Genomic DNA, 56,255 nt, shown 5'->3' on the forward strand with positions numbered 1-56,255 from the left:
CACCCAACAGGCCCTCTCGGGGGCAGGGACGTTCGGCCGTGCGCGGGCGCCCGGTCGGCGGCCCGTTCTGGGCGCGCCTCAATCGTAGCCCGAGACGGTCCCGGGCTGACAATTTCGACTGTAATGGACGTTCTTGAATGACTAGTCGTTTAAGAACGCCCCCAACGACTAGTCGATTAGGAGTATCATCGTCTGCGCAAATAAGCACGATATAGCATGTTAGAGATTGAGAGCGTATGGCTGATACCGTATCTAAGCACATTGACATGACCACCGGCTCGCTGTGGCGCAATATTCCCCTGTTCGCCTTCCCCGTGGCCGCCACGAGCATCTTGGAGCAGCTGTCGAACCTCATCGCCACGGTCATCATCGGTAATTTCTCGGGCGACCAGGGAACCCTCGCCATGGCGGCGGTCGGCTCCAATGTTCCGCTTACCAGTCTTATGCTCAACCTGTTTATTGGCATGTCGCTTGGCTCCAACGTGGTCATCGCCAACGCTATCGGCCGCAACGATCAGAACATGGTCAAACGCGCCGTCCATACTTCGATTTTAATGGCGCTCGTGGGCTTTGTCGTCATTGCGCTGGGCGAGATCTTTGCCGAGCCCATGCTCGCCGCGCTCAATGTTCCCGCCGAAACCATGCCGCTCGCTTCGCTCTACCTGCGCGTCTTTTTGCTCAGCATGCCCTCGATCTTGCTCTACAACTTTGAGGCCGCGATCTTCCGCTCCGTCGGCATCACCCGCATGCCGCTGCAGGCACTTGCCGTGTCCACCGTCCTCAACATTGGCCTGGATCTCATCTTTGTCCCCATACTCCACTGGGGCGTCGCGGGCGTCGCCATCGCCACCGCTATCGCCTACACTGTCAGCGCCGCCACGCTCTTTATCCGCCTGCTCAAGACCGACTCCGTCGTCCGCGTCACCCCGCGCGACCTGGCTATCGACCCCGTCGCCCTCAAGCGCATCGTCAAGATCGGCCTGCCCGCCGGCATCCAGAGCGCCGTCTTTGCCGTCGCCAACATCATCATCCAGTCTGCTATCAACAGCCTGGGCACCGAGGTCATGGCGGCATCGAGCGCCGCTATGAGCTTGGAGTACGTATGCTACAACCTGCTCAACAGCTTTAGCCAGGCTTGCACCACCTTTGTAGGACAAAACCACGGTGCCCGCCAGATCGACCGCTGCACCAAAACGCTCAAGGTCTGCCTGGTCGAAGGCGGTATCGTTGCACTCACCACGATCATCGTTATTGTCGGCCTGGGACGCGAGATCTTGTCGCTGTTCAACAGCGATCCCAACATCGTCTCGATCGGCTATATCCGCGTGTGTTCGATCTTCCCGGCGTACGCCTTTAGCATGTTCTACGAAAACATGTCCGGCTACCTGCGCGGCTTTGGTATCTCGCTCACGCCCGCCCTCATCACCATGATCTGCGTCTGCGGCATCCGCTTCTATTGGGTGTTCTGCGTGTTCCCGCACTTCCGCACCTTTGCTAACATCATGATGGTCTACCCCATCAGCCTGGGCACCACGGCGTTCTTTATGGTCGTGGCGGTACTACTTTGCCACCCGGCACGCACCTATCGCGCCACCCAAGCCAAAGCGACAGCCCGCTAAACACCGCACTCAAAGCCACGCCAGTCATTAATTGACAATATGCGAGCTCATATAGTCGATAAAGCGCCTCGTGGCGATGGGCATGGTATCCCAGCTGCGCCAGGCTGCCACTACGTCACGCGAGGGAGCGTGCACGATGGGCCGCACGCGAATATCGGCTCGCATGCCCTCCACAGTACGACGGTAGAGCATGCTCACGCCTAGACCCTCCTCCACCATCGCCATGATGGTGTAGTCGTCGGTGACCTCGCTCGTCACGTGCGGCGACAAGCCATGCGCCGCAAATGCATCGAGCACCAGGCTCTGTTCGCCCTCATCCAGCAGCACAAAGGGCTCGGACGCCAGGTCGGCGAGCGTCACCTTTTCCTTTGCCGCCAGCGGATGCGCAGCCGGCAGCAGCGCCACCAACTCGTCGTGATAGACCACACGCTTCTCGAGGCCTGCGGTAAACCCGCGCGCCGTAAAGCAAAAATCCACCACGCCGTCGTGCACCCACTGAGCGTTGCGCGTGTAATCGCCCTGCTTGAGGGTAAAGCGTACGCCCGGGTGCAGCGTACCAAAGTCGCGGATCACACGCGGCAGCACGGTACGGCTCACGTTGGTAAACGTCGCGATGCGAATATCGGTCGACGAAAGCCCCAGCAGCTCCTGGCGCTTGCCCTCGAGCTCGGCCTCGGCGGTCACAATCTGGCGCAGGTACGGCAGATACTGCTTGCCATCGCGCGTAAGCGAAACACCCTGCTTGCCGCGCTCGATAAGCGTGGTACCCAGCTCGCGCTCGAGCGCCTTGACGGCCTGGCTCACCGCGCTTTGTGTGTAGCCCAGCTCGTCCGCCGCGCCCTTAAGACTGCCGCGATCGACCACCATACAAACAATCTGATACCGCGATGCCATCGTGCCTCCACATCAATGCAGCCGTAAAACGTTTTGCCAGCGCTTTTCCTAATGACATTAGCATTTCTTAATCATACTGAAGATACATTCGCTTTACTACATCCACATCTGGGAGCAGAATCCTTTTTGCGAAACCGTTCTGTAACAAAAGGAGTCCCATGGATCGCAAAAAAGCAATCGCGCTCTCATTTTCTGTTCCCGTCGCATGGGGCTTTTCGTACCCCCTCATGAAGATCGGCATGGACAGCATGAACGCCACGAGCATCGTTGCGCTGCGCTGCATCATCGCCTTTGCGGCCTGTCTGCTGCTCTTCCACAAGCACGCGTTTCGCATCAACCGCGACCTTATGGTTCGCGCCGCCATCATCGGTGCCATCATGGCAACCGAGCTCACGTGCATGTGCCTGGGCTCCAGCCTCACCTCCGCCTCCACCGCCGGCTTTTTGCAGAGCCTGACAGTCGTAATCGTGCCGTTTGCCAACGCAGCCCTGCTGCGTCGCGCCCCCGAGCGCAAGGTGCTCGTCGGCACCGCCATCGTCACCTGCGGCATGCTGCTGCTCTCGGGCGCCGACTTTACCAGCCTGAATCCCGGCGCAATCATCATGCTGCTCTCCGCTTTTGTCTATGCCGGCCACATCATTGTGGCGAAGCGCTTTGTCGAAGATGTCGACCCGCTGGCTCTGGGCGTTTGGCAGCTGGGCTTCGGCGGCCTGTTCTCGGGCATTGCCGCATGCGTCTTTGGCGGCTTCACGCTTCCCAGCACGCCGAGCGAGATCGTCGTTGTCGTCGCGCTCGCACTCATCTGCTCTGCCTACGGCTTTATCACCCAGACGCTCGTGCAGCCCCACGTGCCCGCCGAGACCACCGGCTTCGCCTTCTCGCTCGAGCCGGTATGCTCCGCCGTCTTCTCGTTCTTCCTGGTCGGCGAGGTCCTGAGCCCCATCGCCTTCTTTGGCGCAGCCCTCATCCTCACCGGCGTCATGGTGGCAACCGTCGAGCTTCCGCGCCTCCGCGCACATGGACAGGCTCGCATGGCAGGAGCGCCCGAGCACGTCTCGTAGGCCCCACTCCTCATACAGCCGTGGCATAAAGGCAACCGGTGCGCCTTTACAATAGATGTCAACAGAGCATCTGCCATAAAGGAGCCCCATGGACGCCGCGACCCGCGACCGCAACATAGCAACTTGGTTGGGCGATGCGCCGCAGCCGGTACGTGACACTACGAACCAGCTGCTCGAGCGCATCGCCCTTTTGCGTGCCGAGCAAACCATCTACCCGGCACAAGACGACATCCTCAATGCCCTCGCCTACACGCCGGCCGACCAGGTCAAGGTTGTCATCTTGGGTCAAGACCCCTATCACGGACCCAACCAGGCCATGGGACTGTCGTTCTCGGTCCCAGCGACGCAAACCAAGTTGCCGCCGAGCCTGCGCAACATCTATAAGGAGCTCAAAGCCGATCTGGGCTGCCCCATCCCCGCCACGGGAGACCTAACCCCATGGGCACTGCAGGGCGTCCTGCTCCTCAACACTACGCTCACCGTGCGCGAGCATGCCGCGAACTCGCACGCCAAGCTGGGCTGGAGCGCGCTCACCGACTACGTTATCGAACGCTGCTGCCAGCTGCCCCAGCCGGTCGTCTTTTTGGCATGGGGCCGCTTTGCCCAGCAGATGGTCGAAGGCAAGCTCGCCGCGACCGGCGCGGGCAAGGCAACCGGCAAGTTCTGCCTGGCCTCCACGCACCCCTCGCCGCTTTCGGCCAACCGTGCCACGGCAGAACTCCCCGCTTTTATGGGATCGCGCCCCTTCTCGGCAGCCAATCGGCTACTCGAGCAGCACGGCTCGACCCCCGTCAACTGGACTTGCCTCGGCTAAAAATCGATACATCAAAAACGCGCCCGACGGCTTTCCATCGGGCGCGTTTCCTATTCGGGCCAAATAAATTGTGTGCGGCCGGCCTCGCCCCCATCGATCAGCAGGCTCTGCCCGGTCATAAACCGGTTGGTCACGCCCACAAAGTAGATCCACTCGGCGATCTCTTGGGCAGTGGCCCAGCGCTTAAGCGGCGTGAGCTCCATAATCTGGTTCCACAGGTGCTCGTCTTCCATCACACAACGGTTGAGCGGCGTGATAACGCCACCCGGGTCCACACTGTTGGCGATGGCCTGCGGCGCCAGACGGTTTGCAAGGTTCTTGGTGTAGGCGATAACGCCACCCTTGCTGGCGGCATAGGCGGGAAACTCCGATCCCGTATGCCCGCTCGCCGACCCCACATTGACCACGGATTTGATAGCCGGCGCAGGCTTGGCGGCAAGCCCCTCCCCCACAAAGGCGTAGTGCTCGGTCACGTTGATGGTGCCACGCAGGTTGGCAGCAATATCGTCGGCCGAATCCTGCGTACCGGCAACGTTCACGATTACCTGGGGTTCAAGATCGCCTGGAAACGAGTCCGGCTCGCGTACATCAACGATCAGATGGCGGTAGCGCTCGTGTTCGATCGCCGTCGGCAGCAGATCAAAGCCCACGACCTCGTGGCCCTCGTCCAAAAAGCGCTGCACGCACGCGGCTCCGATACCGCCCGAAGCGCCCGTGATCAAAACCCGCATACTTGCTCCTTAGGCGGTTGCGTGGCGCTCGAGGTACTCGGAACCCACATTCTCGCGCTCCCAGCCGCGCACGACCTTGTAGCCCACGGGGCTCAGGAAGACCTCGCACAGCAGCTCGGCGACAGCGCCGGTCAGCGAGCACATAAGGACTTGCACCCAGGTCCAACCAAAGAACGTGTGGCTCACCACAATGGCAAAGACCAGGTTGTCGATAAACTGGCCAACACCTGTGGACACATAGGAGCGGAAGGCGAAGCTCGCAAAGTTATTCTTTTTGAGCATACGGCCGAGCGACTGGTTGAGCGTGGAGTTGACCACGGCAGAAACGAGCATTGCCAGCGAAGAGCCCAGCACCACGTACCAGGTGCCGCCGATGGTGGCGTTAAGGGCAGTGTTGACCTCGATCATACCCGTGTCGTAGTAAGCACCCCACATGCCGGGCGTGAGCGAGCATGCCCAAAAGCACAGGCTCACGGCCAGGTTGACCAGCAGCGCGAGGATAGAGATTTTGATGGATGCCTTGGCGCCAAAGCGCTTGCAGATCATGTCCTGGCACAAAAACGAAACCCAGCTCACCACAAAGCCGCAATCGAGTGCCAGATACGGCAGGCTGATAAGCTCTTTGTTGGCCAGCAGGTTCATCATGATGACGCTCACGAAAAACAGCGAAACCGTTGCCGCGGGAATGCTCCGCAACAGGACCTTGTAGTCCTCCATGACCTTCTTGATCATTATGTACTCCTTTGGTTTTAGGTTTAACGAGCAGGATATCGGACCCGAACTGCTCGGACGCCCCGGTCTTGAGACGACGGTGGGTATGATAGCCGCTCACGCGGCATCAGGCAAGCAATCGGCGCGGCGGCCCCGCAGGGCCACCGCACTGGTGCGTTAAAAGGCTACGTTGCCAAACTCCGACAGGATAAGGTCGGGATTGTGGTCGGTTGCCCAATCCACGTTCCACGGACTCGTGAACAGCAGCAGCTTACCGCCGCGCATGTCCTCGACACGCAGCGTGTCGCGCGTGAGCGAAAGGCCCGGGATATCGATGGTATCGGGGTCGTTCTGGATCCAGCGAATGTCCGTATAGGGCAGCGGTTGGCGACGAACCTCAACACGGTACTCGGCCTTGAGGCGGCGCTCGAGCACCTCAAACTGCAGCACGCCGACCACGCCCACGATGACGCTCTCCATGCCGGCACCAAGCTCGCGGAAGATCTGGATGGCACCCTCCTGGGCAAGCTCCTCCATACCCTTGACGAACTGTTTGCGCTTGAGCGTATCGACCTGCGTAATGCGAGCGAACATCTCGGGGGCAAACGTCGGGATCTGCGGGTACTGCACGTGGCACTTGCCGGAGCACACAGTGTCGCCGATGCTAAAGATACCCGGGTCGAACAGGCCCACGATATCGCCCGCGTACGCCTCGTCCACGATGGCGCGGTCATCGGCCATCATCGAGGTACCCGTGGCAAGCTTAAGCTTGCGGTTGCCCTGCACGTGGAAGGCATCCATGCCGCGCTCGAACTTGCCCGAGCAAATGCGCACAAAGGCGATGCGGTCGCGGTGGTTCTTGTCCATGTTGGCCTGGATCTTAAACACAAAGCCGCTAAAGTCGTCGCGGCAAGGATCGACCGGCTCGCTGGTGAGCGTATCGGTATAGGCGCGCGGCGTCGGGGCCAGACGCAGGAACTCCTTGAGGAAGGGCTCCACACCAAAGTTGGTGAGCGCCGAGCCAAAGAACGCCGGGCTCAGCTTGCCGCAGGCCACGGCATCCAAGTCGAGCTCGTCGCCGGCGCCATCGAGCAGCTCGATATCGTCCATTAGGTTCTTATGGTTCTCCTCGCCGATGAGCTCATCCATGGCGGGGTCGCCCAGCTCGGCCTCGACCTCGGCGACCTTCTTGGTGGCGTTGGCGTGACCATCGCCCTCAAAGGCGATAACGCGACGGGTCTGACGATCGAACACGCCGCGGAAGTTACGACCGCTGCCGATCGGCCAGTTCATGGGATACGTATTGATACCCAGGACATTCTCGATCTCTTCCATGAGCTCAAACGGGTCGCGAGCCTCGTGGTCGAGCTTGTTCACAAAGGTGAAGATGGGAATATGACGCAGCGTGCAGACCTTAAAGAGCTTTTTGGTCTGGGCCTCGACGCCCTTGGCGCCGTCGATGACCATGACAGCGGCGTCGGCGGCCATAAGGGTACGGTAGGTATCCTCCGAGAAGTCCTGGTGGCCGGGGGTATCGAGGATGTTGACGCAGGCGCCGTTGTAGGTAAACTGCAGCACCGAGGAGGTAACGGAAATACCGCGCTCCTTCTCGATGTCCATCCAGTCCGAGACGGCATGCTTGGCCGAGCTCTTGCCCTTGACCGAGCCGGCGGTCTGGATGCTGCCGGTATAGAGCAGCAGCTTCTCGGTAAGCGTGGTCTTACCGGCGTCCGGGTGGCTGATGATCGCGAATGTGCGGCGCGACGAGATTTCATCCGACAGGCTTGCCATGCGGATCCTTTCTTGCATTAAGTGCATTACGTCGATGTAACCGTACTATTGTAGCCGCGAAATATCGGCATAGGGCACCTATCAGGACAAATTCATCAGTTGGGGCCTAGGGTAGCAGTCGATGGCGACACTCCGCAGCAGTTTGTCTTGATCTGTAACATCTAGACGGTTTTTGAACCTCTACCTGTTACAGATTTAGACAACCAGGTGGGCGTCCCAGAAAGATCTCAATCTGTAACATCTAGCCACTCAAAACGGGTCCATCTGTTACAGATTGAGATATAAGGATAGACGGTTGGACAATGTCTCGATCTGTAACATCTAGCAGCCAAAATCTTCTCCAGTTGTTACAGATTGAGACAACCAGGTGGGGCCCGCCGGCAAAATCTCAATCTGTAACAGGTAGCCGTCCAAATCGGTTCCAGATGTTACAGATTGAGATGAATGAACGAGCGGACAATCCATATTTGCCTCTTGCATAACTGTATATAGTGTATATATACTGTGCTTACCGGTTATATACACGTGTAGCCCATCAGCTAAGGAGCCGCTGTGGACATCATCCTATCCAATTCGAGCGACAAGCCCATCTACGAGCAGATAACCTCGCAAGTCAAAGCTCAAATCCTTTCGGGCACGCTCGCTGCGGGAGCCAAACTCCCCAGCATCCGTGCACTCGCGAGCGATCTTGGCGTGAGCGTCATCACCACCAAGCGCGCCTACGCCGACCTGGAGCAGCTCGGGTTTATCTGCACCGTGCAGGGCAAGGGCTGCTTTGTCGCCGAGGGCAACCAAGAACTCTTGCGCGAAAACCAGCTCTGCCATATCGAAGAGCTACTTGCGAAAGCGGCGAGCCAAGCCGAAACCCTGGGCGTCACGCGCGACAAGCTGCACGAGATGCTCGACCTGGTAGCCCCCGAAACCATGCAGTAGCCATCTGCAAGAAAGGCTATACCATGCAAAACCTTTTAGAACTCAAAGGCATCTCACGCCGTGTAAGCGACCGTTTTTCGCTGCGTGATGTCACACTCGCTGTGGAGCCAGGTCAGATCGTCGGCTTTGTTGGTGCCAACGGTGCTGGCAAAACAACGACGATTCGAGCTGCCCTCGGGCTTATAAAGCTCGATGCCGGCGAGGTGCACCTATTTGGGCAGCGCTGTGGCGCCGACGCGCCCGATGAGACGCAGCGCCATCTACGCTCCCGCGTCGGTCTTGTCCTGGACACGTGCCCCTTCCCCTCCACGCTCAAGGTGGGCCAGATCGAGTCGCTCGTAGGCCCGGCGTACCCCACGTGGGACCGCGAAACGTTCGCCGGATTCATCAACCGATTTGGCCTCGATCCTAAGACAAAAGTCAAGGACCTCTCCCGCGGCATGGGCATGAAGCTGCAGCTTGCCTGTGCACTCAGTCACAATGCCAAACTGCTCGTTTTGGACGAAGCCACCGCAGGCCTCGATCCCATGGCACGCGAGGAACTGCTCGATGAGCTGCTTGCCTTTGTCGCCGACGGTCAGCACAGCGTGCTGCTCTCGAGCCACATTACGTCCGACCTCGATCGCGCCGCCGACCGCGTCATCTGCATCGATAACGGCTCGATTATTTTTGACCTGCCGCGCGAGGACATTACCGACCGAGCCGGCATCGCCCACTGCACCCAAGCACAGGCCGCCGAGCTTATGGCTTGCGCCGAAGGCGCCCGTGCCGTCCACCACGCCTATAGCGTGGACGTGCTCGTGCCCAACCGTCGCGAAACGCTCGAGGCCTTCCCCGAGATTCCCAGCGATCGGGCAACCATTGATGACTATCTTCGCCTCATGCTGAAAGGAGCTTCGAAATGAAACGCGCCTTTATGTCCGAGCTCGCCATCGCTCGCTCGCTTATCCCGAGCATTGCAGGCGTCGGCCTGTTCATGTTTGTCGTGCTGACCCTTGCCAACGCGTCGGATGTCGATTCCGGCATGAGCGCCGGCGCCTGTGCGGTCAGCGCAATGTCGCCCATCATAATCATGAACTCGCTAGCTGGCTACGATAACCAAAACGGCTGGGAGCGTTATCGAGCAACGTTGCCCTTCTCGCGCAAAGACATCATCTGCGCACGCTACCTGTGCATCGTTGTCTTCTCGGCCATCATGGCCTGCGCCGCCGCGCTTCTGAGCATCGTCTCCATCCCGCTTTTCAACAGCGCGGGCATCCCCTCGACGGGACAGGCCGTCTTTGAGACCGCAATGGCCTCGGCGGCATCGATGCTCATCTCCCTCATGATGGTGTTTTTGGCGCAGCCGCTGTTCTTTCGATTTGGACACATGGAGGCGCTGCGCCTATCCGTTGGCCTGTTTGCCCTGCTTGGTTGCGGCACAATGGCCACGCTGAGCTCCTCCAACCCCATCAGCAACTGGCTCATGTCGATTGCCGGAGCAAATCCCGATCCCGCCGTTCTGGGCTGTCTGTGCGCAGGAATTGCCGTGCTGGCCCTCGCGCTATGTGCAATCAGCTGCACCGTCAGCACCAAGGTTTATCGAGTACGCGATCTGTAGCCACGCGAGCCTCAATCCACGAAGGACGCGATCGTCCCCTCCCCGCAAATCCGTGGCAAACGGCATGTCCCCGTCGTGCGCCACCGCGCTACTTGCGCAGCGGCTTGGGCAGCGGAATGCCGGCGGCGATAACGGCGGCGATGATCATGCAGACGATGCCCTTGAGCGGAAAGCACATGAGCAGCAGGCCCACGACCATGACGGGCTGACGCATAACGGCGCCCATCGTCGAGGCCGTGCAAACGGCGACGCAAAAGACCGGATCGGCGCCGGTGAGGATAGCAAGGCCATAGCCCAGGCTTACGCCCGAGAAGATAACCGGGAAGAAGTGGCCGCCGCGCCAGCCCAGGTTGATGAGGGCGGGGGTCAGCATGGCTTTGACAAGACCAGTCGCGATGAGCACGCCGGCGGGAATGGTCAGATAGGTTTCCATGAGCACGTCGGCCTGGGTCTCGCCGGCAAACATGGTGTAGGGCAGGACCGTGCCGCAGATGGCGAGCGCCAGACCGGCCAGCATGGCCTTGACGACAGGGCGCTCCCCTATTGCATGGGACAGTGCCTCGCTTGTGTGCTCGGAGACAAAGTACAGCCAGCCGCAAACGGTGCCAACCAACGCCAGCGGAATGAGCCAGGTAAGTTCCAGGTTGCCCACCTCGGCGGACTCGAACCTGGGCATGCCCATGCCGCCGCCCATAAGCTGGCCGAGCAGCAGATAGGTGCCCAGGCCGCCGGCAATCGCAATGCCGTAGACCACCGTCTTTTGTGCCTTGGGAAGCTTGATCGTGATCTCGTCGGACGCGGACTCATCGTCGGCGTCTTCGCCCTGGCCATCGGCGCTACCGGCAAGCGGTGCCACAAAGCCAAAGACGGGCGCGGTAAAGAGCGCCGTCAGGGCAGCCTGGGTACCCAGCAGCGTTAGCTCCCTAAACTCGGCGCCAAAGCGACGCATGCGGTCGCCGACCCAGCTGCACAGTCCCGCGATAACGCCGGTCAGGCCGGCCTCCGGTCCAATGCTTCCGCCAAACAGCAGCGGCAGCAATGCCGCGAGCGAAAGCTTGCCCAGGTTGTCGTACGGGTAGCGCCCGTCTTGCTTAACCTTAGCCATCACCTGGTTGAGGTCATCGGTCTTGGTGCCTGTCATCTTTTCGTACAGACCGATTAACAGGCCGCCCAGCAGGCAGACAAAAAACGGGTACGGCAAAAAGCCAAACGGGCCGCTGGCAAGCTCGGGCGAAGAGACGCCCAGCGCGTGCGGAATCTCGGTCCATAGATAGTCGATACCGTGCTCCATCGCAAAAAAGAACAGCCAGACCGCGGCACCTGCGAACGCACCGGTCACGGCAACGCTAAGTAAAAACAGCGCGCGGTTTTTGGGTTTGGCAAGGTTATCCATCGGGTCCTCCCGCGGTCAAAGTCGACATAGTTACGTTTTATTGTAGAGTGAGCGTTGCCCGAACGAGCCAACCGTCTGCGCCGCGAACGGCACCATTGGGAGCCATAGTGGGGCAAGCTCAAGACTTATCCGTTGATAATCGAGGCAATCTCGCGCAAATCGTCGGCAAAGTAGATACCTTGCTGGCGCTGCGGGCTCGATAGGCCCTTATCAATCATGTGCCCGAGCAGCGCCTTGAGGTCGTTGTAGTAACCGTCCAGGTTATACAGGATGCACGGAGCACTCAGGTGCCCCAACGACACAGCGGACATGACCTCGGCAATCTCCTCGAGCGTGCCCGTCCCGCCGGGAAAGGCGATGAACACATCGCCGAGCTCAATCATCTTGGCTTTGCGCTCGGCCATATCGCTCGTCACGATAAGGTCGTCGATGCCGTCATGTTGAAACTCGGCCTCGATAAAAAAGCTCGGCTCAACACCCGTCACGTGTCCGCCGGCATCGAGCACGCTATCGGCGAGCGCGCCCATCAGGCCCGATTTGGACCCGCCGTATACCAGCGCGTGTCCGTTGGCGCCAATCCAGTTGCCCAGCTCCTGTACCGCGGGCAGAAATGCCGGGTCATTGCCAGTGTTGGCACCCAGGTACACGGTGATGTTCATATTTGTCCCCCTGTTGTGGCGCACGACGTTCGTCTTAGCGCTGGCGTCGACGATACTCGCGCACGCGGCGTGACAAATCGGCGAGCTCGTCACGATCGAGCTCTTCCAAATGCTCAAGATCGTCCATAAAACGAGCCATGGTGTCCTTTTGACGCATCTTGATAAGCGTATTGCAGTAGTTCACCGCCACGCCCGTGAGCATGGCGATGTAGAAGATGCTGATGACGCTCAAGACGACGGTAATAGCGCGGGCAACCGGTGTCTCGGCCGGGATGTCGCCAAAGCCGATCGTCGAGACCGTCTCAAAGCTAAACCAGAGCCCATCGCCAAACGTGAGGGTCGTAGGCTCGGACAACCAGACGGCCGTCGAGCACAGCAGGTAAAAGACGAGGAACAGCTCCGTAATGCGCACGAAGCCCGCCTGGCGTAACACGTCAGCAAGCGTCTTGAGCTTTTTCATCGCGACCCCTTTTCCCAGACGCCCAATCACGTTCGCTCGGTATTGTCCCACGCCTCCCCCGCAAACGGAACTAGTCATTGGGGACGTTCTTAAATGACTAGTCAAACAAGAACGTCCCCGATGACTAGTCGTTTAAGAACGTCCCCAATGACTGCCGGGCGGGAGCGTTTAGCGGTGCAGCTGCCGACTGGGCGGGCTGAGCTGGTATCCTTATGCGGTAATGTCTCGATTCGTTAGGATTGCATGTGAGAGCTGCCACTGTCCTTCGTTCAGTTATATGTCGCGCCCTGGCCATTGTGCTCGCCGCGCTTGCCGTGCTGAGTTCTATCGCGCCTGTCCAGGCTTTTGCCGCTGACTCTAGCCAGCCAGTCAAGACGGTCCGCGTTGGTTGGCTCGTCAACAACGAGGGCTTCCAGGACGGCACCCCCGGCGAGCGTCTCTCGGGATGGGGTTACGAGTACCTCCAGACCCTGTCGTACTACACGCCCGGCTGGCGGTACGAATACGTCTCCGGCACCTTCACCGAGCTTATGGACATGCTCGAGGCAGGCGAAATCGACCTCATGCCCAACATCTCCTACTCCGAGGAACGCGCCCAAAAGCTGCTCTTTTCCTCGAACCCCGAGGGCACCGAGCGCTACTACATCTACGCCAAGCCCGATCGCGACGATCTGGCCAAGGGTGACCCCCAAGCGCTCCAGGGTCTCACTATCGGTTGCAACTCCGGCGTCATGCAAACCTTCGTTGGCCAGCAGTGGCTCGCCAACGAAGGCATTACCTGCACCTATAAAGAAATCGACACTGGCAGTGCCCTCTTTGACGCGCTCGCAAACAACGAGGTCGATGCCATCATCATGAACGACACGACCTCGTCGCCCAGCGCCTCCCCCATGTTCTACATTGGTTCGAGCGACTACTATTTTACCGTCCCCAAAAGCCGCCCCGACCTGATGGACGACATCAATGCCGCCATGTCGGCAATCGCCCGCGTCAACCCACGCTATATCGACGAAGTCAAATCTAACTACTCGGCCCAAAACAGCGGTTCATCATCGCTCAACGGCCCCGAACGTTCCTGGCTCAAAGCAAATGGCAACACCATCACGCTCGGCTACATTACGGGCAAACTCCCCTACTGCAACGAAGACGAAAACGGCGAAATGGAAGGCTCGCTCGCATCGCTTGCGACGACGCTGCACGATAAATTTGGCATTACGGTCAAAACCGTCCCCTTTGATAGCTACAAGATGATGTCAAAGGCCCTGTCAAAGGGAAGCATAGACGTTGCGCTGCCGGTATACCGAGATTACTGGTTTGCCGAGCAATCAGGCGTTGTGCAGTCGGTATCGTTGGGGACCGTGTCCCTCACCGCCATCCACACCGACGGCAATCTGAACAAAGACCTTCAGAACATCGCCTGCACCAAATCATCGTTTGTCAACCAAAATGTACTTGAAAGTCTGTTCCCCACAGCGACCGTGACCGAATACCAATCCGACGATGAAGCGTTCGACGCCCTCAGGAAGGGAACGGCGCACTGCATCGTCGCTCCCAGCTCACGCATAAAAACCATCGGCGATCGTCATGATCTCGAAGGCTACGAGACGGTCGAGCCCCCTGACACCTGTGAGCTCTCGTGCTGGATTTCGCGCGGAAAGCCCGAGCTGCTGGGAATCATCAACAAGGGCATCATCAATGCCGGAGAATCGCTCTCCGCAAGCAATTACTCCTCCATGTCGTACACGGCCCAGGAATCAAACACGCTTCAATTCCTTTATCGCAACCGTGCCGCCGTTGCAGCTACCCTCATCGGTATGTTGTCGGTCGGCATCGTCCTGCTCATCTGGGCGCTCGCACGCGCTCGAACCGAGCGCAAAAAAGCCGATGCTGCCAACGCCGCTAAGACGGCATTCCTCACGCGCATGAGCCACGACATCCGAACGCCGCTCAACGGTATCCTGGGCCTTATCGAGATCGAGGAATTGTAGGAAGGCGATATCCAGGTCGCCCGCGAGAGCCGTGCCAAGGCGCGCGTTGCCGCCAATCACCTGCTCTCGCTGATCAACGACATCCTCGAGATGGGCAAAATCGAAGACCGCAAGCTAACACTGGAGCATACGCCTTTTAACCTCAAAGAGCTCTGTGACAATACGCTGGTGCTGTGCAAGCTCCGCGCGTCCAGTAACGGCATCACCATGCAGGACAATAGTCTGCCGTACGCCACGGGGCCATACATGATCGGCAGTCCCACCCATATCCGACAGATCATGATCAACCTGTTAGACAACAGCATTAAGTACAACAAGCACGGCGGCTCCGTCACCTTTAGTTCAAAGACCAAGCCACTCGATAACGGGCGCGCGCTCTTTTGCTTTAGCGTTTCGGATACCGGCATTGGCATGACTCCCAAGTTTTTAAAGCATATCTATGAGCCGTTTGCCCAAGAAGGCGACGATGCGCGCAGCAGGTTCCAAGGAACCGGCATGGGCATGCCAATCGTCAAGTCGCTTATTGAACTGATGGGCGGTACGATTGAGATTTCGAGTGAGGTTGACGTGGGAAGTACGTTCAACGTCCAGATTCCGCTCGATATCGACAAGAACCCTCAGACGCGGGCAGATACGGTCGAGAGGGCGCTCGACTGCTCGCTCGCCGACATGAACGTGCTACTCGCCGAAGACAGCGAATTGAATGCCGAGATTGCCCAGGCGCTGCTCGAAAGCGAAGGCATTGTCGTAACTCGCGCCGCCGATGGCAACGAAGCGGTCGACCTATACGTTGGCCGTCCCGCCGGCAGCTTCGATGCGATTCTGATGGACATCATGATGCCGGGAATGGATGGTTACGAGGCGACCCGCGCGATTCGTCTGAGCGAGAAGATCGATGCAGCCGATATCCCCATCATCGCGCTCACCGCCAATGCCTTTGCCGAGGACGCCAAGGCGGCACACGACGCCGGTATGAACGCCCATCTGTCCAAACCGCTCGACTTTAACAAGCTCAAAAACATGCTCGCCCGCATCAAGAAAAACGGATCCGTTTCGCTATAGTTTGTGCTCAACCACCACGCACGACCAGAAAGGAAGCCAACGATGTTTAGGCCCTTACGTCGAAAGAAGCGCGCCATCACCGACGAAGAAGCGCGCGAACTGCTCGCTACCTGCAAGCGCGGCGTCTTTGCCGTCAACGGCGACGATGGCTACCCGTACGCCATTCCCGTCAACTACTTCTTTGACGCCGAGCACGACAAGATTTATTTCCATGGCGCCAAGGCCGGCCACAAGGTCGACGCACTCAAGCGCGATGACAAGGTCTGCTTTACCGTTTACGGCAACGAGTGGTACCAGGACGGTGACTGGGCTCCCTACGTTATGAGCACCGTGGTCTTTGGCCGCTGTCGCCTGGCGAATGACACCCCCGCGCTTATCGAGGACAAAGTCCGCCAGCTCGCGCTTAAGTACTACCCTTCTGCCGAAGAAGTCGAGGAGGAAATCGCCAAAGACATCAAGGGCGTCCAACTCTACGAGATTTCGATTGAGCATCTTTGCGGCAAGCAGATTCAGGAAAAATAAACCTCCGCAGCAGGTCTGCGCCCAATGGTTACAGATGCCTTACCACACGGGGCCTTCCAGCCGACTTGGCAGAAGACCCCGCATGCAGTGCTCACTTACCGTGCATTAAAAACGTAGCGGTCCAGGCGGTCGCACGCTTCCCTTACGCGCGAAAGCGGCAGCGCCAGATTCACGCGAATGTGGCAGGGCCCGTGGAACGGGCGGCCGTCCTGATATCCCACGCCTACGCGCGCCCCCTCGTCGAGCAGCCACTGAATATCGCGGCCATGCTCGCGGCACCACTCGGTGCAGTCCAGAAACACCATGTACGTGCCCTGCGGACGCGAATAGGACACGCCCTCAAAATGCTCGTCCACGTAATTGCAGAAGTACTCGATATTGCCGGCAAGCACCTGGTTGAGCTCGTCCACCCACTCGTAGCCCTGCGGCTGGTAGGCACCGATAAGCGCATGCATAGAGAGGACGTTCATCTCGTTGTAGTGGGTCTTGTCGGACACGGCGCACACGCGGTCGCGCAGCGTCTCGTTATAGATGATGTGGTAGCTGCCGACCAGGCCCGCCAGGTTGAACGTCTTGCTGGGCGCATAGAGGGCAACCGTGCGCATGCGGGCGTCCTCGCTTACCGACTGCGTCGGAATATGCTTGTGTCCCGGCAGGATGATATCGGACCAAATCTCGTCCGAGATCACCACGCAATCGTGCTGGCGGTAGATGTCCATGGCGCGCTCGATCTCGTCACGCTCCCATACGCGGCCGCAGGGATTGTGCGGTGAGCAGAACACCGCGGCATGGATGTGGTTTTGGGCGAGTTTGCACTCCATGTCCTCAAAGTCCATGCGCCACACGCCCTGGTCGTCGAGTTTAAGCGGGCTGTGGACAATGCGATAGCCCGCAGCTTCGATGGACTTGGTAAAACCAATGTAGGTGGGGCTATGGACCAGCACTGCATCGCCCGGCTGGACATACGCGCGCAGCGTCGACACGACACCGCCCAGCACGCCGTTTTCGTAGCCGATATGTTCAGGGCGCAGGCCCTCGACGCCATTGCGGCGGCTCTGCCATTCGATGATGCGGTCGAAGTACTCGGCGCGCGGGTTAAAGTAGCCAAACATGGGATGCTGAGCGCGCTGAATGATGTGCTCCTGGACCGTGGGCACCGTGGCGAAATTCATGTCGGCCACCCACATGGGAATGCGGTCGAAGCCCTCGTCGGGTGCGTTCGGAGCCATGCCGGGGATCTCGCCCCAAGAGTCAACGGCGATGGAGTCCATGCCGTGGCGGTCGATAAGCGAGCTAAAGTCGTATTTCATGCTGAACTCCCGTGCAAAGTGATTGTTTTGGTAGGCGTTATTGTCCACCAGCACGGGCGATTTTGGCATGGGGTTTGGCGCTTAATTTGACGGGTGCGGACGAATGGCTGGTTAGTCTTGCGCGTCGTTGACGGCGACCACGGTTAGCTGGGTTTTATCGACCGTAAAAGATATGTCAAGCCCGGCGAAGGCCAGATGATAGACGCGGTTTGGCTCGTGCTTGCTGCCCGCGCGGCGCGGATCTTGGCGAAGAACCTCGACCAGACCGGGGAGCTTTGCGGGCGGGACCATGTCTTGAAGAGCCTGCGGGAACTCAACATCGAGCTCTTGCCACGGAGCATCCTCAATCCAGCCGCCCGTTGCATCCGGGTGACAGTCCGCAAACGGAATGTAGGGCTTAATGTCGTAGATGGGCGTGCCGTCGCGCAGGTCGGCCCCCAGCACATGAATGATGGGGCCATCATCGGTGAACTCGACACGATCGAGCTTGACGCAGGTGAGACCGATGGGATTAGGGCGAAACGGACTGCGCGTGGCAAACACGCCCACGCGCTCGGCTCCACCCAAACGCGGCGGGCGCACGGTTTTCGACCACTTGACGTTGGTGCCGGACCTGTCCTGCGACTTGGCATCGGCAGCTATGTCCTTAGCCGTGCCGCCGGGCGTTCCGTTTTCGAAGCGCCACAGCAGCCATAAGTGAGAGAAGGAATCCAGGCCCTCAACTGCTGCGTTGGAGGCAAATTCCGGCTCAAAAACGATGCGTCCCTGCAGATGAGGCGCCAAAAAGCTGTTGCGCGGAATGCCGAACTTCTGCGGCAGGTCGGTATGTATGTGTGCAATAGGTTCCATGCCGGTCATTGTACGGCATGGAGGCGTGGGGCATTGCGCGCAATTCTTCGCCGCGGTCTCCCGTCGTGCAACCAACGGTTGCTTGGAAGGGCGCCTGCCGCCGCGTATGCTTAAGCCATCAACCAGCAGAAAGGAGCCGCTATGGCCTTTGCAGAAAAGCTCATTGCCATCCGTCGCGCCCATCACCTTACTCAGGAGCAGCTCGCCGCTAAGCTCTTCGTCACACGCCAGGCCATCAGCCGTTGGGAACGCGGCGAGGTCACACCGGGCATCGACATGATGAAACTCATTGCCGCCGTGACCGGCGAGCCCCTGCCCCACCTGCTCGAAATGCCCGAGCACTATTGCCAGAGCTGCGGCATGATACTCACGCCCGACGACTGCGGCACCGACGCCACGGGCGCCACGACCGACCATTACTGCAAGTGGTGCTACGACCACGGCAAGTACACCTACGACACCACCATGGAGGCGATGATTGAGGATTGTGCCCCGCGGCTGGCGCAAAACACCGGCATGTCGCTCGACGAAGCCGTCTCGCTCATGGGCGCCGTCCTGCCGCAACTGGAGCGCTGGCACAACGTGCAGGAAAACGAAGAGCGCTACGGCGCCGAGGCGCGGGCGCGCTATGGCAATGAGGCTATCGATGCAGCAAACGAAACGTTACTGGACATGGATCCTCAGACATGGACCGACATGAAGGAACTTGAACGCGCTATTCTGGGTCAGCTCTCGATTGCCATGGGCGACGGCGTTGCGGATGGAAGCGAGGCTCGCAAGCTCGTCGCGATGCATCACCGCTGGATAGCTCTCAACTGGGGCAGCGAGCCCCAAGACGAGGCCTATCTGGGGCTCGCCCACGGCTACCTCGCCGATCAGCGCTTTATCGACTACTACGACAAGCCATGCGGCACCGGAGCCACGGCGTTTCTAGTTCAGGCCATCGAGTCGTCGTTGACGCGCGCATAGACCGCGGCGGCTTTGGGTATTTCAATCAAAACCTCAACCGATTGGAGACCCATGGCTACTGATCACGAGCTCGTGCTCTACGTTATGACCGGCTGCCCGTATTGCATAAAGGTCAAGCGCTTTCTGGCAGATAACGGCGTGACCATTCCCGAGCGCAATATCTCGACCGATTCCGATGCCGAACAGACACTCATCTCCATCGGCGGAAAACGCCAGGTTCCCTGCCTGTTCATCGACGGCAAACCACTCTACGAGTCGAGCGACATCATCGCATGGGTACAGAAGAACCTGCCCTAGCACGCGCATCCCGTCCGTCCAAGACCCCACCTCATACGGCCTAAACATGTACACCAGCATCCAAAGTCGACTTTTTTCGACATCTTTGGATGCTGGCGTACAACTTTTGGGTAGCCATGGACGCTCTTAACCGGCTAATTGTTTGAGGCAACCTTTGGATTATGGCTGTTTGATGCCTCGGGAAAGAGTTTCCGAGGGAGCTATGGTCAAAAAAGGGCAAATATGAGTACTACTACCTGTTTAGTAGCAGCAATTTTGATCATTTCAGGAACTATTCAACGTTCCACTCGTCCGCAGACGACGTTATTTCTCCTCATATGTTCAATAAACGTAGCTCTTAATGGGAACAAATCTCATCAGGAGCTACTATTTATAGCAAAATAAATGCAACCATAATTGCAACAGTACTCATATTTGCCCTTTTTTGACCACGACCCTCCAGAATAGTCGCTGAGAACGACACTAAATGACAAAATCCGGCACTTGGACGTTCTTGTATGACTAGCCATTGAAGGACACCCAACGACTACTCCAATTCGCGACACACTGTGTCGCGAATTAAGCTGGTCCCACTATCGAAGACCGGTGAGAGCTCCTGCCCAGAATCTCGATAGCTTAATAAAACGCTCCCCTACGGAAGTTCAACGAGCATCCAAATTCCAAGCTGAAAAGCAAAGGAGTATCGAAGCCGTCAATGCTCATTTCCTATCGAGCAGGCGGATCAAAACAAGCTAATTAGCCCGATAAACTGCTTGTATTTTTGTCTACAAAACTGTATACAAAAAAGGGAATCCGAGAACCAGCGCTCGACATTATGTCGATCGATAGGAGGCGCCATGGATGCTGAGCAGCTTGAAAAAATGATGGGATTTGCCCCTGGAGAGTTAGAGAAAGCCGCGGAAGCTTACGAAAAAGATGAATGGCCGAAAGGCCGCACCGTTAAGCTGGGAAGGCCGCCGATCTCTGATGAGCCGAGCGCTGTCTTGTCGGCACGTGTGGGCGAATCGGTTCTTGAGGCGTTTGACGAAAAAGCCAAACGCCATGGGCAAACGCGCACGGAACGGCTCAGGGAACTCATAACACTTGATGCAATGATTGCCTAGGCACCGCTCCCCCGCCGAACCCAAACATGTACGCCAGCATCCAAAGTCGACATTTTCGACATCTTTGGATGCTGGTGTACAGCTTTTTGCTACATAGTCGTTGGGGACGTTCTTAAATGACTAGTCGTTAAAGAACGTCCCCAATGGCTAACTAGCCGTGGAAGCGGGCTATGGGCGCAAGCGGCTGCTCGCGAAAGACGCGCTCGACGGCGGCGCGGTATTCGTCGACCTTTTTGGTCTTACGTACGAGCTTGTGAACGGTAGTGGGGTCGGCGAAAGCGCACTTGGCGTAGAACCACCACTCCTTCATGCGAAAGACCGCGTTACCGCCAATCTCTTCTGCATAGGCAGCAAACAGCGTGTCATGGAAACGCTGCAGCTCGGCTGCCGTGGCAGCAGGACCGCCGTTGACCATACGAGCCAGCGCGGGGTTCGCAAGCAAGCCACGCCCCAGCATCACATGGCGTGTACCGGGATAGGCCTCAACCAGCGCGTCCATATCCTCAAGATCAAAAATGTCACCGTTATAGGCGACCGGAAACGGCGCGCGCTCCAGCGTTTCGCCATAGAACTCCTTGCGCGGCGTGCCCGTATAGCGGTCCTTTTGCACGCGCGGGTGCACGATCAGCTCTGCCAACGGTATGCGGCAATACAGATCGAGCACGCGCTCATACTCGTCATCGCTCTCCAGCCCCAGCCTGGTCTTGACCGATACCGGCAACGGCGAGCGTTCGCACACGTCGCTCAAGAACACCTCAAGTTCGTCGAGATTACGCAAGAAACCCGAGCCCTTGCCCTTGGCGACAACCGTCCCCGAGGGGCAACCCAAGTTGAGATTGACCTCGCGATAGCCCATGTCGGCGAGCACCTGTGCCGCCCACACAAACTCGTCCGCGTTCTTGGACATCAGCTGAGGCACTACGTTAAGCCCCTGGTTATTGGCAGGATCGATCTCCTTAAACGCCTTGCCGCCAAAGCGGTTGCCCGCCCGCGGCGGCGGCAAAAACGGCGTGTAATAGCAATCGAGTGCGCCGAAGCACTCCGCATGCACGCGACGGAACACATGCCCGGTAATCCCCTCCATAGGGGCAAGCGAAAGAATCATCTACTCTTCTCTCATATCAACGGATGTGACAAAGGAACCGCCCCCTTGTTACATGCATTATGCCTTGTGCTCCAGATGATTCACAAGGCAGAGGCAGCAGCTTGACGATAATCACCCTTCCATCCGGCGCCTCATGCAACGAAGGTGAATGGTTTTCCGCGAAGTGAACGAGTGAAATCGGACCCTCGATGCATCGACACTTTTGGAAGGCCAATTCCTGCGGTTTTATCACTCAAATCCTGCGGTTTTAGCGTCGAAAAACGTGGGTGCTTCAGGGGCCCAAATTAGGTCGTTCACTTCTCGGGAAACCATTCACCTTCGATTTGCTGTTTGTGGGCATCGCCAGCGGCTTCATGCTCCAAAAGACGACGTTCGCGATCAAACGATCGCCAACAGCACGCTGTTGACCGCTATGTATGAACAACAGACATCCTCCACTCATCTATACTCAAGAGCGTGTGCGCATCGCCCAAAAACGATGAGAGTCGAGGCCCCCATGCAGCAGCTCACCGAACGAGAAAAGAAACGCATCCAGCGGTACTGCATGTACCCCAAGATCGCAGCGACCGCACTCGTCATGTCGTTCGTAGCATGCCTGTTGATGTTGCCGCTCCAAATGATCAACGATATCGCGTTCCACCAAAAGGAATTCCAACCCGCGGGCATATATACCGCCATCGCACTCACCGTAATCGAGCTCGCCATCTTTTGCTATTGCGCCCTTGCACCACGCTTTGGGATGCAGGGCAAACAGTGGAAGGAGCTGCAGGGCAGGCTTGCGGTAGCCCAGACCAACAAGGACCGTTCCGCGGAGGTCGCCGGCGTGCTTGCCACGCAAGCTGCCGGCCGCCTGCTCAAGAACAGCGATAACGATCTCGCGCGCAACCTGGGCGGTGCCGCCGAGGTCGCCAGCGCCGTGGGGGCAGTCGCCACGGCGGCAGATGTGCTGGCCGAGACCTCGAGCAATGCCGAGGCCATGGCAAACGCATACGGTGTGACGATTCCAAGCGTCAAGAAGCAGATCATAGCTCTCGCGGTGTTGCCCGCCATTGTGCTGCTTGGCGTCTACATCCCTCAGTTTGTCCAGGGAAATAACGAGCTTCAGGTAAGAAAGGCTGCAGCCGCCGAGCAGCTCGCCATCGCGCAAGATGCCTTGGAGCCCGTGTGCGAACGCGTCGCGGCAGACGACCCATACGAGTCGTATCACGACTACGGCTACCGCATTATCGGCTATCTGCGCGATAATGACCTCGGCGCTCAAGCAGTCTATGTCTACCTTTCTTTTGATGCAGACGGCATGCTCACGGACGTCGATTACACCAGTCAGATCGACCCCGAGGCAAGCCCCGCAGACAACCTCGCCCGCGCCGAGCAGGATATCGCGACGCTCTGCGCCCCGCTCAACGGGTTGGACATTTCCGTTGCCACACCGGACCTCCTCACGCCATGCAGCCTGTCGGATGAATTTAAACAGGCATTTTTAGCCGGATCCCTATATGAAGAAATCAGCATCAAGACGGAGGACGAATCTATCAAGTCGTACTACACCTTTGACACCGAGCCCAAGGAAGAGTTCGACGAATACACCCACCCGGAAATTAGGCTCATGCTCTCTGCAAAGAAGAACTAAAGGCTTACGCCCTAATTGCCGCTCGCAAACATCGTCTATATCTCGAGGTCTAATACTTTTCCAAGAAGTGAACGACCGTTTTTGGACCCCCGAAGCATCGACATTTTCTGACGCCAAAACCGCAGGATTCAACAATCAAAACCGCAGGAAATTGCATCTCAAAAGTGTCGACGCTTCGGGGGTCCATTTTGACTCGTTCACTTCTCGAAAAAGTATTAGACCCCGATTCCGCAAGGCCCTCAATGTGACAAAGGGACCGTCCCTTGTCACATTATTCAGAGCGCAGGGCCTCCACGGGATCCTTCCTGGACGCGCTGCGGGCGGGCAGCAGACCGGCAACGACCGTCAGTAACACCGAAATCGCGATGAGCACCAGCGCATCCTGCACGGGCAGGCTCATCAGATTGGGTACCTGTTTGGCAGCAAGCGCCCAGGCATTAACCGGAAAGCTCACGGCCATCACAACGACAATGGCAAAGACGCCGGCGATAAGGCCCTCGATAAAGGTCTCGGCATTGAATACGTTGGCCACGTTGCGCTTCGACGCGCCAATCGCGCGCAGGATGCCAATCTCCTTTTTGCGCTCCAGCACGCTGATGTATGTGATGATGCCGATCATGATGGAGCTCACGACCAGACTGATGCTCACAAACGCGATGAGCACCAAGCTGATGGTGTTCACGATGTCGGTCACCGAACCCATGATGATGCCCATGTAGTCGGTGTACGAGATTGCCTGTTCATCGTGACCAGCGGCTTTGACCTGCTTGTTGTACGCATCGATGTGATCGAGTACGCGCTCCTTGGCCTCAAAGTCGCGCGGGAAAATCTTGACCGAGATGGGGTCGGCCTCGTCCGCATAGCCCAACGTGGTCAGATTGTTATCGTAGGTGAGCTTCGACGCCTTGGCATAGCTCATCATGAGCGAGCTCAGGTCCTCGGCGTCCATGTTGAAGTGAATGGCATGAGCAAAGGCACTCGCATCCACGCGCATGGCGCTCGCCAGGTTGGCAAAACTCGACGACATCCGCGTCGCCATCTGGCCCATGAGCCCTGCTGCGCCTGCCTTGAGCTGAGCTGACACCGTCGCCGCAATCTGATCGCTGATCGACTTCATCACCTGGTCCATAGCCTGCTGCAGATACGGAGCCAGCTGCTTTTGCACATAGTCGGTCATCGCCCGCTGCAGGCGCTCGGCCAGGGCATCGCCACCGAGTGCCTTGAGCTGGGCCAGGATTTGCTGGGCTGCCGTATCACTCTCAAGATACGTCGAGAACGCGGCGGCAAGCTTTGACGCGTCCTTAAGATCATCGGGTGTCAGCGCCTTAAACTGATCAGACTGCAAAAAGCCCTCAAACAGCTGGTTGGCAAGCGTTCCCACCTGCTGCATTTGCTCGGGCGTGAGTTCCAGACCGTCAAAGACGCCCGAGAAATCTGGGGTTGGCGCTTTGGCCATGATGTCGCCAAAGTCGATGTCCCTACCAACGCCCGAAAGGTCAATATCCAGCCCGGACAAATCAAGACCCGACAGGTCCATACCGCCGGCAACACCCGAGAGCGCAGACGCATCGAACGAGAACGCGCTCTTGAGCGCCGCCTCGTCCACACTGAACATGCTGCCCAGATCCACGCCTTGCTTGGCCTCGCCCTGCAGTTCATCGAAAGACTTGCCCGTAAAGACATCCGTCTCGGGATGCGCAAGCTGCTCTTGCACAATCTGCGAATCGGCGGCGCGCTCCATAAGCCGGCGAGTCAGCGCATGTGTATAGGCAATGCCCGGAGACAATGCACTCGCATTGGCCGTCTCGTTAGGTCGCACCACGCCCACAATGCGCACGTCGATACCGTCGGCAACCTTGGCGGCCATAAAGTCGGCGTCGCCAGACATGTCAGCCCACATGCCGGTCTCTTCGTTTTTGCGATAGGCATCGGCCGGCGACAGCACCTTAAACGTCGTGGACAGCGCATCGTCGTAGGTAAAGTCGGTACCGGTCTCGGGTGCTTTGACCCCACCGTCGGCCGTCATAGCACTGTTAACCAGGTCGTTGAGCTCATCGATATCCAGCGCGCCGATGCTATAGAGCGTGTAGTCGCCCACCGTACCGCGGCTCGAAAGCACCATCACGGCTTCGTTGGCAGACGTGGGCCAATGACCGACGACGACATCGTACTGGCTGTCGAGCAGGCTCTGGTCGTCAATCATCTCGTTAAAGACCGAGGTTCCCATGGATTCCATGCTCACCGTTGCCGCCGAACTTGCGCCTCCGCTCATGGCCTCGGTCATAGCGTTGGGAACAAGCCGGACGGGCTTCTCGTCGCCCTTGCCGGCACGATAGACAACCGGCGATACACCGTAGCCGTACTGAATGGCGTTGACCTCTTTATCGATGCCGTCGCCACCGGCATCGAGCCATGCCTTAAAACTCGTCATGTCATTGGACTTAACGCTCGCAAACATATCCTTTACGGCCGTGACCACGGGAATCTTATCGGTTCCCTTAGCTTTGCCGCCGGCGCTGTCGTCGGACGAATCCACGTTTCCAGGCGAGCCATCATCCGCAGCCCCCTGCCCGCCCATCATGGATGACAGGTCGTAGTCCTGCTTGGAGATCGTAAGCGGGTAACTCGAGAGCGTATCCTCCTCGACCTTTTTGATGTAGTTGTTCACGCCATTGGAGAGCGCCAAGATCGCCGCGATACCGATAATGCCAATCGACCCCGCAAAGGCCGTCATGGCCGTACGGCCTTTTTTGGTCATAAGGTTTCGGGCAGAAAGCCCCAGCGCCGTCACAAAGCTCATCGAGGTTTTGCGCGTAGGCTTGGCCTCGCGGCGCGTGGCGTCAGCGACATCGAAAGGATCGGAATCGTCGGTGATCTTGCCATCCGCCAGATTGACGATGCGCGTGGCGTATTGGTATGCCAACTCGGGATTGTGCGTGACCATGATGACCAGGCGGTCGCGTGCAACATCCTTGAGCAAGTCCATGACCTGCACGGACGTTGTAGAATCCAAGGCGCCGGTCGGCTCGTCTGCCAGCACGATCTCGGGGTCGTTGATCAGGGCACGGGCAATCGCCACGCGCTGCATCTGTCCACCCGAAAGCTGGCTCGGGCGCTTGTTAACATGCTCGCCCAGGCCGACTTTCTCCAACGCCTCGCGCGCACGCTGGCGGCGTTCGGCATGTCCCACGCCCGTAAGCGTGAGCGCCAGCTCCACGTTTTCCAAAATGGTCTGATGCGGAATGAGGTTATAGCTCTGGAACACAAAGCCGATGCGGTTGTTGCGGTAGGCATCCCAATCGCGATCGTGAAAGTCCTTGGTCGATATGCCGTCGATCAGCAAGTCACCGGAATCGAAATGATCGAGCCCACCGATAACGTTGAGCATCGTGGTTTTACCCGACCCCGAAGGTCCCAGAATGGCCACGAACTCGTTATCGCGAAAAGACAGGCTTACGTTGTCGAGCGCCACCTGCGTAAACGACTGCGTAACGTACCTTTTGCAAATACCTTTGAGCTCCAACATGGACGGCAACCTCTCCCACGCGGGCGCACTTGCCCGCTCTCCCCCGCCGTTCGTATTCGACGCGTTTGTCCTACTCTATCCCCATTTTTGCCAGAGCCAGAGAGGAATGTAACGAAGCGCGCCAAAAAAACGAACGGGACGGCGCCCAAAAGAAGAGGTCCCGAGCGGGACCTCTATGTGGTGGAGCTTATCTTGAAAGGTAGCGGACTACTTCGCACAGCTACACACGATTCTCGCTACGCTTTACGCGTTTTCTACTACTCGCTATTTGCAATCGCCTGGTCGATAAGTTTGTTGAGTGCTGCGCGCTGCTCGGCGGAGCTGATGGCTCCCACGATTGGATCCCCTACGATGTTGCCATTCTGATCGATGACATACGTCGTCGGGAACGAGAACAGATTTGACGTAAACTTGCCAGCTTCGCTATCCGACTTGAACCAGATGTTCTTATATGTCACGCCCTTCTTGCTCAGCACGTCCTTGGCATCTGCAATCTCGCCCTTGTTGCCATCGAGCGTAAAGGAATTGACGCCCACGACCTGGCCGCCCTTCTTGGCAAGCTCCTTATTCAGGTCCTCAAGGTCGCCCAGCTCGCCCACGCACGGCTTGCAAGTGGTGAACCAGAAGTTCATGACGGTGACCTTGTTCTTGGAGAACAGCTCGTCGCTGCTCACGTCGTTGCCATCCAGGTCCTTGCCCGTAAAGCTGGGGAACTTCGTCGCCTCGCTCGAAGCATTGGCACCAGCCGTCATGCCAGCGGTCGAAGCGTCGACGCTCTCGCCTGCGCTCGGCGTGCTTCCACAGCCGGGGAACTCCTTCTCCAAGCTCTCGAGCTTGTCCTCGATCTCCTTGATCTGCTGTGCACCGGCCTTGAGCGTCTTAAGCTCATCCGCCGTGAACTCATCCTTGGCGCCGTCGATGGTCTTGAGCAGGAAATCGCCGTAATTGCTGCCGTCCTCAATCATTGCCGAGTCTTTATTTGCCGCATTGAATACCTTTTCCCACAGCGCGTTACCACTCGAAAAGATATCGTTCTCCTTTTGCATGAGTTTTGCATACAACTCGGCGGCCTCGTCGGCATTGGTCGGCTTCTGCGCAGTGAGTTCTGCGATCTTAGGATCGGGGCCCGCAGATTCGCTCGCATTGCCACCAGGCGCCGAACACGCCACAAGACACAAGGCCAGCATCGGCACCATAAACAGGGCCGCAATCTTAGAAAGCTTCATAGTCATTCCTCCGTTTTGTCGAAGCTTGTTTACTTTTTATCGGCGGTCAAGGGAAGCTTTTCCGCCGACACATCCAGGCCATAGCGATAGCTGATGGCATCGACGGGGCAGGCCCCGATGCACTTTCCGCACCGGATACATTCGGCATGATTGGGCGCGCGGACCACATCAACGTCCATCTGACAAACCCTTGAACACTTGCCGCACGAGACGCATTTGCATGCATCGACCCGAATCCCCAGCAGGGACACCTTATTCATGAGCGCATAGAATGCGCCGAGCGGGCAAATCCATTTGCAGAAGGGGCGATAGAGCAAAACGCTCAGCACTACCACGGCAATGAGAACGACAAGTTTCCAAGTAAAGAGCTGTCCCAACGCAGATCGAATGCCGGCATTGGCAATGGCCAGCGGAATGGCGCCCTCGAGCACACCCTGCGGACAGATGTACTTACAAAAGAACGGGTCGCCCATGCCCACGTCGTTAACCACCAAGACGGGTAGCAGCACCACGGCAAACAGCAACACGACGTACTTGATGTACGTGAGCGGCTTGAGCTTTTTTGTCGAAAGCTTTTTGCCGGGAATCTTATGAAGCAGCTCCTGCAGCCAGCCAAACGGACACAGAAAGCCACATACGAAGCGTCCCAGCAGCACGCCGAGCAAAATGAGCGTACCGGTAACATAGTAAGAAAAGTTGAACTTGGATGAACCTACCACCGACTGGAACGACCCGATGGGGCACGCACCCGATGCCGCGGGGCACGAATAGCAATTAAGTCCAGGTACGCAGACTGTTTTTCCCGCGCCCTGATAGATGCCGCCTTTGGCAAAGTTTGGCAGGTGAATGTTGGTGACCAGCGTCGCCGCCGCCTGAATGAGTCCGCGAAATCGGGCCAAAACATGCGACGCGGTGTTTGCTCTTTTATCCAATTCCGATACACTCCAAGCACAGCCTAATCGCTTTGGCCAGCACGGCATCCGCCTCGCCACGCATAACGCCAAAGCACACCATGGCAATTCCGACGATCAACAAAGCGACCTGTACCACGGGTTTTACCGCTTTGAACAACCTGACCACTCCTTTCGTTACGCGACCATTGGACCATACCGACTATAAAATCCGTGTTAAGCGCGATTTGGAATGTGCAAGGAGACTGTTATGCGAATTTTGATCGTCGAAGACGAACGAGCACTGTGCGATGCAATCGCGCGCAGCTTGCGAAACTTGGCGTACAGCGTCGACTGCTGTCACGACGGACAGGAGGCGCTCGACCTACTGGACGTTGAGGCCTTCGACCTCGTGGTACTCGACCTCAACCTTCCCCGTATCGATGGCATGACCGTACTCAGGGAACTTAGGAAAACTGACTGCGAGACCAAGGTGCTGATTCTGTCCGCGCGCGGCGAAGTATCCGATAAGGTCGCCGGACTCGATGCCGGCGCCAACGATTACCTCACCAAGCCGTTTCATCTGGACGAGCTTGCGGCAAGGATTCGCAGCCTTACCCTCAGACGCTTTACACAAAGCGACATAGTTTTAACCTGCGGAAAGCTCCGCTTTGACACCAAGGCGCGCATCGCTTCCGTGAACAGCGAGGCTTTATCTCTTACGCGCAAGGAAACGGGAATCTTGGAATACCTGATGCTTAATCAGGGGCGTCCGGTAAGTCAAGAGGAGCTTATCGAGCACGTTTGGGATAGCAGCGTGAACAGCTTTAGCAACGCAATCCGCGTTCACATCTCGTCACTCCGCAAAAAGCTACGCATCGCTTTGGGATACGATCCGATTCGCAATCGGATTGGAGAGGGCTACGTTATGGAGGATAGCGAATGAAAAGGCTTTCCTTGCAATGGCGCATAACGATTATGACGGCACTGCTCACGTGTGCGGCATGCGTGCTGACGAACTGCCTGGTCGGCTATACGGGCATGCGCTACATGGATGCCATCGGCAGTAACATCTCGGCCTTTAACGCAACCGGCGAAAATTCGCCCCAGGCGTTCGACCCAACGAAAGCGACCCCCGATGACAAGGTCACGATCGTCGTAAACGACGCACAGGAGTCTTTTGGCACGACAGCCTGGTACATCACGGCTGGAGTCACACTCCTTGGCGGCGCGCTGGCATACTTTGCGAGCGGCCGTGCACTCAAACCGCTACGGGCTTTTGCAGCCCAGGTTGAGCGTGTGCGGCCTGACAACCTAAGCGAAATCGGACTCAGTGAAGATGTGCCCACCGAGCTACAACGATGCAGTGCCTCTTTCAACGACATGATCGCCCGTCTTGGCGAAGGGTTCTCTGCGCAGCGTCAGTTTACCGGCAACGCCGCACACGAGCTGCGCACCCCGCTCTCCCTTATGCAAGCACAGATTGAACTATTCATCTCCGAGCACTCCGGTTTGCAACCCGAAACAGCCGAGCTGCTCGGCCTGCTACAAGAACAAACCGAGCGCATGTCTCGAATGACCAAGGTATTGCTCGAGATGAGTGAGCTCCGCAGCGTTCCTTGCGAGGACGATGTTGAACTTGGCCCCTTGTCCGAAGAGGTCCTCACCGACCTTGCGCCACTTGCCGAGAATAAGGACGTAACCCTCGATTGCGCCGGAGACGCTTTAGTAATCGGGAACGATGCGCTCCTCTATCGGCTGGTGTTTAACTTGGCCGAAAACGCCATCCGTTACAGCCGCCCCGGCTCGACTGTCAACGTCTCCATCTGCGACAACGACAGCCACGTGTTCCTGCGAGTCGAGGACCAGGGACCGGGAATACCCAAGCAGTACCGAGAAAGCATCTTCCAGCCGTTCTTTCGTCTAGACAAATCCCGCAGCAGGGCATATGGCGGCGCAGGACTCGGGCTAGCGCTTGTTTGGGAGATTGCAGCGCTTCACGGTGGCACGGTAGGGGTCGAAGCAAGTTCCGAGAACGGGACCACCATGCTCGTAAGCCTTCCAAAACGATCCGCAGCGTTAACCGAACAGTAAAACGAAAGGGGTCCCGAGCAACAGAGGTACAATTGCTGCATTGTTGCCACCCGATGGGAGATGGAAGATGGACTGCGATGGCTACCCGCGCATTCCCATGCCGTTGATGTGCACCGCCTTTGTGCCGGGGCAGATTGACGCTGCGGTTACAAGCATTTCCGACCCCGATTCACGCACCATCGCCACGGCAGAAGCGCTGTACTTTCGCGGACAAGCCATGCTCGCCGCCGAGGCAGCACGCCCCTATCTTGACGCCACCGACCCCGCACTGCGCTATTCCGCATGCCTTATCTGCGGATACGCCAGTCTGTCACTCAACCGTATCGCCGATGCTCGCCGTTGCCTTGTGGGCGGCCTCGATACGCCAGCCGACAAGGAATCGCCCGCCATCCACGCCACGCACATCCTGTTCGCCTCGGCCGCGAGCGTCCTGCTGCACTTGCCTTCCCCGCATTCCGCCGAAGAGTTTTATCCGCTTGCGGCGCATCTGCCCGAAGGCCTGCGCCTGTTCGCCAGCTACGTGATGGCGCATGCCCTGTACCTGCGCGGCGAATATGGCCGCAGTCTGGGCATGGCGGAAAACGCCCTGATCATGAAACAGGGAAGTTATCCCATCTCGGAGCTGTTCCTGCACTTGTCGGCTTCCATGGCCTGCATGAGCCTCAAGGACATCGACACCGCAAAGGCACACTTCGGAGCCGCTTGGGACGTTGCGCGTCCCGACGGCCTTATCGAACTCATCGGCGAACACCACGGCCTTTTGCAGGGGCTTATCGAGGCGTGTCTAAAAACGCGATACCCTGACGACTTCGCGCGCATCATCGAGATTACGTATCGATTCAGCTACGGTTGGCGGCGCATCCACAACCCCGATTCGGGCGAGGACGTGGCCGACGATCTAACGACCACGGAATTCACCATGGCCATGCTCGCCTGTCGTGGGTGGACCAACGCCGAAATCGCACGCCATATGGGAGTATCGCCGGGCACCGTCAAAAACCGCCTATCAGGAGTGTATGCCAAGCTTGGTATCGGAACTCGCGCCGAGCTGGTTGCCCACATGTTGCGCTAGCGGTCAGACTGCCCGACATATCGAAAGCGTCCCGGGGGCCCGACGCCTTCGCGCGCTCAAATTGGACATTTTGGCCATCGAACAGCACTACCGCCACGGGACACCTTCTCGCAAAGACAGCAACGTCCCCCTTACGGCAGTCGCTGCAGCACTCGCCTTGGCAGGCGCCGGCCTCGTAGCCTACAGCGCCCGCCGCACGGCACTCGAAACCGACACCGCCAATGAGGTCAATTCGGATAGGCCTCGCTAGCCCCTAGTTACATGTCATTATGAAAATCATGTCTGTCACTGCGCGCACGGTGTTCCGCTGTACCCGAAACCGCGCGAGGCACTGCTCCGCTTTTCGCACGCCAGAAAGGGCTGGCCCCGATAACTCGGAGCCAGCCCTGAGTCGTCTGACGTGGGGATCGCAGTCCGCTACTTGAGCTTCAGTGCCTCCATCATGGGCACGGCGGCGTCCCAATCGATCTTCCAGCCAATCGACACGCGGACGGTCTCGCCCGTCGCGGGAGACGTCGCAAACAGCGTATGGCCGTTGTCGGGACCGGTAAAGCGCAGCCACGTTATGCCGTTGTACTCGACCTGGTCGGTTGTTGTCTCCTTGCCTTCGTAGACCTGCTCTAGGCTTGCAACCTCTTCCTCCGGCGAACGCGGGAAGATACTGATGTGCAGGCGTCCTCCAGTCTCGTCGTGGAAGAAGTCTGCCTTTTCGTGCTCTTCGTTGGACGAATCCAGCGCGTACCCATCGGCAGCCTCGATACTGTACGATGCGCAATCGATGCCGGTCATATTGGCCGCATCACCAGAATCGGCCACACCGCCGGCAGCCTTGAACTCCTTGGTCTCGCATCCCGTGGTGTCAAAGTGCATGGCCTCATGATTCTTGGCGGGGGCGTAAGCGTCTACGAACTCGACAGTGATGGACCCGTAGTACGCTGTCTTGGGCGCCCAGAAATACACGTACTCAACGGTCTCGCCCGGGCCGATATCTGGCCTCTTGGAAAGATCGATGCCCTCGTGAAGCTCATCGGGAGCCTCGCTTGCAACGTAGTCGAGCACGGCCGCCTTGCCAGAAGTAAACAACGGGTCGCCTGCCTCAAGATCGCCCTGGGCAGCATGCACGTTAAAGGAGTTAAACGTCCTGTTCTTTGCATTGTTGTTGGTGATCTTGACGTGCAGGTAAAAGCCGTCCTGCAGCTTAGCGTCACCGCGATAGAACGTACCGTGAGCCACCGACTCATAGGTAATGCCAGCCACCTCGACCGTCTGCGAATCATAGGTCTTGGCCTTCTTGGACTTCTCCTGCACAGAGCCGTTCCCGCCCGAGCCACTCGGCGCATTGCCGCCGCAGCCAGCAAGCGTACACGCCAGCACGGCCGAAAGCATCACAGCGGGAATTCCTAACAGCAGCTTCCTTGTCACGGGCTTCATCATCCTCACCGCTCCTTTCGGCTTGCAGCTCATCCGTTGCCCGAGTCGCAAGTCGACTCCGTGACATCGGCTTCCACTATGAGCGTATGACGAAATGCGGCACAGGCGAAGTGACCCGTGGCCCAACTAGCAACCGCCCAGCATCCCCTATGGACCAAAAAGGCTCATATACGCACGCCCTCGGCCCATAAAATGAGACGCCTGTCCCAATGTTCGATTTGAGCCATCCACGCGGCACTTTTCGACAAACGTATCAAGCCGCAAACAAAATGAAGCGGGCTCATCCGTCTTCAAACTTACTCGGGCAGAAACGAGTAAGTGGAATTCATCGGTAAGGAGCGTGGGCTCACCCGCATTATTAAGAAGACCCTCAAGGCGCCCGAGCAGCGCAATGATTTAGATAGGCGTCCACCGCCCGCTATTCGACATCCGACCCCTCCCCCATCAGCCATCGGGCGAGGTCGACCACCTTAATCCCCTCATAATCAACAGCCTCGTGCTTTGTTCGCGCAATGACCATCTTGGGATACGCATCACGTATCGCAAGCAGAGGTGCCACTTCGCGCTCAAAGGTTTCCTGACGCGAAATGTCATCGCTAACTTGGATATACACTCGCTCATCGCGACGAATTGCCACGAAGTCGATTTCCTTCTTATAAAGCACCCCGATATAGATTTCCCAACCGCGTCTTAGGAGCTCTAAAGCGACCATATTTTCATATACATGCCCGAAGTCGAGTTTTTTAGTTCCAAGTTTTGCGTATCTGATTGCATGATCCGATAAATAGTATTTATCACCCGAAGCGAGGTACTTTTTACCGCCTACGTCATAGCGGCGCACTCGATAGAACGCAAAGGCCTGGCATAAAAATCCGAGGTACTGGGCGAGCGTTGCCACGGAAACGCGCGTTCCGGCAGCATCCAGCGCAGCCGCAATCCCACTAACAGAAGATATGTTACCGATATTGTCCATTAGGAAATCGCATGCACGTTCTAGTTGCACTTTGTTACGAACCCCATGCTTTTCTTCCACATCACGCAAAACCAAGACATCTAGCACGTTCGCAATATATCGATAGCGAGCTCGCTCGCTAGGATACAAATACGAGCCAGGCATTCCGCCCTCTCTCAAATATCGGTCAAGCGCTTCGTCCGGGTTATGAATTCCGTGATATGTCGAAAACTCAAGCAACGAGAACGGAAATACTTCGACCTCATATGTCCGCCCGCGAAAAAGCGTCGCCAAGTCACTCGAAAGCAAGAAAGCGTTGGAGCCAGTAACGTAGATATCGTATTTACCCGATGCATGAAGGCTGTTGACCGCTTTTTCGAACCCAACGCAAGTTTGCACCTCATCAATCATCACAATGTTATCGAGGCCCTCGCAATAGCTTTCCTCAACGTAGCGATGCAATGCTCGATAATCCGTTAGTTCCTCGAATTCGAGGAGATTGAAATTGATGCGGATAATATTGGCATCGGGGCCGGCCTCACGAATGCGATCGGCAAGAGCTTCCAGTAGAACAGATTTGCCGCACCTACGAATGCCGGTAATAACCTTGATGTCCGGCGTTCCCTTAGCGCCAAGAAGCGCTTCCATATATTGAGGACGTTCGATAATCTTCATATCATCACCGTTCTATTAAATAAAAGCTCTTCTGATTCGTTTTTGTTTAGTATATATGAGGTTCTACTAAATGGAATCAAATATCTATTGATTTCATTCAGCTATTTTTTCCAATATCGTATTATCAGTCTATATACTCCGAACGATTGTTCGATGGATTTCGTGTTGGTTGGAATCGCCTGTGGGCTGGGCTATGCTACCTTGACTATCTATATGACTTAAACGCAGCAAGGGAGCACCGAGAGAGCGAGTATGGCAAAAAACACCGCAAACTATGGTAACGACAGTATCCGCCAGCTCAAGGACGAGGAGCGCGTACGCCTGCGCCCCGCCGTCATCTTTGGCTCGGACGGACTCGATGGCTGCGCGCATGCTGCCTTCGAGATCCTGTCCAACGCCGTTGACGAGGCGCGCCAGGGCTACGGCAAGCTCATCACCCTTACCGCCTTTCGCGATGGCTCTATCCAGGTAGAGGACAATGGCCGCGGCTGCCCGCTCGACTGGAACCCTTCCGAGAAGCGCTTTAACTGGGAGCTCGTCTTCTGCGAACTCTACGCCGGCGGCAAGTATAACAACAACCAGGGCGGCGACTACGACTTCTCGCTCGGCACCAACGGCCTGGGCTCCTGCGCGACCCAGTATGCGTCCGAGTACATGGACGTCACGGTTTGGCGCGACGGCAACAGGTACTCCCTGCACTTTAAAAAAGGCAAGGTCGTCGGTGCCAAAAAGAAGGCACTCGAGATTGAGCCCAGCAACGAGAACCGTACCGGTACCACCATCAAGTGGCGTCCCGATCTTGAGGTCTTTACCTCCATCAGCATCCCCCACGATTGGTATCGCGAGACCATGCGCCGCCAGGCCGTGGTCAACGCCAACGTGACCTTCCGCCTGCGTATCGAGGGCGACGACGGCGAGTTCTCCGAAGAGGACTTCTGCTATCCCAAGGGCATCGAGGACTATGTTCTCGAGAAGGTCGGTACCGACTACCTCACCGAGCCCTTCTTTATCGAGGCCGACCGTCGCGGTCGCGACCGTGAGGACCTGCCCGACTACAACGTAAAGATCACCGCGTGCATGTGCTTCTCGCGCACCTTCATGATGCAGGAGTACTATCACAACTCATCGTGGCTCGAGAACGGCGGCTCGCCCGAGAAAGCCGCCCGCAGCGCTCTGACCAGCGCCATCGATGCCTACATTAAGCAACAGGGCAAGTACAACAAAAACGAGAGCGGCATTAAGTGGCAAGACGTCCAGGACTGCCTGGTACTGGTGACCAACTGCTTCTCCACCCAGACGTCCTACGAAAACCAGACCAAGAAGGCCATCAATAACCGCTTTATCCAGCAGGCCATGACGGCATTCTTTAAGGAACGCCTCTCGACCTACTTGATCGAGAACAAAGATGCCGCCAACAAGATCATGGAGCAGGTGCTCATCAACAAGCGCTCGCGCGAGAACGCCGAGAAGACGCGCCAGAGCATCAAGACCAACCTGCAGCAGAAGACCGACATGGCCAACCGTGTGCAAAAGTTCATCGATTGCCGCTCCAAGGACAAGAGCCGCCGCGAGATCTACATCGTAGAGGGTGACTCGGCAGCAGGCGCCATTCGCACGTCGCGCGATGCCGAGTTCCAGGGTGTTATGCCCGTCCGCGGCAAGATCCTCAACTGCCTGAAGGAGGACTACCCGCGTATCTTTAAGTCCGACATCATCATGGACCTCATGCGCGTGCTGGGCTGCGGCGTGGAGATCAAAGACAAGCGCATCAAGAACCTTGGCGCCTTTGACCTGGACAACCTCAACTGGAACAAGGTCATCATCTGTACGGACGCCGACGTCGACGGTTATCACATCCGCACGCTCGTGCTCACCATGCTCTACCGCCTGGTGCCCACGCTTATCGACGAGGGCTACGTGTATATCGCCGAGTCGCCGCTCTACGAGATCAACTGCAAAGAGAAGACCTACTTTGCCTACACCGAGCTCGAAAAGAACGGCATTCTTAAGGAAATCGGCGACCAGAAGTGCTCCATCAACCGCTCCAAGGGTCTTGGTGAGAACGATCCGGACATGATGTGGCTCACCACCATGAACCCCGAGACGCGTCGTCTGATCAAGGTGGAACCCGAGGACGTCACCAAGATGGAGACCATGTTCAACCTATTGCTGGGCAACGACGAGGCAGGCCGCAAGCGCCATATCTCCGAGCACGGCAAGGAATATCTGGACCAGCTAGACCTGCAATAGCAGCAAATCGATAACGACGGCCATAAGAAGTTCAAGAGGAAATCGTGGCAAAGAAGAAGACGAAAACCCAGCCAAAGAAAAAGCAGGTCAACGCCGAGAACGTCATCGGCCTGCACTCCGAGGTCACTGACCAGCCGATCACGCAGACGCTCGAGGTCAACTACATGCCCTACGCCATGAGCGTCAACGTCTCGCGTGCATTCCCCGAGATCGACGGCTTTAAGCCCTCGCACCGTAAGCTGCTTTACACCATGTACAAAATGGGTCTGCTCAAGGGCGAGCGCCAAAAGAGCGCCAACATCGTGGGTCAGACCATGAAGCTCAACCCGCACGGCGACGCCGCGATCTACGAGACGATGGTGCGTCTAGCCACCGGCAACGAAGCGCTGCTCGCCCCCTTTGTGGAGTCGAAGGGCAACTTTGGCAAGTACTATTCGGGCGACCTGAGCTACGCCGCCTCGCGTTACACCGAGGCCAAGCTCTCCCCCATCAGCGCCGAGATCTTCAAGGACATCGACAAGGACCCGGTCGACTTCGTTGACAGCTACGACGGCGCCATGAAGGAGCCGCGCCTGCTGCCCACCACGTTCCCCAATATTCTGGTTTCGGCCAACAAAGGCATCGGCGTCGCCATGGCATCCGATATCTGCGGCTTCAACCTCAACGAGGTCTGTACTGCCACGATGCATTACCTCAAGGATCCCGACTGCGACCTGCTCGAGTATATGCCCATGCCCGACTTCTCGACCGGCGGCGAGATTATCTACCGCCGCGAGGAGATGGAGAAGATCATCGAGACCGGCCTTGGTAGTTTCCAGATTCGCTCCCGCTGGCGTTGGATCCCCGAAGAGCGCATCATCGAGGTCTACGAGATTCCCTACACCACCAAGACCGATGTCATCATCGAGCGCATCGTCAAGCTCTCCAAGGAAGGCAAGGTCAAGGAGATCGCCGATATCCGCGACGAGACCGACCTTTCGGGCCTGCGCATCGCCATCGACCTTAAGCGCGGTGTCGACCCCGACAAGCTCATGGCCAAGCTCTATCGCTCGACCACGCTGCAGGATTCGTTCTCGTGCAACTTCAACGTGTTGGTCGATGGTTACCCTCGCGTTATGGGCGTGCGTCAGATCCTGCACGAGTGGGTCAAGTGGCGTATTGAGTCCACGCGTCGCCGCATTAACTTTGACCTGGGAAAAAAGTCCGAGCGCCTGCACCTGCTGCACGGCCTCGAGGCGATTCTGCTCGACATCGACAAGGCCATCGCCATCATCCGCGGCACCAAGCTCGAGGCCGAGGTCGTACCCAACCTTATGACGGGTTTCGACATTGACGAGACGCAGGCCGAGTTTGTTGCCGAGCTCAAGCTCCGCAACATCAACGAGGAGTACATTCTCAACCGCACCAAGGACATCGCCAAGCTTGAGGGCGAGATTGCCGAGCTTGAGGAGATTCTCTCCAGCGAGGAGAACATCAAGAAGGTCATCAGCGACGAGCTGGCCGCGGTCAACAAGAAGTACGTGATGCCGCGCCGCACGGGCAGAATCGAGCCCCATGAGGTTATCGAGGTAAGCTTGGAGCCCGAGGTCGAGGAATACCCGGTCACCATCATGCTCTCGCGCGATGGCTACCTTAAGAAGATGACGGATCGCGTGCTCAAGAAGGCGACCACGCTCAAGTACAAGGACGGCGACAAGCCCTTTATCGAGTTCCCGTCCTCCAACACCCACGAGCTGCTCGTGTTTACCAACAAGAGCCAGGTGTACAAGTGCAAGGTTGCGGCATTTGAGGACACCAAGTCGGCACAGCTGGGATCGTACCTGCCGACCGATCTTGAGATGGAACCCGACGAGAGCGTCATCTGGGTCATCGACCCCGAGGACTACAAGGCCGATGTGCTGTTTGTCTTTGAGAACGGTCGTGTGGTTCGCGTCGCACTTTCTGGATACGTTACCAAGACCAACCGCAAGCGCCTCAAAAACGCCATCTACGGCGGCAGCAAGCTGCTGTATGCCCAGGTGCTCAAGGAGGACCGCGACATCGCGCTGGTCTCGAGCGACTACCGCCTGATGAACTTCAACACGTCGCTGCTCAAGACCAAGACGACCACCAACACGCAGGGCGTCCAGGCCTTTACGGCCAAGAAGGGCCGCTCGGTCACCACCGTCGGCACAACCGAAGAGATTCTTGGCGCCGGCGTCTCTGCCGAGAAGTTCACCGCGCAGAGTCTCCCCTCCGCCGGCGCCCTCATGAAGGAAAACGACATGCCGAGTTTGTTTGACTAGGACGACGGCAACGAGATCGTTAGATACTTCGCAAAGCGACGAGGCCCGGAACGCAACGGCATTGCGCCCGGGACTCGTCGTTTTTCTTCTCAACTATTTTTTAACGCAGATAAATTGATTTCTGCTTATTTTTCTGCGTAAAAAATGTCAGCGCCACTGCTTCGATGCCCTTTGGTCAGTCGTTAGCAAAACTTGCAAAAATTAGCAAAACTTGCAAAGGAGCTACCGTGGAGTACAGCAAGAACCCCTTTACCCCGACGTTCGGAAGCGTCCCTCCCTTTCTAGCGGGTCGCGAGCATATCCTGCGTGACATCAACCGTGGCTTTATCAACGGCCCGGGAGATCCCAACCTGTCGACCATTTTTACTGGCGCAAGGGGAACGGGCAAGACGGCGCTTCTCTCGCTCCTTTCAGAAACGGCGCTTGAACACGACTGGATCGCAGCAAATGTCTCCGCCATGCCAGGCATGCTCGAAGATATTATCGAGCGAACCAAAGAAGCCGCAGATAGCTACCTCTCACAGCCTCACGCGCGCATAAACGGTGTTCAAATTGGCCCAGTGGGCATCGATTGGACATATGCTCAAGAGGCTCAGGGCAACTGGCGCACGCGCATGAATGGCATCTTCAGGCAACTCGAGAAGCATGGCATCGGGCTTCTCTCGAAACGACCTATCGGGAGCTTTCCGATAAAGACATTGAGTTTTTGCTCGCGATGCTGCCCGATTCTGGCCCCAGCAGGGTCTCGGAGATAGCCAAACGCATGGGCGTCGCCAGCAACTACGCAAGCCAATACAAACGCCGCCTCCTGGAGGACGGCGTCATTGGAGAGCGCGGGCGTGGTCTCGTTGGCTTTGACATTCCCGCGTTCAGGGAATTCTTGAACGAGAAGGCGTTTTAGCACGCCGGAATTGTCCGCGGAAGCATCAACGCATGGCAATCAGCATTCCTCTTGATAAGGATAGCAAGCATTTTCCACCAACACCGATTGCCATGCGTTCTTCTTGTCCTTAGGCGAGCTTGCGAGCGAGCTCTCGCACCTCTTCCAACTTGGGCGACGATGCCATGCTATCGCGCTCGGTCATACCGCTGATGGTGATAATGCCTTGGTCCTCCCACTTGCAGTACGCGCAGGTTGACTTGTACATAGCGATCGCCGCATCATAGACGCCTTCGCTGTGGCTATCGAGCAAAAGGGCCGTCTTGGTGAACGGGAAGCCCGTGGCACCGAAGGCGTACAGGCGGTCGATGGCGGCCTTCTCCTGCGCAGTGATATCAAACCAGTAGATAGGCGAAGCGAAGACGACCATATCTGCGTCTTTCATTGACTCGATCACGTCGGCCATGTCATCCTTCTGCACGCAAGTGCCCTCATGGGCGAAGCAATACTGACACCCCAGGCAACCAGCGATTTTCTTACTGGCAACGCGGATGACCTCGACCGTATGGCCGGCCTCGCGCGCGGTCTCGGCAAACGCCTCGACCATGGTGTCGGTATTGGCGCCCTTGCGCGGGCTACCACTCAATACAACGATATTCATAGGATTCCCCTCTTTCATGCCGCAGGCGCACGTTGATTCGGGACAGGTCTTCGTTAGCACCCTCGTAGCGGTTTTCCGCCCCCTAAGCAGAGCGTCCGCTACGAAACGACCGTCTTGTAATAAGCGCCGAAGTCTGCGAGCGAGTCCATGATGGGCATCATCTGGCGGCCGAGCTCGGTAAGGCCATACTCAACGCGGGGAGGATTCTCGCCATAGTCATGGCGAAAGACCAGCCCATCATCCTCCATCTGCCGCAGGCTGTCGGTAAGCACCTTCTGAGAGATCCCCTCAAGGCTGCGGCGCAACTCGTTGAAACGCCAGGGGCGTACGCGCAAGTTACGGATAATGAGCAGCTTCCACTTGCCGCCAATGAGCGTTACCGCCGTTGCGACCGGACACTCCGGAAGCTCCTCTTTCGCCATCACGGGAGACCCAACCTCCTTGACCATACCGGTTTCACAAAAAAGTACGCAGTTACAAATATGTGCGTACTCGTATTTGCATTCGCCTTCGCGTTGAATATAACTCACGCAGGAGATGCCTGCAAGGTACATCAACCCCAAGAGAGGAACCATTATGGCTAATTATGCAAGGACCCACATCGGTAATGAGAGCCGTGTCGAGCTGCACGAAGTGCTCGGGCTTACCGGGGCAGAGGTGAGTGTCAACAATCTTCCCGCCGGCGCTGGCGTTCCGTTCGTCCATGCACACAAGGAAAACGAGGAAATCTATGGCGTGCTCGAAGGCGCCGGCTCGGTCACGATCGACGGTGAGGAAATCGAGCTTGCAGCCGGCGACTGGCTGCGCATTTCCCCCGCCGCACACCGTCAGTTCCGCGCCGCATCCGACTCGGGCATCACATACGTCTGCATTCAGGTCAAGCAGGGATCCCTTGATGCCTTCACGGCCGACGACGCTATCATGTTCTAATTCGCGATCGGTGTGCAAGGGGCCGATACCGCCCGCATGCCCCCTTCGGAATAGGCGCTGAGCAGCTCCTGGGCGTGGGCGAACTCGGGCCCTCGCCTCCAACCGAGCAGGCGGTTGACCGCGAGATTTCCCTGGACGTTGTGAACGAAGAGCAGATAGGCGTCCTCGCGCGAGAGCCCGGTCTCCTCCATGATCGAGGGAACCATCTGCTCAGCGCCGCGCTCGACGACGCGCTGTGCCACCCGGGCGTATGCATCGTCATCCGAGTAGAGCAGATAATAGTCATCGTTTGCCGGCGGGCGCTGGCAGAGAGCCTCCGCCTCCGTTCCCTCAAGCGGGGGCGCCGCCGCCAGGGCCTCGTCGATAAGTGCATCAAGCAGCGCGAACTTGTCCTCGTAGTGCAAATAGAACGTGCCGCGGTTGATATCGGCACAGCGGCAAATATCCGCCACCGTCATCTTCGCGAAGCCGACCTCGGCCAGCAGCGCAAAGAACGCCTCCCGTATGACCGAAAGCGTATAGCGTCGGCGACGATCGATCTTCCCCGATTCCATGGCCCCTCCAATTGCAGCGCTCAACAATATCCAGAAGCCGCTCGTTTATCGACAGCAGCTCGAAACTGTTCATTGCTCTGACGCAAATCAACACTGATACTTTTTATAGACACCTGTTCATTGTAGTTGAAAGAGAGTATCAAGTGACTCTATACGAGCGGCTCGTTATCGAACTCACCAACCAATCGTTTTCCCATCAGGCCGCCTACCGCACCGGCGGCACGCCCTATGAACTGAGTGCCCGCGAGCCCGAGCGCTACGACCAGCAAATCGAAACGTTTGCCCGCATGATCGATGAAGCCGATTGCGTGCTTGTAGGCGGGGCCTCTGGGCTCTCCGCGGCGGGCGGCGGCGACTTCTACTACGAAGACAACGCGACCTATCGCAGGCATTTCGGCAAATTCGCCGAGCGCTACGGTTTCAGGGGCGCTTTTGAAGGGTCGTCCTACCGCTGGCCCACCGCCGAGTCGCGCTGGGGCTACCTTGCCACCTTCCTCGACACCACGCTCAACGCCCCGCTGCGCGAGCCCTACAAAGATCTCGACGCCATTCTTACCGAGAAAGACTTCTTCGTTCTCACCACCAACCAGGACACGCAGTTCATGAAAATCTACCCTTGGGAGAAGGTAGCAGAGATCCAAGGCGATCACCGCTTCTTCCAGTGCTCCCACTGTTGCACCGGCGAGGTGTGGGACGCGGTCGAGCCGGTCTCCCGCATGGTAGAGGCCATGGGAGACGGCCTTGAGGTTCCGACAGAATTCGTGCCACGCTGCCCGCACTGCGGGGCAGAGGCGTTCCCTTGGGTTCGCGGCTACGGCAACTTCCTGCAGGGCGAGCTCTACGAGGAGCAGTACCGCAAGGTGTCCGACTGGCTCGACGCGCACGCGCGGCAGAGGATCCTTTTCCTCGAGCTGGGCGTGGGCCGCATGACGCCTGCGTTTATCCAGGAGCCGTTCTGGGCCCTCACGGCGCAGTTGCCGCAGGCTGGCTACATCGCCGTGAACAACAGGACGCAGTTTCTCCCCCGTGCAATCGAGGATCGGGGGCTCGCCGTTCGTGCCGATATCGCCGACGTGCTCGCCGACGTGCGCAAGACGCTGGGTAGGTAGCGCATGGAAACGGTAAAAGCGGTTCGTATCGGCCAGGCACTTGCCGAGGCGGATCTTATCATCATCGGCGCCAGCAACGGGCTCGACATGGCAGAGGGGCTCAACCTCTTCTACGCCGATGCTCATTTCCAAGAAGCGTACGGAGACCTCGCCCAGGCTGATGGCATCGGCTGCATACTGCAGGGGCTCACCTCTCCGGATGCAAACGTGCGACGCCGATGGGCCGATCGATTCCATCAAAAGGAGTATGTCGAGTATGAGCCCGGCCCAATCATGAACGGGCTGCGGCATCTTACGGAGCACGCTGATACCTTCGTGATCACATGCAATATTGACGGGCACTTCGCACGCGCAGGGTTCAACGAGAACCACGTGCTCGAGACGGAGGGGAGTACGTGCACGTCGATTGACGAGCAGCGTCTCGCCCACCCAGATGCCCTCGCCATGGCGCAGCTCGAAGATCTCGCGCACCTTGTGCAAGCGCATCGCAACCACAAGGTTGCCATCCTCGAACTTGGCGTGGGGCTGCGCAACGGCGTCATAAAGCGCATGCTCGCTCGGGTCGCGAACGCCTGCGAACACGCCACCTACATCGTGTTCAACTACAGTCAGGCTCTGACGCCCGACGCTTCGTGCGAGACAATTCTCGTTGACGGCGATATGACCCCGGCTTTCGAGGAGATCGTTCGATGCCACCTCTAGAAAGAGAAGCGATGAGGCTTCGAAGCCTCATCGACGATGCCGACGCCATCATCGTCGGCATCGGCTCGGGTATGTCGAGCGCCGCCGGGTTCAACCATTACAACCATGCGGGCATGACGTGTGCCGGAATGGCGGACTGGCAGAAAGCCTTTGGCTTCAAGAGCCTTTTCGACGGCTTCTATCACCTCTACCCCAGCCTCGAGCAGCAATGGGCCTACTACGCGCGATACATCGATTTCATGCTGCGCGAGCCGGCCTCACAACCCTATCTCGACCTGCGGTCCCTCATCGGCCATAAGGATTACTTCATCCTGAGCACCAATGTGGACACCCAGGTCGAAAAGGCCTTCCCCGCCGAGAGGACCTGCAACTACCAGGGAAGCTTCGCATACCTTCAGTGCAAGCAGCCATGCTGCGACGAGCTCTTCGACGCGAGCCCCTACGTTGAGCGCATGATTGCCGGGATGGAGAGGTTTGAGGTACGCAGCGAGGACGTTCCCCGCTGCCCGCATTGCGGCTGGCAGCTTGTGCCGTGGGTGCGCGACGACACATTTCTGCAGGGCGCGGCATGGCGCGAGAGTATCGAACGATATGAGCGCTTCGTGCGCGAGCGCAGCGATTGCCGCGTGCTGTTGCTGGAACTTGGCGTGGGCGAAATGACCCCCGGTATCATCACGCTCCCATTCTGGAGCATGACCGCAAAGCTGCCGGATGCGCACCTGCTGAGCGTAAACATCTCGGGCGACTCGGCTCCGCTGCAGCTCGGAAGCAAAGCAGAGGCGATCCAGGCCGACTTGCGCACCCTGCTCTCGGTGGCGCGGGTGGGAGACGAGTAACGTGGCGAGGCTTTTGCGCTTTCATCAGCCCGGACATCACGCCCATAGAAGCGATGGCTCTGATTCGGGTGTCAAAGTTTAAGCCTCCTTGTCAGCCGCTGTAAGGTATTCCTCGTCGTCCACGGGCTCCAACCACTCGTTGGAGGTCTCCTCGCCCGGAACCTCCAGCGCGAGATGGGAGAACCAGCTGTCGGGCGCGGCTCCGTGCCAATGCTTTACGCCCGCGGGAATATTTACTACATCGCCAGGGCGCAGCTCCTGTGCCGGTTTACCCCATTCCTGGTAAAACCCTCGACCAGCCACGCAGACAAGGATCTGTCCGCCGCCGCTTTTGGCGTGATGGATGTGCCAGTTGTTGCGGCAGCCGGGCTCGAACGTCACGTTGTAGACGCCGACCTGATTGGTGGAAAGGGGCGCGAGGTAGCTTTGCCCGATAAAGTACTTCGCAAATGCGTCGTTGGGGGCGCCGATAGGAAAGGCCATCTCGTTTTGGTGCTTAGCTCTTGCATCAGCAGCATCGCTATCCGCCCAGACCTCCTTCGCCATGCGAAAGGCCGCCCACGCCTTGGGCCATCCTGCGTAAAACGCCGCATGTGTAAGGATTTCCGCTATCTCCGTCCTGGTCACGCCATTGTTCTTTGCGGACATCAGATGATATTGGAACGAAGAGTCCGTCAGGCCCTGCGCCATCAGGGCCACCACCGTCACGATGCTACGGTCCCGCAGGGAGAGCTCGCCCTCTCGGCTCCACACCTCGCCGAACAGCACATCGTCGTTGAGCTGTGCGAATTTGGGGGCGAACTCCCCCAGGGCATCTCTACCCGCCGTCTGCTTAATTGCCATGATCGATTTCCTCCTATCGATGGTTCTGGACACGAATCTGTCTCCGCGCGACCAAGTAGCCCGCCTAGATTTCCATGCCCATTCGTTGCGCCCACTCTAGAACGGGATGCCCGACGATATCGCCCACACCGTTCACGCCGCCGGCGAATACCGTTTTGTCCATTACGGACCACCCCTTGCGCTACCGATTTATATTGACGAAAATGAAGGTAATACCTAAACCTGACTTTAGGTCAAGGAGTGAATTCGAGATTTATCCGGAGGAACCATGTACACAATCGGACAGGTGGCGGAGATGTTCGGTTTGCCCGTTTCCACGCTGCGGTATTACGACAAGCAGGGATTGTTCCCGGGGCTGGAGCGGACGTCCGGCATTCGCCGATTCGGCGATACGGAACTCGAGGCGCTTCGGGTCATCGAATGCCTGAAGAAGGCGGGAATGGAGATCAAGGACATCCGGCTGTTCATGGAATGGTGTGCAGAGGGTCCATCAACATACCCCCAGCGCAAGGCCATGTTCGAGGAGCGGAAGGCCCATATGGAGTCGGAGATCGAGAACATGAACCGCGCGCTGGACATGCTGAAGTTCAAATGCTGGTACTACGAGCAGGCGATTCAAGATGGCAACGAGGATAGAGTGAAGGCACTGATTCCCAACAATTTGCCGGAAGAAATCAAAGATACCTACGATAACGCCCACGCTCAATAATGCCGCCCGATCTCAAGGGAATTCGGTGAGGAGTCCTCTTCGGTTAGTGATGTACTTCTTTCCCTTGATGTCGTAGCGCTTCGCCTCATAGAAGACGAAAGCGTCGCGGAGGTACGAGATATAGCGCCCGACGGTGACGTGGTTGATGGGAACCCTGTTGGCGTCGAGGACGTTGGCGATGTTGTTGGGCGAGTTGAGGTTGCCGGAGTTGTCCATCATGTACTCGGCCAGCCTCTCCAACACGGTGGAGTCGGTACGTATTGCGGTCTACCCAAGCCATAATCCACTCCTTCTCGGTTTCGAAACTCGATTATTTCTAAAGTTTCGAAACCGAGAAGGCAATGTGCACAAGGATGCATCGAGGAGCGAATCCCAGTAGCGCCATGCCAGCAGCGATGCCGGGCGCATTCGCACGTGCTACAATCCAACCACCAGAGATGAAAACACAGTCCCCGTCGGGTAGTCGTGGGCGTGCGGGAGTCCGCATCAGTAACCTGCCTCCTTGGTTGTCCCTTCTCTGCATGGTCATCTACATAAAGGAGGAACCAGCCATGCAGATCAGCGTGTCGTCCACCCTGACCGTATATCACGACGGCCAATTCTGGGTCGGGCTGGCGGAGCATGTCGAGGACGGCAGATACGGCGTCGCCCGCATCGTCTTCGGCGCAGAACCGTCCACTGAGGAGATCCTGCGATTCGTCGTCAACAAATGGGCGAAGCTCTCGTTCTTCGATCACGATTCGACCGAGGCGAGCAAGCCCGCGAAGAACCCCAAGCGGCGCGCTCGCGAGGCAGCGAAAGCCCTTAAACGGCCCGCGGTGAGTACCAAGGCACAACAGGCGCTCGCGGCACAGCGGGAAGCGATGAAGCGGGAGTCGGCTCAAGCAAGAAGTCAGCGTCGCGCGGATGAGGCGGAGACGCGCTTCGAGCAGCGAAAGTTGAAGCGCAAGCAGAAGTATCGCGGGCATTGATCACCATTTTCAGCAAGGCAAACCATATACAGCAGCGGCGCCAGTTCCACTTGAAGCCGACGCCGCGTAGACGCTGATGGCGACGGCTATGCACGGGCACGGGCGCGCCACCGCACTTCACAGCTTGTTTCTCAAGTATTTGGGACGCACACGCGGCGTTCAAAAATGCGGAGCGACTCCGCATGGCTCGAGACTGAGCCGAGGTGCCCTACTTCTCGCCCTCCAGCAGCCCCACGATGCGGTCGATGTCGACGGCAAAGCGGGGCCTTCCCTCGCGCTCGTAGCGGTCGAGGTACGCCTGGCACTCGGAGACAATGCGCTTGGTGTTGCTATCGATGATGCGCTGGAGCGTCTCGTAGTAGGCCGAGCCCTCGGTCCTGAAGCGGCGCTGGTAGGCCTTGGTTATGGGGAACATCTTGATGTAGTGGATGCCGTGGCGGCAGCCGGGGCGCGTCGTGGGGCGGGGTGGCAACGCAAAGTACTGGTCTTTGGGCACGTTAGGGGCGATGTTGGAACGCAGCGGCACGGCGAAGTCCCTGCGCTTCCCGCGGAAACGCAGCCTCACCACCACGATGCAGGGACGATTGTGCTTAAGCATGAGCTCGCGGTCGCCCTCGACGAGATCGAAGAAGTCCTGGGAGATGGATACGATCTTCATCGGTTGCGCCCCCTTCATACGAAGCGGGGCCCGCATCGCTGCAGGCCCCTACAGGTGGGCGATATTCTACGCCTTGCGGCACCCCGTCGCCCACGGAGGTTAAACGTACACGTAAGCCGTACTCTGAAAGCCGCGGCTTCCGGCAAGTAGTTTATACCACGAAAGGTCGCTTTCGATGCGCCTAGCTCGCAAAATAACACTCGCTGGGCCGTCACCCCTGATCTTCTCGACCGTCTCCTCCGGGTACCTATTGCGTGCCACGGGCACCTCCGTCCTTATTATCACGATAAACATACCATGAGTGGCGCGCAGGTCGAGAAGGGCTGGCGCCAAAAGAGCCCAACGGCCGTTACGGCTTCGTTAGAAACGCGCCCCACCATGGATGGTGAACCCGAAAGGTAAGGCGCGCGGGTACGGCGACTCGGCCCGCGCGCCCGGAAGAGAAAGGACGAATCCATGGGTTACATGCTCGAGACGCGCGGGCTCACCAAGCGCTTCGGCCGCGGCGACCAGGCGCAGGACGCCGTGGCCGACATGAGCCTTCATATCCGCGAGGGCGAGGTGTACGGGCTGCTCGGCCCCAACGGCGCCGGCAAGTCGACAACGCTCAAGATGATCTGCGGGATGCTGCGGCCGACGGCCGGAGAGATCCTCTTTGCCGGGCACGCCTGGCGCCGCGAGGACCTCTACGCAATCGGCAGCCTCATCGAGGAGGCGCCGCTCTACCCCAACCTCACCGCGCGCGAGAACCTGCGCGTGCGCACCACGCTGCTGGGCCTTCCCGAGAGCCGCGTAGATGAGGTGCTCGCCGCCGTGGACCTCGCGGACACCGGGAAGAAGCGCGCCGGGCGCTTCTCGATGGGCATGCGGCAGCGCCTGGGGCTCGCGCTGGCGCTGATCGCTCGGCCACGCCTGCTCGTGCTCGACGAGCCCACCAACGGCCTCGACCCCATCGGCATCGAGGAGCTGCGCGACCAGATCCGCGGCTTCGCGGCGGCGGGTACGACGGTGATCGTCTCGAGCCACATCCTCTCCGAGGTGCAGCAGATGGCTGACACCATCGGCATCATCTACGGGGGGCACCTCGCCTACGAGGATGCGCTTCGGCCCGGGCAGGACCTCGAGGAACTCTTCATGAGCGTCTGCCGGGAGGGGCGTCGAGCGCGCGGGGAGGTGGCGGCATGACGGGCGAGAAAGGCGGCCTGCTCGCGGGCCTGCTCGCCGAGGCCCTGAAGTCGCGCCACGCGGCACCGGTTCGCCTGGCCGTTCTCATGGCACTGCCGATGCCGCTGCTCGGCGCGATGCCCTACCGGGGCGTGCAGATCTTCAGCGCGTGGAACTACTGGTACGCGCTCTTCCTGCCTGTGGCTCTCTCGCTCGTGGTGGCGTGCGTCGCGCGGGCGGACGCGCGCACGCGGATGCGGGGGCTTCTGGGCCTGGGCTTCCCACTCGGGCGCGCCTGGTGGGCCAAGGCGCTCTGGTGCCTCGCGCTCTGTACGCTCTCGAACCTCGTGGTCTTCGGCATCTACCTCGCGGGATCGGCGTTCTCCTCGCAGGGCCTCACGGCCGCGGGCACGCTCACGATGCTCCTCTGCGCGCTCGCCAACACGGTGACCGCGGCGTGGATGATCCCCGCAGGGCTCTTCCTCACGGCGCGGTTCGGCATGCTCGCGGGCATCTTCTGCCCGCTCGCCGCGCAGCTCATGGGTGGGTTCGCCTGGTCGCTGGTGCCGCTGCCGCAGCTCTTTCCGCCGTCGGCGAGTATGGTCATCCCCACGAGCTTCATCCCCGTGCTGCCGAGCGGCGAGCCACTCGCGGCGGACATGGCGCTCGGCGGGGCGCTCGCGGCGGACGGCATGCTTACACTGGCGGGCCTTGCGGTCTGCGCGCTCGCGTTCGCCGCGCTCACGGCGGCGGGCGCGGCCTGGTTCGCGCGCTCCGAGGAGAGGTGATGGCCGTGACACGTCTCTCCGACCCGACGCCACGCATGACTCTCTCGCGGGCCCTGCTCTCCGAGGCCCTGCGCCTGGCGCGCTCCCCGCTCGCAGTGGTGCACCTCGTCTGCGGCCTGGCAGCCGGTCTTGCCTGCGGCGAGTACTTCTCCATGACCCGATGGGACCCGGCGCTGGGCGTGGACGCCTACGCCCAGTTCCTCGGCGCCCTCATGCCGCTTATGTCCGCCATCGTCTGCGGGCTCGCCGTGGACGAGGAGCGCGCTGCCGGGCGCCTCGCCAACCTCACGGCGGTCCCCTCGCGCGGGCGCGCCGTCGCGGCGAAGCTACTCGCCCTTGCGGCGCTCGGCGCGGGCGCGCTGGCCGTGGCGCTCGGCGTGTTCGGGGCCGTGCTCGCCGTCGCCGGGCGCCTGCCGCTCGGGCCCGCTCCGCTTGCGGCCGCCTGGGCGGGCATCGTGCTGGGCAGCCTGCCCCTCTACGCGCTGGGGCTCGGCGTGGCCCTGCGCCTCGGCCGCAACGCCGCCATCGGCGCCGGCGCGGCGGGAATGCTCCTCGCGTTCTTCTCAGTGGGAGGACTTGCGCACGGCCTCATGACCGGCGAGCTCACCGGTGCCCTGGCGACGCCCCTGAGCTGGGTGCCGCTCGCCTGGCCCGCGCGCCTGGGGTCGCTCGGGGTGGAGGCCTTCATCGACGCCGCACGCGCGGCGGGCCCTCTCCTCACGACTGCGCTCGCTGGCCTCGTGCTCACCCTGGCAACCGCCGCCGTCCTTATCGCCTGGTTCTGCCGCTTCGAGGACGGGAGGGCAGATGCGTAGGAAGCCGCTCGCCGCCGTGCTCGTCCTCCTCTCCGCAGCGCTCGTCCTGGGCGGGAATGCCCTGCTCGACGCTGGCTGGAGGTCGGCGCTGCGCTCGATCGCCGACCGCGTGCTGCCCAACCCTGAGATCGCCATGTGGGCGCCCGCGCCCGAGCCCGGCAGCCACGCGAGCTCCTACGCCGACGCCACCGGGGCGGGGGCGAACTACGTCTACCTGGTGGACGCGGCGGACGACAGGGGTAATATCCGAGAGCTCCAGCTCATCTTCTTCGGGCGGGAGTCGGACGGCGAGGGCTGGCTCGAGATCAAGGCGCGCGGCGGCTCGGGCGTGCGCTACCGCGCGTGCGACGCGGCCGAGGCGCCCTCGGCTGCGCGCAGGGCTCTGGACCGCTGAGCGCGGCGCAAGTACAATGCCGACGGGAGTTTCAGGAGGTCGAACATGGCGAGGATACTGGCAGTGGATGATGAGCGGGCGATCCTCGACGCGATCGCGCGCGTCCTCGGCCGCGACGGTCATGAGGTCGTCAAGGCAGCGGACCCGACGGCGGTCCCGGGGATGGACCTCTCGCGCTTCGACCTCGTGCTCTGCGACGTCATGATGCCGGGGCTCGACGGCTTCGAGCTCGTGCGGCAAATCCGCCCGGACTTCGACGGGCCCATCGTCTTCCTGACCGCGCGCGTAGCCGAGGAGGACGCCGTGGCCGGCTACGGCCTGGGCGCCGACGACTACGTCCGCAAGCCCTTCGGGGCCGCGGAGCTGCGCGCCAAGGTCGCGGCCCATCTACGCCGTGAGCGCCGGCCGCGCTCGCACGCCCTCTCCTTCGGGGAGGTGCGGATCGACCTCGGGGCGCGCGGCCTCGCCGTGGGTGGCGAGGCCGTGCCGCTCACGCCCACCGAGTACGCCATCTGCGAGTACCTCGCCCGCCACCCCGGGCAGGTCATGAGCCGCGCGCAGATACGCGAGGCGGTGCTCGGCTGGGAGAGCGACGCCGACGACGCGGCCATATCCATGCAGGTCAGCCGCGCCCGGAGGAAACTCTCCGAGGCCGGCGCCGATCCAATCGCGACCGTCTGGGGGATGGGGTACAAGTGGCAGCTCTGAGGACCGGGGCGCGAGGTCGCGGGGGCATGCCGCTCTCCTTCGTCATCGCGCGCTACTTCGCCTACGCGTTCGCGGCGGTCGCTACGGCGTGGCTCGCCTCGTTCATGACGCTCTCCGCGGCGATCAACGCGGGCTTCGTCTACGAGGCAAGCTGGGGGCCGGCCAATGTGCGCGAGGTCGCGGAGGGCCTGGCACGCGACGGCGTCTGCGGGCAGCAGGACGTGCCGACGGCGTACCGCTACCTCATCCTGAACAAGGACGGACACGTGCTGATGACAGACCTCGAGGGCACACGGCTCGAGGACGCGACGGAAATGACCCGTGCGGCACTCACCGCGGATCCGGGCACAGTGGAGATCGAGGGCGGTGGCTCGGGCCTCACCTACGCCGCGTTCCCGCTCAAGGGCGGCGGGGCCTGCGCACTCGTCAGCGAGTACCTGCCGCAGTGGGTCTCGCGCGACCTCGCCGGCCTACTTCCCAACCCGCAGAACCTCATGCTCGTCGGCGCCGCTGCGGGAAGCGCGCTCGCGCTCGCGCTCGTGGCGCGCCGTGCGAGCCGCGTGATCTCGCGCAAGATGGCGCCGCTCGCGGAGGCGGCGGAGCGAGTCGGCGCGGGGGAGCTCGACTTCGCGGTCGGCAGCACCAACGTGCGCGAGGTGAACGACGTCCTCGCCGCGATGGACGCCATGCGGACCTCCCTCGCCGAGTCGCTCGAGGCCCGCTGGGCCGCGGAGCGGGGGCAGCGCGAGCAGGTGGCGTCGCTCGCCCACGACCTCAAGACGCCGCTCACCGTGCTGCGCGCCAACGCCGACTTCGTGGCGGAGGAGCTGGAAGACGAGAAAGACGCCGACCTCGCGGCCGCCGCGCGCGACATAGCCGGCAGTGTCGAAAGGCTCGACGGCTACGTGCGCCTGCTCATCGAGGCCTCGCGCGGGTCCGGCGGGGCGGAGAGGGCCCCCATGCGGCCGGCCGAGCTCTGCGAACAGGTCCTCGCCGAGGCCGCCCAGATCGCCCGGGCGCGAGGCGTGACGCTCGACGCGGCCACGGGCCCCGCTGTCGCGGGCGCGCCCGAGGCCCCGCTCGACCGAACCGCCCTGGCGCGAGCCGCCGCGAACCTTGTGGTCAACGCCGCCGAGCACGCGCGCTCGCGCGTGGCGGTCTCCTGCGACGTCACGGACGGACACCTCGTCATCGAGGTGTCCGACGACGGACCGGGCTTCTCTCCCGCCGCCCTCGAACGCGGCTGTGAGCGCCTCTTCACAGATGACTCCTCCCGCTCCTCGCGCGACGGAGGCCACCACTACGGGCTCGGCCTCCACGCCGCCTCCGAGGCCGCGAGCGCGCACGGGGGCTCCGTCTCGCTCGCCAACAGCCCCTCGGGCGGCGCGGTGGTCACCATCGCAGTCCCCCTGTGAGGGCCTGACGACTCAGGCCCTCACACCGGCGTGCCTCGCAATCAAACGCTTCCCGGATAATAATGCCCGTTGCGGGGATCGCCCTGGCTAGTCGCCGCCCATGTGCATGAGCATGTCGGCGATGCGAGTCGCCATCTCGTCCGCCGCTGCACGGATGTTGGCGACCCAGGACGCAAGGCCGGCCTGATCGGATGCCTCCGCCTCAAGCACGTCGCAAATGACGGCGGCGACCGCCCCGGGAGCCGCCCGCGGCCGGGTACGCGAGGGAACCTCGAGACGAGAGGAGCTCGAGGACGACCATGACCAAGAGCATTAGCAGGAGCCAGGTGAGGCTCATCGCATCGACCAACGCGATATTCGGCGCCGACGAGGCGTGCGCGATGCTGCGCATCAGCTGCGACGCAATGTACAGGCTCGCCCCCTTTGCACTCACCGTCAGAGCATGCTATAAGGTTATTGGTGGCCCATTAAGCTACCTCCAAGTGCCGGGGGAGTCCCCCGGCTATTTTTTTATCCATTCCATTAGGAGTCCCCATTGGCCAAGGAGCTCTGCATCTTTGTCGACGAGAGTGGCGATCGTGGCGGCAAAGCTGGCTACTACCTGCTCACGCTCGTCTTTCACGACCAGGCAGACAGCATCGCCGAGGCGGTCACGGGCTATGAGGCCAAGCTTGCCAGGGCCGATCTCCCTAACATTCCGTTTCACTCCGAGCCTCTCATGAACGGACACAAGGACTTACTGCATGATTCGTGTGTTATAGTTAGATGTCTCTAACTATTTGGGGGCGATAGAAATGCACGAACGCAAGGGCTTCTGGGACAAGAATGCCGGTCGGTACGACCGTTTCATGCGAAAGGACCGGGCGGCGTATGAAAAGATGTATGAGCTGATCTGGCCGGTGGTGAAAGCAAAAACCGTACTGGAAGTTGCTGCCGGCACGGGGCTTATCGCAAAGAGCATCGTAAATGCAGCGGCGCACATCGAGGCTACGGACGCTTCTGCAAAGATGATCCTTGAAGCAAAGCGGGACAATAAATCCGCAAAGCTGCACTTTTCCGTACAAGATATGTTCCGCCTGCCCTATGCACAGAAGTCCTTTGATGTGGTGATCGCGTCCAACGCGCTTCACATAGTGCCGCATCCGGAAAAGGCCCTGCAAGAAATCAGGCGGGTGCTGAAGGACGACGGCGTGCTCATCGCGCCAACCTTCACCCACGCGGGGAGCTCGGTTTCCGGCAAGGCAAAAGCCTTTTTCATGAGTATTGCGGGATTCCCCCTCCACAGCAAGTGGACAAGCGAGGAATACCTACGTTTCCTGCATCAAAACGGCTGGGCGGTGCAGAAAAGCGCGGTGCTGAAGGCCTCGTTCCCGTTGACCTATGCGGAATGCACGAAATCGGAGGGGCCAGATGTCGTTCTTTGAAAACACCCGCAAGCCCGTGGGCCTCGGCGGAAAACTAATGGTTGCCATGATGAATCTGGGCCACAGCCCTGTGGCGCGGTGGGGACTTCGATTTCTACGACTTGCACCAAATGCCAAGGTGCTGGATTGTGGCTGCGGCGGCGGGGCGAACATAAAACGGCTGCTGAAAAAATGCCCGCATGGCGTCGTCAAGGGCATCGACTATTCGCCCGTCAGCGTGAAGAAGACTAGAAAACTCAATCGAACTGCAATTCAGGAGGGGCGTTGCGCCGTTCTGCAAGGCAGTGTGGCGGATATGGCGTTTGAGGATAGCTACTTCGATGCAGTCACGGCCTTTGAGACCGTCTATTTTTGGCCCGATTTGCCCCGATGCTTCCGTGAGGTCTGGCGGACGCTGAAGCCAGGCGGGACAATTCTTATCTGCAACGAGAGCAATGGCGATACGGACAAGGACGAGAGGTGGACGCAGATCATCGGCGGCATGACCATCTACAAGGACATTGAATTAAAAGCTTGTCTGGAGCAGGCGGGTTTTCACGAGGTGCAGATACGCAAAAAGAAAAAGTGGCTCTGCGTCACGGCGCGGAAGTAAGGGCATCAAGCACGGGTGTTTTTGCATCCATCCTGCACATGGCGATAGGCATGACGGTCATAGCGGCTGTGCTGGCGGCAATTATGACAGTTTTTATTCACTGAGGAAGAAACCTATGAAATGTAAAATTGAGAAAAACACCGTGCAAGAGACGCTGATCCTCCCGCTGTATTCCCGAAAGCTGTGTACGGAGCTGTACC

General features: G+C 59.1%; 58 protein-coding genes (1 of these 58 running past the window's edge). 35 read left to right on the forward strand and 23 right to left on the reverse strand.

Annotation, left to right across the window (positions count from 1 at the left end; genetic code table 11):
• Positions 1-236: 236 nt before the first annotated feature.
• Positions 237-1,619: an MATE family efflux transporter gene (locus AAAX36_RS01460; protein WP_349073751.1), complete on the forward strand. Its 1,383-nt coding sequence runs from the start codon at positions 237-239 to the stop codon at positions 1,617-1,619.
• Between the two features lie 27 nt (positions 1,620-1,646).
• Here the strand turns inward: AAAX36_RS01460 and AAAX36_RS01465 are convergent, their stop codons facing one another.
• Positions 1,647-2,513 (reverse strand): LysR family transcriptional regulator, encoded by an 867-nt coding sequence (locus AAAX36_RS01465; protein ID WP_349073752.1) that lies wholly within the window; start codon positions 2,511-2,513, stop codon positions 1,647-1,649.
• 158 nt (positions 2,514-2,671) lie between these two features.
• On the opposite strand from AAAX36_RS01465, the gene AAAX36_RS01470 reads away from it, so the two are divergent.
• Both AAAX36_RS01470 and AAAX36_RS01475 read left to right on the forward strand, forming a co-directional pair.
• On the forward strand, positions 2,672-3,574 hold the full coding sequence (locus tag AAAX36_RS01470) for a DMT family transporter (RefSeq protein ID WP_349073753.1): 903 nt from the start codon (positions 2,672-2,674) through the stop codon (positions 3,572-3,574).
• Positions 3,575-3,662: 88 nt separating this feature from the next.
• A complete protein-coding gene (locus AAAX36_RS01475; protein WP_117820858.1) occupies positions 3,663-4,388 on the forward strand; it encodes a uracil-DNA glycosylase in 726 nt (241 codons plus the stop codon).
• Between the two features lie 50 nt (positions 4,389-4,438).
• On the opposite strand, the gene AAAX36_RS01480 is transcribed toward AAAX36_RS01475, so the two are convergent.
• From AAAX36_RS01480 to AAAX36_RS01490, 3 genes are all read right to left on the reverse strand, one after another.
• Positions 4,439-5,119, reverse strand: coding sequence for an SDR family oxidoreductase (locus AAAX36_RS01480; RefSeq protein ID WP_349073754.1), 681 nt, complete (start codon positions 5,117-5,119; stop codon positions 4,439-4,441).
• 9 nt (positions 5,120-5,128) lie between these two features.
• Complete coding sequence (locus AAAX36_RS01485) at positions 5,129-5,851, reverse strand: VUT family protein (RefSeq protein WP_022093974.1); 723 nt, start codon at positions 5,849-5,851, stop codon at positions 5,129-5,131.
• Positions 5,852-6,007: 156 nt separating this feature from the next.
• Entirely contained in the window at positions 6,008-7,621 is a 1,614-nt protein-coding gene (locus AAAX36_RS01490; protein WP_195625360.1) for a peptide chain release factor 3, read from the reverse strand.
• A 552-nt stretch (positions 7,622-8,173) separates the two neighbouring features.
• On the opposite strand from AAAX36_RS01490, the gene AAAX36_RS01495 reads away from it, so the two are divergent.
• Genes AAAX36_RS01495 through AAAX36_RS01505 form a run of 3 tightly spaced genes read left to right on the forward strand, consistent with a single transcriptional unit; the run spans position 8,174 to position 10,154 of the window.
• On the forward strand, positions 8,174-8,554 hold the full coding sequence (locus AAAX36_RS01495) for a GntR family transcriptional regulator (RefSeq protein WP_117820855.1): 381 nt from the start codon (positions 8,174-8,176) through the stop codon (positions 8,552-8,554).
• 23 nt (positions 8,555-8,577) lie between these two features.
• A complete protein-coding gene (locus AAAX36_RS01500) occupies positions 8,578-9,459 on the forward strand; it encodes an ABC transporter ATP-binding protein (protein ID WP_195625359.1) in 882 nt (293 codons plus the stop codon).
• Positions 9,456-10,154: an ABC-2 transporter permease gene (locus tag AAAX36_RS01505; RefSeq protein ID WP_195568652.1), complete on the forward strand. Its 699-nt coding sequence runs from the start codon at positions 9,456-9,458 to the stop codon at positions 10,152-10,154. Before AAAX36_RS01500 ends, AAAX36_RS01505 begins: the two co-directional genes overlap by 4 nt.
• Positions 10,155-10,242: 88 nt before the next feature.
• Here the strand turns inward: AAAX36_RS01505 and AAAX36_RS01510 are convergent, their stop codons facing one another.
• From AAAX36_RS01510 to AAAX36_RS01520, 3 genes are all read right to left on the reverse strand, one after another.
• Positions 10,243-11,547, reverse strand: a complete 1,305-nt coding sequence (locus AAAX36_RS01510; protein WP_349073755.1) for a chloride channel protein — start codon at positions 11,545-11,547, stop codon at positions 10,243-10,245.
• Between the two features lie 125 nt (positions 11,548-11,672).
• Positions 11,673-12,206 (reverse strand): TIGR00730 family Rossman fold protein, encoded by a 534-nt coding sequence (locus tag AAAX36_RS01515; RefSeq protein ID WP_349073756.1) that lies wholly within the window; start codon positions 12,204-12,206, stop codon positions 11,673-11,675.
• A gap of 34 nt (positions 12,207-12,240) precedes the next feature.
• Positions 12,241-12,666: a potassium channel family protein gene (locus AAAX36_RS01520; RefSeq protein ID WP_271757070.1), complete on the reverse strand. Its 426-nt coding sequence runs from the start codon at positions 12,664-12,666 to the stop codon at positions 12,241-12,243.
• A gap of 245 nt (positions 12,667-12,911) precedes the next feature.
• Between AAAX36_RS01520 and AAAX36_RS01525 the strand changes: the two genes are divergently transcribed.
• From AAAX36_RS01525 to AAAX36_RS01535, 3 genes are all read left to right on the forward strand, one after another.
• On the forward strand, positions 12,912-14,654 hold the full coding sequence (locus AAAX36_RS01525) for a transporter substrate-binding domain-containing protein (protein WP_349073757.1): 1,743 nt from the start codon (positions 12,912-12,914) through the stop codon (positions 14,652-14,654).
• 90 nt (positions 14,655-14,744) lie between these two features.
• A complete protein-coding gene (locus AAAX36_RS01530) occupies positions 14,745-15,716 on the forward strand; it encodes an ATP-binding protein (RefSeq protein WP_349073758.1) in 972 nt (323 codons plus the stop codon).
• A gap of 42 nt (positions 15,717-15,758) precedes the next feature.
• Positions 15,759-16,238, forward strand: coding sequence for a pyridoxamine 5'-phosphate oxidase family protein (locus tag AAAX36_RS01535; RefSeq protein WP_349073759.1), 480 nt, complete (start codon positions 15,759-15,761; stop codon positions 16,236-16,238).
• A gap of 95 nt (positions 16,239-16,333) precedes the next feature.
• Here AAAX36_RS01535 and AAAX36_RS01540 read toward each other — a convergent pair whose 3' ends face one another.
• Positions 16,334-17,548, reverse strand: a complete 1,215-nt coding sequence (locus AAAX36_RS01540) for an aminotransferase class I/II-fold pyridoxal phosphate-dependent enzyme (RefSeq protein ID WP_195625177.1) — start codon at positions 17,546-17,548, stop codon at positions 16,334-16,336.
• Between the two features lie 111 nt (positions 17,549-17,659).
• Positions 17,660-18,397: a tRNA (N6-threonylcarbamoyladenosine(37)-N6)-methyltransferase TrmO gene (gene tsaA, locus AAAX36_RS01545; protein ID WP_349073760.1), complete on the reverse strand. Its 738-nt coding sequence runs from the start codon at positions 18,395-18,397 to the stop codon at positions 17,660-17,662.
• A 141-nt stretch (positions 18,398-18,538) separates the two neighbouring features.
• On the opposite strand from tsaA, the gene AAAX36_RS01550 reads away from it, so the two are divergent.
• The 3 genes from AAAX36_RS01550 to AAAX36_RS01560 all read left to right on the forward strand — a co-directional run bounded on the left by AAAX36_RS01550 (position 18,539) and on the right by AAAX36_RS01560 (position 20,766).
• A complete protein-coding gene (locus AAAX36_RS01550) occupies positions 18,539-19,366 on the forward strand; it encodes a TipAS antibiotic-recognition domain-containing protein (RefSeq protein WP_349073761.1) in 828 nt (275 codons plus the stop codon).
• A gap of 51 nt (positions 19,367-19,417) precedes the next feature.
• Positions 19,418-19,663 (forward strand): glutaredoxin, encoded by a 246-nt coding sequence (locus AAAX36_RS01555; RefSeq protein WP_349073762.1) that lies wholly within the window; start codon positions 19,418-19,420, stop codon positions 19,661-19,663.
• A gap of 836 nt (positions 19,664-20,499) precedes the next feature.
• Positions 20,500-20,766, forward strand: a complete 267-nt coding sequence (locus AAAX36_RS01560; protein WP_349073763.1) for a ribbon-helix-helix protein, CopG family — start codon at positions 20,500-20,502, stop codon at positions 20,764-20,766.
• Between the two features lie 151 nt (positions 20,767-20,917).
• Here AAAX36_RS01560 and AAAX36_RS01565 read toward each other — a convergent pair whose 3' ends face one another.
• Positions 20,918-21,871 carry a tRNA-dihydrouridine synthase family protein gene (locus AAAX36_RS01565; protein WP_349073764.1) on the reverse strand — a complete coding sequence of 318 codons (954 nt, stop codon included), beginning with the start codon at positions 21,869-21,871 and terminating at the stop codon, positions 20,918-20,920.
• Positions 21,872-22,367: 496 nt separating this feature from the next.
• On the opposite strand from AAAX36_RS01565, the gene AAAX36_RS01570 reads away from it, so the two are divergent.
• Positions 22,368-23,501 (forward strand): hypothetical protein, encoded by a 1,134-nt coding sequence (locus tag AAAX36_RS01570; RefSeq protein ID WP_349073765.1) that lies wholly within the window; start codon positions 22,368-22,370, stop codon positions 23,499-23,501.
• Positions 23,502-23,772: 271 nt separating this feature from the next.
• On the opposite strand, the gene AAAX36_RS01575 is transcribed toward AAAX36_RS01570, so the two are convergent.
• The 4 genes from AAAX36_RS01575 to AAAX36_RS01590 all read right to left on the reverse strand — a co-directional run bounded on the left by AAAX36_RS01575 (position 23,773) and on the right by AAAX36_RS01590 (position 29,324).
• Complete coding sequence (locus AAAX36_RS01575; RefSeq protein WP_349073766.1) at positions 23,773-27,027, reverse strand: ABC transporter ATP-binding protein/permease; 3,255 nt, start codon at positions 27,025-27,027, stop codon at positions 23,773-23,775.
• A gap of 257 nt (positions 27,028-27,284) precedes the next feature.
• On the reverse strand, positions 27,285-28,253 hold the full coding sequence (locus AAAX36_RS01580; protein WP_349073767.1) for a TlpA disulfide reductase family protein: 969 nt from the start codon (positions 28,251-28,253) through the stop codon (positions 27,285-27,287).
• A 29-nt stretch (positions 28,254-28,282) separates the two neighbouring features.
• The gene (locus AAAX36_RS01585; RefSeq protein ID WP_349073768.1) at positions 28,283-29,185 is read right to left on the reverse strand and encodes a 4Fe-4S binding protein; all 903 of its coding nucleotides are present in this window, start codon (positions 29,183-29,185) and stop codon (positions 28,283-28,285) included.
• Positions 29,178-29,324 (reverse strand): CD1871A family CXXC motif-containing protein, encoded by a 147-nt coding sequence (locus tag AAAX36_RS01590; RefSeq protein ID WP_040219972.1) that lies wholly within the window; start codon positions 29,322-29,324, stop codon positions 29,178-29,180. Before AAAX36_RS01590 ends, AAAX36_RS01585 begins: the two co-directional genes overlap by 8 nt.
• A gap of 90 nt (positions 29,325-29,414) precedes the next feature.
• Between AAAX36_RS01590 and AAAX36_RS01595 the strand changes: the two genes are divergently transcribed.
• From AAAX36_RS01595 to AAAX36_RS01605, 3 genes are all read left to right on the forward strand, one after another.
• Entirely contained in the window at positions 29,415-30,089 is a 675-nt protein-coding gene (locus AAAX36_RS01595; protein ID WP_349073769.1) for a response regulator transcription factor, read from the forward strand.
• Positions 30,086-31,237, forward strand: a complete 1,152-nt coding sequence (locus AAAX36_RS01600; RefSeq protein ID WP_349073770.1) for an ATP-binding protein — start codon at positions 30,086-30,088, stop codon at positions 31,235-31,237. The genes AAAX36_RS01595 and AAAX36_RS01600 overlap by 4 nt, the downstream gene beginning before the upstream one ends.
• Before the next feature lie 67 nt (positions 31,238-31,304).
• A complete protein-coding gene (locus tag AAAX36_RS01605; RefSeq protein WP_349073771.1) occupies positions 31,305-32,309 on the forward strand; it encodes a LuxR C-terminal-related transcriptional regulator in 1,005 nt (334 codons plus the stop codon).
• A gap of 417 nt (positions 32,310-32,726) precedes the next feature.
• On the opposite strand, the gene AAAX36_RS01610 is transcribed toward AAAX36_RS01605, so the two are convergent.
• Both AAAX36_RS01610 and AAAX36_RS01615 read right to left on the reverse strand, forming a co-directional pair.
• Positions 32,727-33,743, reverse strand: coding sequence for a hypothetical protein (locus AAAX36_RS01610; RefSeq protein WP_349073772.1), 1,017 nt, complete (start codon positions 33,741-33,743; stop codon positions 32,727-32,729).
• Positions 33,744-34,158: 415 nt separating this feature from the next.
• Positions 34,159-35,367: an ATP-binding protein gene (locus AAAX36_RS01615; RefSeq protein WP_349073773.1), complete on the reverse strand. Its 1,209-nt coding sequence runs from the start codon at positions 35,365-35,367 to the stop codon at positions 34,159-34,161.
• Between the two features lie 252 nt (positions 35,368-35,619).
• Here AAAX36_RS01615 and AAAX36_RS01620 point away from each other — a divergent pair, with 252 nt between their 5' ends.
• From AAAX36_RS01620 to AAAX36_RS01630, 3 genes are all read left to right on the forward strand, one after another.
• Positions 35,620-37,617, forward strand: coding sequence for a toprim domain-containing protein (locus AAAX36_RS01620; protein WP_195919730.1), 1,998 nt, complete (start codon positions 35,620-35,622; stop codon positions 37,615-37,617).
• 44 nt (positions 37,618-37,661) lie between these two features.
• Positions 37,662-39,902 carry a DNA gyrase subunit A gene (locus tag AAAX36_RS01625; RefSeq protein ID WP_349073774.1) on the forward strand — a complete coding sequence of 747 codons (2,241 nt, stop codon included), beginning with the start codon at positions 37,662-37,664 and terminating at the stop codon, positions 39,900-39,902.
• Between the two features lie 227 nt (positions 39,903-40,129).
• Positions 40,130-40,657, forward strand: coding sequence for a hypothetical protein (locus tag AAAX36_RS01630; protein ID WP_349073775.1), 528 nt, complete (start codon positions 40,130-40,132; stop codon positions 40,655-40,657).
• A 255-nt stretch (positions 40,658-40,912) separates the two neighbouring features.
• Here the strand turns inward: AAAX36_RS01630 and AAAX36_RS01635 are convergent, their stop codons facing one another.
• Both AAAX36_RS01635 and AAAX36_RS01640 read right to left on the reverse strand, forming a co-directional pair.
• A complete protein-coding gene (locus AAAX36_RS01635; RefSeq protein WP_349073776.1) occupies positions 40,913-41,443 on the reverse strand; it encodes a flavodoxin family protein in 531 nt (176 codons plus the stop codon).
• Between the two features lie 98 nt (positions 41,444-41,541).
• Positions 41,542-41,868, reverse strand: coding sequence for a helix-turn-helix domain-containing protein (locus AAAX36_RS01640; protein ID WP_349073777.1), 327 nt, complete (start codon positions 41,866-41,868; stop codon positions 41,542-41,544).
• Positions 41,869-42,019: 151 nt separating this feature from the next.
• Here AAAX36_RS01640 and AAAX36_RS01645 point away from each other — a divergent pair, with 151 nt between their 5' ends.
• Entirely contained in the window at positions 42,020-42,373 is a 354-nt protein-coding gene (locus tag AAAX36_RS01645; protein ID WP_195568526.1) for a cupin domain-containing protein, read from the forward strand.
• Here the strand turns inward: AAAX36_RS01645 and AAAX36_RS01650 are convergent.
• Positions 42,370-42,927: a TetR/AcrR family transcriptional regulator gene (locus tag AAAX36_RS01650; RefSeq protein ID WP_195568524.1), complete on the reverse strand. Its 558-nt coding sequence runs from the start codon at positions 42,925-42,927 to the stop codon at positions 42,370-42,372. The genes AAAX36_RS01645 and AAAX36_RS01650 overlap by 4 nt on opposite strands.
• A gap of 143 nt (positions 42,928-43,070) precedes the next feature.
• Here AAAX36_RS01650 and AAAX36_RS01655 point away from each other — a divergent pair, with 143 nt between their 5' ends.
• The 3 genes from AAAX36_RS01655 to AAAX36_RS01665 are packed head-to-tail and all read left to right on the forward strand — an operon-like array spanning position 43,071 to position 45,574.
• Positions 43,071-44,036: an NAD-dependent protein deacetylase gene (locus AAAX36_RS01655; RefSeq protein WP_195361423.1), complete on the forward strand. Its 966-nt coding sequence runs from the start codon at positions 43,071-43,073 to the stop codon at positions 44,034-44,036.
• 3 nt (positions 44,037-44,039) lie between these two features.
• Positions 44,040-44,738 carry a hypothetical protein gene (locus AAAX36_RS01660; protein WP_195361422.1) on the forward strand — a complete coding sequence of 233 codons (699 nt, stop codon included), beginning with the start codon at positions 44,040-44,042 and terminating at the stop codon, positions 44,736-44,738.
• Between the two features lie 11 nt (positions 44,739-44,749).
• Positions 44,750-45,574 (forward strand): NAD-dependent protein deacetylase, SIR2 family, encoded by an 825-nt coding sequence (locus tag AAAX36_RS01665; RefSeq protein WP_195361421.1) that lies wholly within the window; start codon positions 44,750-44,752, stop codon positions 45,572-45,574.
• A gap of 78 nt (positions 45,575-45,652) precedes the next feature.
• On the opposite strand, the gene AAAX36_RS01670 is transcribed toward AAAX36_RS01665, so the two are convergent.
• On the reverse strand, positions 45,653-46,417 hold the full coding sequence (locus AAAX36_RS01670) for a carboxymuconolactone decarboxylase family protein (RefSeq protein ID WP_349073778.1): 765 nt from the start codon (positions 46,415-46,417) through the stop codon (positions 45,653-45,655).
• A gap of 268 nt (positions 46,418-46,685) precedes the next feature.
• Between AAAX36_RS01670 and AAAX36_RS01675 the strand changes: the two genes are divergently transcribed.
• Positions 46,686-47,126 (forward strand): MerR family transcriptional regulator, encoded by a 441-nt coding sequence (locus tag AAAX36_RS01675; RefSeq protein ID WP_349073779.1) that lies wholly within the window; start codon positions 46,686-46,688, stop codon positions 47,124-47,126.
• A gap of 12 nt (positions 47,127-47,138) precedes the next feature.
• On the opposite strand, the gene AAAX36_RS01680 is transcribed toward AAAX36_RS01675, so the two are convergent.
• The gene (locus tag AAAX36_RS01680; RefSeq protein WP_216595131.1) at positions 47,139-47,369 is read right to left on the reverse strand and encodes a hypothetical protein; all 231 of its coding nucleotides are present in this window, start codon (positions 47,367-47,369) and stop codon (positions 47,139-47,141) included.
• Positions 47,370-47,677: 308 nt separating this feature from the next.
• Here AAAX36_RS01680 and AAAX36_RS01685 point away from each other — a divergent pair, with 308 nt between their 5' ends.
• Positions 47,678-48,097, forward strand: a complete 420-nt coding sequence (locus AAAX36_RS01685) for a YjdF family protein (RefSeq protein WP_349073780.1) — start codon at positions 47,678-47,680, stop codon at positions 48,095-48,097.
• Positions 48,098-48,305: 208 nt separating this feature from the next.
• On the opposite strand, the gene AAAX36_RS01690 is transcribed toward AAAX36_RS01685, so the two are convergent.
• Complete coding sequence (locus AAAX36_RS01690; protein ID WP_349073781.1) at positions 48,306-48,755, reverse strand: hypothetical protein; 450 nt, start codon at positions 48,753-48,755, stop codon at positions 48,306-48,308.
• Between the two features lie 456 nt (positions 48,756-49,211).
• Here AAAX36_RS01690 and AAAX36_RS01695 point away from each other — a divergent pair, with 456 nt between their 5' ends.
• Genes AAAX36_RS01695 through AAAX36_RS01720 form a run of 6 tightly spaced genes read left to right on the forward strand, consistent with a single transcriptional unit; the run spans position 49,212 to position 54,039 of the window.
• On the forward strand, positions 49,212-49,940 hold the full coding sequence (locus AAAX36_RS01695) for a lantibiotic protection ABC transporter ATP-binding protein (RefSeq protein ID WP_349073782.1): 729 nt from the start codon (positions 49,212-49,214) through the stop codon (positions 49,938-49,940).
• Entirely contained in the window at positions 49,937-50,707 is a 771-nt protein-coding gene (locus tag AAAX36_RS01700) for a hypothetical protein (protein WP_349073783.1), read from the forward strand. The genes AAAX36_RS01695 and AAAX36_RS01700 overlap by 4 nt, the downstream gene beginning before the upstream one ends.
• On the forward strand, positions 50,707-51,522 hold the full coding sequence (locus tag AAAX36_RS01705; RefSeq protein WP_349073784.1) for a lantibiotic ABC transporter permease: 816 nt from the start codon (positions 50,707-50,709) through the stop codon (positions 51,520-51,522). Before AAAX36_RS01700 ends, AAAX36_RS01705 begins: the two co-directional genes overlap by 1 nt.
• On the forward strand, positions 51,515-51,916 hold the full coding sequence (locus tag AAAX36_RS01710) for a hypothetical protein (RefSeq protein ID WP_349073785.1): 402 nt from the start codon (positions 51,515-51,517) through the stop codon (positions 51,914-51,916). Before AAAX36_RS01705 ends, AAAX36_RS01710 begins: the two co-directional genes overlap by 8 nt.
• A 45-nt stretch (positions 51,917-51,961) precedes the next feature.
• Positions 51,962-52,624 (forward strand): response regulator transcription factor, encoded by a 663-nt coding sequence (locus AAAX36_RS01715; protein WP_349073786.1) that lies wholly within the window; start codon positions 51,962-51,964, stop codon positions 52,622-52,624.
• Positions 52,625-52,650: 26 nt separating this feature from the next.
• Entirely contained in the window at positions 52,651-54,039 is a 1,389-nt protein-coding gene (locus AAAX36_RS01720; RefSeq protein WP_349073787.1) for a HAMP domain-containing sensor histidine kinase, read from the forward strand.
• A gap of 87 nt (positions 54,040-54,126) precedes the next feature.
• Here AAAX36_RS01720 and AAAX36_RS01725 read toward each other — a convergent pair whose 3' ends face one another.
• Entirely contained in the window at positions 54,127-54,249 is a 123-nt protein-coding gene (locus tag AAAX36_RS01725; protein WP_268865717.1) for a hypothetical protein, read from the reverse strand.
• Between the two features lie 325 nt (positions 54,250-54,574).
• On the opposite strand from AAAX36_RS01725, the gene AAAX36_RS01730 reads away from it, so the two are divergent.
• The 4 genes from AAAX36_RS01730 to AAAX36_RS01745 all read left to right on the forward strand — a co-directional run.
• Positions 54,575-54,814, forward strand: coding sequence for a hypothetical protein (locus AAAX36_RS01730; RefSeq protein ID WP_349073788.1), 240 nt, complete (start codon positions 54,575-54,577; stop codon positions 54,812-54,814).
• Positions 54,815-54,833: 19 nt separating this feature from the next.
• The gene (locus tag AAAX36_RS01735; RefSeq protein WP_349073789.1) at positions 54,834-55,463 is read left to right on the forward strand and encodes a class I SAM-dependent methyltransferase; all 630 of its coding nucleotides are present in this window, start codon (positions 54,834-54,836) and stop codon (positions 55,461-55,463) included.
• Entirely contained in the window at positions 55,450-56,055 is a 606-nt protein-coding gene (locus AAAX36_RS01740) for a class I SAM-dependent methyltransferase (protein ID WP_349073790.1), read from the forward strand. Before AAAX36_RS01735 ends, AAAX36_RS01740 begins: the two co-directional genes overlap by 14 nt.
• A gap of 115 nt (positions 56,056-56,170) precedes the next feature.
• Positions 56,171-56,255 carry the 5' end (the start) of a class I SAM-dependent methyltransferase gene (locus AAAX36_RS01745; RefSeq protein ID WP_349073791.1) on the forward strand. The gene runs 746 nt beyond the window's last position, so only the first 85 of its 831 coding nucleotides appear in the window; its start codon is at positions 56,171-56,173; its stop codon lies off the right edge, out of view.

The organism is Collinsella sp. CLA-ER-H10 (assembly GCF_040092475.1).
Lineage (GTDB): Bacteria > Actinomycetota > Coriobacteriia > Coriobacteriales > Coriobacteriaceae > Collinsella.

Coding starts and splice junctions, on each gene's coding strand:
- AAAX36_RS01460 (WP_349073751.1), top strand. CDS start 237: ATGGCTGATACCGTATCTAAGCACATTGACATGACCACCGGCTCGCTG.
- AAAX36_RS01465 (WP_349073752.1), bottom strand. CDS start 2,513: ATGGCATCGCGGTATCAGATTGTTTGTATGGTGGTCGATCGCGGCAGT.
- AAAX36_RS01470 (WP_349073753.1), top strand. CDS start 2,672: ATGGATCGCAAAAAAGCAATCGCGCTCTCATTTTCTGTTCCCGTCGCA.
- AAAX36_RS01475 (WP_117820858.1), top strand. CDS start 3,663: ATGGACGCCGCGACCCGCGACCGCAACATAGCAACTTGGTTGGGCGAT.
- AAAX36_RS01480 (WP_349073754.1), bottom strand. CDS start 5,119: ATGCGGGTTTTGATCACGGGCGCTTCGGGCGGTATCGGAGCCGCGTGC.
- AAAX36_RS01485 (WP_022093974.1), bottom strand. CDS start 5,851: ATGATCAAGAAGGTCATGGAGGACTACAAGGTCCTGTTGCGGAGCATT.
- AAAX36_RS01490 (WP_195625360.1), bottom strand. CDS start 7,621: ATGGCAAGCCTGTCGGATGAAATCTCGTCGCGCCGCACATTCGCGATC.
- AAAX36_RS01500 (WP_195625359.1), top strand. CDS start 8,578: ATGCAAAACCTTTTAGAACTCAAAGGCATCTCACGCCGTGTAAGCGAC.
- AAAX36_RS01505 (WP_195568652.1), top strand. CDS start 9,456: ATGAAACGCGCCTTTATGTCCGAGCTCGCCATCGCTCGCTCGCTTATC.
- AAAX36_RS01510 (WP_349073755.1), bottom strand. CDS start 11,547: ATGGATAACCTTGCCAAACCCAAAAACCGCGCGCTGTTTTTACTTAGC.
- AAAX36_RS01515 (WP_349073756.1), bottom strand. CDS start 12,206: ATGAACATCACCGTGTACCTGGGTGCCAACACTGGCAATGACCCGGCA.
- AAAX36_RS01520 (WP_271757070.1), bottom strand. CDS start 12,666: ATGAAAAAGCTCAAGACGCTTGCTGACGTGTTACGCCAGGCGGGCTTC.
- AAAX36_RS01530 (WP_349073758.1), top strand. CDS start 14,745: ATGGGCAAAATCGAAGACCGCAAGCTAACACTGGAGCATACGCCTTTT.
- AAAX36_RS01535 (WP_349073759.1), top strand. CDS start 15,759: ATGTTTAGGCCCTTACGTCGAAAGAAGCGCGCCATCACCGACGAAGAA.
- AAAX36_RS01540 (WP_195625177.1), bottom strand. CDS start 17,548: ATGAAATACGACTTTAGCTCGCTTATCGACCGCCACGGCATGGACTCC.
- tsaA (WP_349073760.1), bottom strand. CDS start 18,397: ATGGAACCTATTGCACACATACATACCGACCTGCCGCAGAAGTTCGGC.
- AAAX36_RS01550 (WP_349073761.1), top strand. CDS start 18,539: ATGGCCTTTGCAGAAAAGCTCATTGCCATCCGTCGCGCCCATCACCTT.
- AAAX36_RS01555 (WP_349073762.1), top strand. CDS start 19,418: ATGGCTACTGATCACGAGCTCGTGCTCTACGTTATGACCGGCTGCCCG.
- AAAX36_RS01560 (WP_349073763.1), top strand. CDS start 20,500: ATGGATGCTGAGCAGCTTGAAAAAATGATGGGATTTGCCCCTGGAGAG.
- AAAX36_RS01565 (WP_349073764.1), bottom strand. CDS start 21,871: ATGATTCTTTCGCTTGCCCCTATGGAGGGGATTACCGGGCATGTGTTC.
- AAAX36_RS01570 (WP_349073765.1), top strand. CDS start 22,368: ATGCAGCAGCTCACCGAACGAGAAAAGAAACGCATCCAGCGGTACTGC.
- AAAX36_RS01575 (WP_349073766.1), bottom strand. CDS start 27,027: ATGTTGGAGCTCAAAGGTATTTGCAAAAGGTACGTTACGCAGTCGTTT.
- AAAX36_RS01580 (WP_349073767.1), bottom strand. CDS start 28,253: ATGAAGCTTTCTAAGATTGCGGCCCTGTTTATGGTGCCGATGCTGGCC.
- AAAX36_RS01595 (WP_349073769.1), top strand. CDS start 29,415: ATGCGAATTTTGATCGTCGAAGACGAACGAGCACTGTGCGATGCAATC.
- AAAX36_RS01600 (WP_349073770.1), top strand. CDS start 30,086: ATGAAAAGGCTTTCCTTGCAATGGCGCATAACGATTATGACGGCACTG.
- AAAX36_RS01605 (WP_349073771.1), top strand. CDS start 31,305: ATGGACTGCGATGGCTACCCGCGCATTCCCATGCCGTTGATGTGCACC.
- AAAX36_RS01610 (WP_349073772.1), bottom strand. CDS start 33,743: ATGATGAAGCCCGTGACAAGGAAGCTGCTGTTAGGAATTCCCGCTGTG.
- AAAX36_RS01615 (WP_349073773.1), bottom strand. CDS start 35,367: ATGAAGATTATCGAACGTCCTCAATATATGGAAGCGCTTCTTGGCGCT.
- AAAX36_RS01620 (WP_195919730.1), top strand. CDS start 35,620: ATGGCAAAAAACACCGCAAACTATGGTAACGACAGTATCCGCCAGCTC.
- AAAX36_RS01635 (WP_349073776.1), bottom strand. CDS start 41,443: ATGAATATCGTTGTATTGAGTGGTAGCCCGCGCAAGGGCGCCAATACC.
- AAAX36_RS01645 (WP_195568526.1), top strand. CDS start 42,020: ATGGCTAATTATGCAAGGACCCACATCGGTAATGAGAGCCGTGTCGAG.
- AAAX36_RS01650 (WP_195568524.1), bottom strand. CDS start 42,927: ATGGAATCGGGGAAGATCGATCGTCGCCGACGCTATACGCTTTCGGTC.
- AAAX36_RS01660 (WP_195361422.1), top strand. CDS start 44,040: ATGGAAACGGTAAAAGCGGTTCGTATCGGCCAGGCACTTGCCGAGGCG.
- AAAX36_RS01665 (WP_195361421.1), top strand. CDS start 44,750: ATGAGGCTTCGAAGCCTCATCGACGATGCCGACGCCATCATCGTCGGC.
- AAAX36_RS01670 (WP_349073778.1), bottom strand. CDS start 46,417: ATGGCAATTAAGCAGACGGCGGGTAGAGATGCCCTGGGGGAGTTCGCC.
- AAAX36_RS01675 (WP_349073779.1), top strand. CDS start 46,686: ATGTACACAATCGGACAGGTGGCGGAGATGTTCGGTTTGCCCGTTTCC.
- AAAX36_RS01685 (WP_349073780.1), top strand. CDS start 47,678: ATGCAGATCAGCGTGTCGTCCACCCTGACCGTATATCACGACGGCCAA.
- AAAX36_RS01690 (WP_349073781.1), bottom strand. CDS start 48,755: ATGAAGATCGTATCCATCTCCCAGGACTTCTTCGATCTCGTCGAGGGC.
- AAAX36_RS01695 (WP_349073782.1), top strand. CDS start 49,212: ATGGGTTACATGCTCGAGACGCGCGGGCTCACCAAGCGCTTCGGCCGC.
- AAAX36_RS01700 (WP_349073783.1), top strand. CDS start 49,937: ATGACGGGCGAGAAAGGCGGCCTGCTCGCGGGCCTGCTCGCCGAGGCC.
- AAAX36_RS01705 (WP_349073784.1), top strand. CDS start 50,707: ATGGCCGTGACACGTCTCTCCGACCCGACGCCACGCATGACTCTCTCG.
- AAAX36_RS01710 (WP_349073785.1), top strand. CDS start 51,515: ATGCGTAGGAAGCCGCTCGCCGCCGTGCTCGTCCTCCTCTCCGCAGCG.
- AAAX36_RS01715 (WP_349073786.1), top strand. CDS start 51,962: ATGGCGAGGATACTGGCAGTGGATGATGAGCGGGCGATCCTCGACGCG.
- AAAX36_RS01720 (WP_349073787.1), top strand. CDS start 52,651: ATGCCGCTCTCCTTCGTCATCGCGCGCTACTTCGCCTACGCGTTCGCG.
- AAAX36_RS01735 (WP_349073789.1), top strand. CDS start 54,834: ATGCACGAACGCAAGGGCTTCTGGGACAAGAATGCCGGTCGGTACGAC.
- AAAX36_RS01740 (WP_349073790.1), top strand. CDS start 55,450: ATGTCGTTCTTTGAAAACACCCGCAAGCCCGTGGGCCTCGGCGGAAAA.